Raw genomic sequence first — 55,580 nt, 5'->3', positions numbered from 1 at the left:
CACGCAAGATCAACAAATACAGGGAAAGGCCGCTGCGCTTCTCGGTCAACGTGTCCGCCACGGAATTTCTGCACCGCGACATGGCGGAGATCGTGGACCGGGTGATCCGAAGGGCCGGTGTCGAACCGGCCTGGCTGACGCTCGAGATCACCGAAAGCATGTTTCTCAACGACTCGCCCGGCGTGCTGGCGGCGATGCACCAGCTGCGGGACCTTGGCGTCGGCCTCTCCGTCGATGACTTCGGGACCGGTTATTCGAACCTGCGTCTGCTCGAGGTATTTCCGGTCACGGAGATCAAGATCGACCGAAGCTTCGTCGCCGAACTGGCTGCCAGTCATTCGAAGATGGTCATCGTCCGGGCCATCATCGATCTCGGTCGCGCCCTCGGTACCGCCGTCGTGGCGGAGGGGGTGGAAACCGAGGCCCAGCGGGCGCTGCTGGCCGGCATGGGATGTCCGATCGGCCAAGGCTATTTGTTCAGTCCTCCCGAGGACAGCGAAAGTTTCGCAGCAAAGCTGCGCCTGGCATCCTCCGACGGACAGATGAATCGGGCAACGAAGGACGATCGCTTTCGCGCCAAGACGGCGTTCGGCTTCCTGTTGCCTGTGCAGCTTCCACGCGACGCCGATCGCTGACGCCGACTTCTAGGGCCGACCACGAGGCCCTGACGGACCACGATCGCCGACGCAAGCCAGCCGCCGATGAGAGCCAGCGGCTAAACCCTCACAGCCTTCGCCTTCCGATCCGCCCCACCGAACACCCGCAGATACCGCGCGATCTCGGCCGGGTCGCCGGTCGCCTTGTTCGGGTTGTCGGAGAGCTTCACCGCCTGGCGGCCATTGGCGCTGACGACCTTGCAGACCAGCGAGATCGGGTCGAGATCGGGCGTGCCGACCGGCGAGCAGCCGACGAAGTCGTTGGTCAGGTTGGTGCCCCAGCCGAAGCCGGTGCGGACCCGGCCGTGGAAATGCCGGTAGGCCTCCTCGATCGAGTCGATGTCCATGCCGTCGGAGAAGATCAGCAGCTTGCTCCTGGGATCGCGCCCCTGCGATTTCCACCAGGCGATGATCTGCTCGCCGGCTTCGATCGGCGGGGCGCTGTCGGGACGAAAGCCCGTCCAGTCGGCGAGCCAGGATGGGGCATCGTCGAGGAAGGCGGTGGTGCCGAAGGCGTCGGGCAGCACGATCAGGAGGTTGCCGCCATAGACCTGGCGCCATTCGTCGAGCACGCGATAGGGCGCGCGCTTCAGCTCCTCGTCGCTGTCGGCGAGCGCCGCCAGCACCATCGGCAATTCATGGGCGTTGGTGCCGATCGCCTCGAGATCGTTCTCCATGGCGAGCAGGACATTGGAGGTGCCGGTGAAGGTCGGGCCCAAGCCCTCCTTCAGTGCCTCGACGCACCAGCGCTGCCAGAGATGGCCGTGGCGGCGGCGCGTGCCGAAATCGGAGATGCGCAGGTCCGGCAGCTTCTTCAGCCGCTCGACCTTGTCCCAGAGCTTCGACTTGGCGCGGGCATAGAGCACGTCGAGGGCAAAGCGATCCCAGGTCTTGAGCGCCTGGCGCGAGCGCAGTTCGTTGACGATGGCGAGCGCCGGGATCTCCCACATCATCGAGTGGGTCCAGGGGCCGGCGAAGGTCAGCTCGTACTGGCCGTCGACCTTGCGCAGCTCGTAGTCCGGCAAGCGGAACTCGGCGAGCCAGGCGATGAAGTCCGGCGTGAACATCTGGGTCTTGCCGTAGAAGCTGTTGCCGGCGAGCCAGATCAGCTCCTTCTTGGTGAAGCGCAATTCGCGGGCATGGTCGAGCTGAGCGCGCAGCTCGGCTTCCTCGATCACGTCGGCGAGACGGATCTGTTTGGATCGGTTGATCAGGCCGAAGGTGACCTGCACCTCCGGGTGGAAGCTCCTGATCATCTGCAGCATGAGCAGCTTGTAGAAGTCGGTGTCGAGCAGGCTGCGGATGATCGGGTCGAGCCGCCAGCTGTGATTATAGGTCCGGGTGGCGATGTCGGTGAGGGCCATGGGCGTCGCTGACTCGCAGAGGCTGACCGCTCAAGCAGTAGAGCAGGGGCGGGCGCAGGGGAATGCCGAGCAGATCACGCCTGCTCGACATGCTCCTTCGCGACGAAGGCGATGCGAACCATGTTGGTCGCGCCCGGCGTGCCGAACGGAACGCCGGCGACGACGATGAGCCGGTCGCCCTCGGCGGCAAAACGCTCGCGCACCGCGAACTTGCAGGCGCGGAAGGCCATGTCGTCGATGTCGCTGGCGTCCTTGGTCACCACGGAGTGGACGCCCCAGACAAGCGTCAGGCGGCGCGCCGTGGCGGCGTTCGGCGTCAGCGCGACGACAGTCGAGTTCGGCCGCTCCCGGGCAATTCGGAGGGCGGTCGAGCCCGAGGAGGTCCAGGCGGCGATCGCCTTGAGATGCAGCGCGTCGGCGATCTCGTGCGCGGCCTTGGCGATGGCGTCGGCGCCGGTCGCCTCCGGCTCGGCCTTCTGCGATTCGAGGATCGAGCGGTAGATCGATTCGCTCTCCACCTCCTCGGCGATGCGGTTCATCATCGCGACCGCCTCGATCGGGTACTGGCCGGCGGCGCTCTCGGCCGAGAGCATGACGGCGTCGGCGCCCTCGAACACCGCTGTCGCGACGTCGGAAACCTCGGCGCGGGTCGGGACCGGCGCGGTGATCATGCTCTCCAGCATCTGGGTCGCGACCACGACCGGCTTGCCCATGCGGCGCGCCATGCGGGTGATGCGCTTCTGGGTGCCCGGCACCTTCTCAATCGGCATCTCGACGCCGAGATCGCCGCGCGCCACCATGATCGCGTCGGAGGCCTCGATGATCTCCTGAAGCCGGAGCACGGCCTGCGGCTTCTCGATCTTGGCAAGCGCCAGCGCCCGGCCCCGGACGATCTTGCGCAGGTCCGCCATATCCTCCGGCCGCTGCACGAAGGAGAGCGCGATCCAGTCGACACCGGCCTCGGCCGCGGCCTCGGCGTCCGAGCGATCCTTGTCGGTCATGGCAGAGACCGGGATCGTGGTGTCGGGCAGGCTGACGCCCTTGCGCGAGGAGAGGCGGCCGCCGACGACGACCTTGGTCACGGCCTGCTTGGGCGAAGCCTTCTCGACGACGAGGCGGATCTTGCCGTCGTCGAGGATAAGGTGATGGCCGGGCTCCAGCGCCGAGAGGATCTCGGGATGCGGCAGGTGCACGCGCTTGGCTGTGCCGGGCGCCGTGTCGGCGTCGAGGATGAAGCGGGCATCCTTCTCCAGCATGACGCCGCCATCGCCGCCGAACTGGCCGACGCGCAGCTTCGGCCCCTGCAGGTCGGCGAGGATGCCGACCGGGCGGCGGAATTCTTTCTCCAGCCCTCGCAGCATCGCGATCCTTGCCGGCAGGTCCTCGCGCTGGGTGTGGCTCATATTGATGCGGAAGACGTCGACGCCGGCCTTGAACAGGGCAGCGCACATCTCCGAGGTGGACGAGGCCGGCCCCAGCGTGGCGATGATCTTGATCCGCCGTTCCCGCCTCATCGCGTCATTCCCCCTTTAAAAGCCTTCTGGGCCGCTTTCGGCAGCCCTCGCCGATTCAACCGATTAGGGCAAGCGATTTGCTGCGCCGCATCACGGGCGCGGCGCCGCGCCTGCCGTGTCGGTGAGCTGGATCGTCCAGCCCTTCTGCTCGCCGGTGTCGACCTCGAAGAAGCCGGAGCGCTCATAGCCGCGCGCCAGGCAGTCCTCGATGCCGCGGATGGTGAATTCCTTATTGCGCGTGCACATGACGGATTTGCCGGTCCATTCGCCGCCCTTGTCGTAGTCGACGGCGTGGACATAGTAGAAACGCGCCGCCAGCGTGCCGCGCAGCAGGGTCTCGCAGGCGCGCGGCGCCAGATTCCACCAGCCTTCGGTGATCCAGCCTTGCGCATCGCGATAGCCGAGGGCGATGCCGACGCGGCTGCCCGTCGTGTTGCACATGCGCAGATCGGCCAGCGCCGGGCTGGCGCCGGCCAGGAGCAGCCCTCCGGCCAGCAAAATCGAACGGTGACGTGCGCTTCTGCTCATGAATCGCTTCTTGGATCGATCAGTATCACGCGGCAATCGTTGACGTTGGTCAGGGTCGGGCCGGTCTGCAACAGGTCGCCGAGAGCCGAGAAGAAACCGGTCGAGTCGTTCTGGGCCAGCGATTGGGCGGGAAAGAGGCCGAGGCTGCGGGCGCGCGCCAGCGTCGTCTCGTCGATGACCGCTCCGGCCGGGTCGGTCGCTTCGCCGCCGCCGCCATCGGTGCCGTCGGTGTCGCCCGAGAGCGCGACGATGCCGGGCTCGCCGGCGAGCGCGATCGCCAGGGCGAGCGCGAATTCCTGGTTCGGCCCGCCACGGCCATTGCCGGCGATGGTGACGGTGAGCTCACCGCCCGAGATCAGCGCGGCGCGGCGGCCGGCGGCCTTGAGTTCCTTCGCACGGGCGGCCTGGGCGGCGGCGACGTCGCGCGCCTCGCCTTCAAGATCGGGGCCGAGATCGATCGGCTCGTAGCCGGCCTCGGCGGCGGCCTTGACGGCTGCGGCGATGGCGTCGGCCGGGCGGGCAACGATGCGGTATTCGCTGCCGGTAAAGGCGGGATCGCCGGGCTTGGGCGTCTCGCTGGCATCGTCGGCGAGCAGCGCCTGCGCCACCGGCGGCAGCGACAGCCCGTAGCGGGCGACGATGGCGCGGGCGTCGGCCATCGTGCTCGGATCGGGCACGGTCGGGCCCGAGGCGATGGCGGCAGGATCGTCATGCGGCACGTCGGAGACGGCGAGGGTGACCAGCTTGCCCGGCGCGGCGGCGAGCGCGAGCCGGCCACCCTTGATGCGCGAGAGACGCTTGCGGACGATGTTCATCTCGCCGATCGGTGCGCCCGAGCGCAGCAGTGCCTTGTTGACCGCCTGCTTCTCGGCGAGAGCGAGCGCGCCGGCGGGCGCGACCCAGTTGGCCGAGCCGCCGCCGGAGAGCAGCACCAGGACGAGATCATCGGCGGTGGCGGACGCAGCGAGTTCGAGCGCCCGCCTCGCGCTGGCGATGCTGCCCTCGTCGGGAACGGGGTGGCCGGCGGCCAGCATCGGGATGTGGCGGGTCTGAGCCTCGTAGCCATGGCGCGCCACGGCATGGCCGAGGAAGCGTTCGGGCGGCAGCTTCAGCGTGTCGAGATAATGCGCCTCCGCCAGTTGCGTCATGCTGCCGGCGGCCTTGCCGGCGGCGAGCAGGATCAGGCGCCCGTCAGGCGGCGGCGGAGGCAGATGCGCGGCGAGCCAGCTGCGCGGATGGGCTCTGTCCACGGCCGCGTCGAAGATCCGGCGGGCGATCCGATGCCGCTCCGCGATTGCGTCCTGCCGCTGCTCCAAGCCGCTTCCTCTTGCGAATCTGCTGTTGGCAATCGACTTTCGTCTCAGCCCCTTCTATGCCGCGTCGGCGTGGGCGTCACCCGCGATTTGATGATGTAGTCCGAGGTCATGATGCGTGCGGACGAGGGCTTGCAGGGCGGTGCTCCGGTGCGGCAACCCGGCGAGGTCGAGGTCATTCCCGGCGATCCGGCGACCGGCATGCTGTTGCTCTGCGACCATGCGACCAACGCGATACCGCCTGAGCTGAACCTGCTCGGCCTGCCGCCACAGCAGCTCGAACGCCATATCGCATACGATATCGGCGCGGCCGAGATGACGCGGGCGATGGCGCAGGCGCTCGGCGCGCCCGCCGTGCTCAGCAATTTCTCGCGCCTGCTTATCGACCCCAATCGCGGCCGCGATGATCCGACGCTGGTGATGCGGATTTCCGACGGCGCGATCGTCCCCGGCAATGCTCGGATCGACGACGCTGGGATCGCCGAACGGATCGCGCGCTACTACGCACCCTATGACGCGGCCATCGATGGCGCGATCGAGTCTGCGATCGCGGCCGGCCAGCCGCCGGCGATCGTCTCGCTGCACTCCTTCACGCCGTTCTGGAAGGGCGTGCCGCGGCCCTGGCATGCCGGCGTGCTCTGGGACAGGGAAGGGCGCCTCGCGCAGGCGCTGATCGCCGCGCTGCAGGCCGAGGGCGACCTGATCGTCGGCGACAACGAACCCTATAATGGCGGCCTGCCGGGCGACACGATCGACCGCCATGCGACGCGCCGGGGCCTCCTCGACGCGCTGATCGAGATCAGGCAGGACCTGATCGGCGAGCCGCATGCGGCCCGCGCGTGGGGTTTGAGGCTGGCGCGGCTTCTGCCGGGAGCGCTGGCTGCGGCACGAGAGATGTGAACACGGCGTCCTTCTCGCTTGACCTTGCCGCCCATCCTTGCGAACCCCTGCGGCCAATTTCCGAAGAAGGGTTTTGAGAATGGACGATCCGGTTGCAGGCGATCAGCTCAAGAGCATCGTGCAGCGCATCGAGCGGCTCGAGGAAGAGAAGAAGACGATCGCCGACGACATCAAGGAGGTCTATGCCGAGGCCAAGGGCAACGGCTACGACGTCAAGGTGCTGCGCAAGGTGATCGCGCTGCGCAAGCGCGACCTCGACGAGCGCAAGGAGGAAGAGGCGATCCTCGACCTCTATCTGCAGGCGGTCGGCGAGAGCGCTTGAGGCGGAGTGCGCGGGTTTTCGCGCGCCAGCCGTGATCAAACCGGAATCGTCTCGACCTCGCGACTGGCGGGCGGGGCAGACGGTTCCGGTCGCCTTGGCGAGCCGGCTCGACCTTAGAGCCCGCCCGAGCGCCAGCCGGCGGCGATCTCTCTCAGCGCCGTGATGAAGATCTGGGCCGACAGGGACAGGACGGCATCGGCGCGCGTCGTCAGGCCGACGGGCCCCAATGTGTCCTCCGTATGAGCCGGCAGCAGAGCGAGCTGGCCGCTGGCGACGTCTTCCGCCACCACGCCTTCGGAAATGAACCAAATCGCATCGGTCTGCCGGAGATAGCCGCGGGCGAAGGCGTCCGAGACGGTCTCGATCACGCCCGAGCGCGGCTGGATCGAATTGGCGATCATATAACGTTCGACCGTCGAGCTGATCACCGATCCAGGCGGTGGCATCAGCAGCTGATAGTCCGCGATCGCGGCAAGGGCGAACGCCTCCGCTTGCAGCAGGGGATGCCCCGGCCTGACGACCAGCCCGATCCGCTCGGAATAGAGGTGCTCGAAGGTGAAGCCCGTCATCGTCTCCGGCGCGGCCATGCGGCCGATGACGAGATCGAGGTCGCCGAGCCGCAGCTGCGCCATGAGCACGTCGTTCGCCCCGGTCACGACCCGTGGTCTCAGACGTTCATAGCGTCGCGTCACATGGGCGATGGCGGCCGGCAGGATCCTGGCCGAGGCCGTCGGCAGCGCCCCGACGGTGAAGGCATGCTCTGGTGATATCTCGTCGCCGCCGACCATGCGCATGCCCTGCTTCAGCGCCGTGACGCTGGCGCTGGCATAGCGCAGGAAGATTTCGCCGGCGCCGGTGAGCAGCATGGTCCGGCGATTGGGCTCGAACAGGGCGGCACCCAGGAGCTCTTCGAGCTCCTGCACGGTCTTGGAGATCGCGGGCTGGCTGACATGGAGCACCGATGCCGCCTTGACGACGCTCTTCAGCCGCGCGACCTCGATGAAGCAACGGAGATGGCGAAACTTGATGCGCCGATCCATTGTCGACAGGAGCGACTCGGCCATATTTCGATAACTTCACGGTTATTATCGTGGGCAGTGATTTCATTTAACATAAGAGTTTGGCTGCTGCATATTCCGCCGCAAGCAAGCGTCGGCAGTCCGGGCGAAAGACAATTTGCATCCGTCGCATCCGGCGGCGAATGACATTCGAGGAAACAGCAAGGGTCCTTCCGCATGAGCGAAGCCTTCATCTGCGCCTATGTCCGCACGCCGATCGGCCGTTTCGGCGGCTCCCTCTCGTCGGTGCGGGCGGACGATCTCGGCGCCGTGCCGCTGAAGGCCCTGATCGAGCGCAATCCGGGCGTCGATTTCGGCGCTGTCGACGACGTGATCTTCGGCTGCGCCAACCAGGCTGGCGAGGACAACCGCAATGTCGCGCGCATGTCGCTGCTGCTCGCCGGCCTGCCCAAGGAGGTGCCGGGCACGACGATGAACCGGCTCTGCGGCTCAGGGATGGATGCGGTCATCGCCGCAGCGCGCGCGATCAAGGCCGGCGAGGCCGAACTGATGATCGCCGGCGGCGTCGAGAGCATGTCGCGGGCGCCGTTCGTGATGCCCAAGGCCGACAGCGCCTTCTCGCGCCATGCCGAGATCCACGACACCACCATCGGCTGGCGCTTCGTCAATCCGCTGATGAAGGCGCAATACGGCATCGATTCCATGCCGGAGACCGGCGAGAACGTCGCGGCCGACTGCAAGATCAGCCGGGCCGACCAGGATGCCTTCGCCCTGCGCTCGCAGCTCAAGGCGGTCGCGGCCCAGCAGAACGGTCGTCTCGGCAAGGAGATCGTTCCGGTCGTCATCCCGCAGCGCAAGGGTGATCCAATCCGCGTCGAGAGCGACGAGCATCCGCGCGGCGACACCACGCTGGAGAAGCTCGCCAAGTTGCCGACCCCCTTCCGGAAGGAAGGCGGCACGGTCACCGCCGGCAACGCCTCGGGTGTCAATGACGGCGCCGCGGCGCTGATCGTCGCCTCGGAGAAGGCAGCGGCGAAGTATGGCCTGACCCCGCTGGCGCGCGTTCTTGGCGGTGCCACCGGCGGCGTCGCGCCGCGCGTGATGGGCCTTGGCCCGATCCCGTCGACGCGCAAGCTCTGCGAGCGGCTGGGCATCAAGCCTGGTGATTTCGACATCGTCGAGCTCAACGAGGCCTTCGCCAGCCAGGGCATTGCCGTGCTGCGTGAGCTCGGCATCGCCGAGGACGGCGCCCATGTGAACCCGAATGGCGGGGCGATCGCGCTCGGCCATCCGCTCGGCATGTCGGGCGCCCGCATCGCCGGCACGGCCGCGCTGGAGCTGTCGCTGACCGGCAAGCGCCGCGCGCTCGCCACCATGTGCATCGGTGTCGGCCAGGGCATCGCCATCGGACTCGAACGCACCTGACGGCAAACTGCCAAGGCTATCACGACAAAGGGAGTGAAACTGAATGACGCAGAAGGTCTATGACAGCCCCGCGGCGGCCCTGGACGGGCTGCTGTTCGACGGGATGACGATCATGTCCGGCGGCTTCGGCCTGTCGGGCAACCCGGAGAGCCTGATCCCGCAGATCCGCGATTCCGGCGTGAAGAACATCACCGTGATCTCGAACAATGCCGGCGCCGACGGCTTCGGCCTGTGGATGCTGCTGCAGACCCGGCAGATCAAGAAGATGATCGCGTCCTATGTCGGCGAGAACAAGCTGTTCGAGCAGCAATATCTCTCCGGCGAGCTCGAACTGGAGCTCAACCCGCAGGGCACGCTGGCAGAACGCATCCGCGCCGGCGGCGCTGGCATCCCGGCCTTCTACACCCGTACCGGCGTCGGCACGGTCGTCGCCGAGGGCAAGCCGGTCGAGGAATTCGAGGGCCAGCTCTATGTACGCGAGACCTGGCTGCGGGCCGATCTCGCCATCGTCAAGGCCTGGAAGGCCGACACGGCCGGCAACCTCGTCTACCGGCGCACCGCGCGCAACTTCAACCCGAACATGGCGACTGCCGGCAAGGTCACTGTCGCCGAGGTCGAGGAGATCGTGCCGGTCGGTTCGCTCGATCCGGAAGCGATCCATACCCCCGGCATCTATGTCGACCGGTTGATCAAGAGCACGATCAACGAGAAGAAGATCGAGAAGCTCACCGAGCGCAAGAGGGAGACCGCCTGATGGCCTGGACCCGTGAACAGGTGGCCGCCCGCGCCGCCAAGGAGCTGCAGGACGGCTTCTACGTCAATCTCGGCATCGGCATCCCGACGCTGGTGGCGAACTACATTCCGGACGGCGTCGACGTCACGCTCCAGTCCGAGAACGGCCTGCTCGGCATCGGTCCCTTCCCCTATGAAGGCGAGGCTGATCCCGACCTGATCAATGCCGGCAAGCAGACGATCACGATCCTGCCGAGCTCGAGCTTCTTCTCCTCGGCCGATAGCTTCGCGATGATCCGCGGCGGCCATATCGACCTGACCATCCTCGGCGCCATGGAAGTGGCTGCCAATGGCGACATCGCCAACTGGACCATTCCCGGCAAGATGGTGAAGGGGATGGGCGGCGCGATGGACCTCGTCGCCGGCGTCAAGAAGGTCATCGTGGTGATGGATCACGCCAACAAGGCGGGCGAATCCAAGGTGCTGGAGCGCTGCTCGCTGCCGCTGACCGGCGCCGGCGTGGTCGACCTGATCATCACCGATCTTTGTGTCATGGCCTGCGACAAGGCCAAGGGTGGCGGGCTGACCCTGATAGAGCTCGCGCCCGACGTCACGCTCGACGAGGTCAAGGCCAAGACGGCCGCGCCGTTCACCGTGGCGCCGGAGCTGGCGAAGGCCGCCTGAACGGCACCTTCGCGCAAGAAGAAGGCCCGCCCGGCGTGCCGGGCGGGCTTTTCTGTTTCTGCCGGGGCGCTCCCGGGTCTGCCGCTCGGCGAACGGCCTGTGCGATCAGGCGATCTTGGGCAGGAGTTCGTCGAGGCTCTTCTTGGCGTCGCCGTAGAACATCCGCGTGTTCTCCTTGTAGAAGAGCGGGTTCTCGATGCCGGAATAGCCCGTACCCTGGCCGCGCTTGGAGACGAAGACCTGCTTCGCTTTCCAGACCTCGAGCACCGGCATGCCGGCGATCGGCGAGTTCGGGTCCTCCTGCGCCGCCGGATTGACGATGTCGTTCGAGCCGATGACGATCGCGACGTCCGTGTTCGGGAAGTCCTCATTGATCTCGTCCATCTCCAGGACGATGTCATAGGGCACCTTCGCCTCGGCGAGCAGTACGTTCATATGGCCCGGCAGACGCCCGGCCACCGGGTGGATGGCGAAGCGCACCTCCTTGCCGGCGGCGCGCAGCTTGCGGGTCAGTTCCGACACCGATTGCTGCGCCTGCGCCACCGCCATGCCGTAGCCCGGCACGATGATGACGCTGTCGGCGTCGTTCAGCGCGGTGGCGACGCCGTCGACGTCGATCGCGATCTGCTCGCCCTCGATCGCCTGCGCCGGTCCGGTGGTGTTGCCGAAGCCGCCGAGGATGACCGAGATGAAGGAGCGGTTCATCGCCTTGCACATGATGTAGCTGAGGATCGCGCCTGACGAACCCACCAGCGCGCCGACCACGATCAGCAGGTCGTTGCCGAGCGTGAAGCCGATCGCCGCCGCGGCCCAGCCGGAATAGCTGTTCAGCATCGAGACCACGACCGGCATGTCGGCGCCGCCGATGCCCATGATCAGGTGGTAGCCGATGAAGAAGGCGAGGAGCGTCATCAGGAAGAGGGCCCAGAAGCCGGCTCCCTGCACGTAGAGGATCAGCAGCAGCAGCGAGAGCGCAGCGGCGCCGGCGTTGAGCATATGGCCACCGGGCAGCTTCTTGGCCTTGCCGTCGACCTTTCCGGCGAGCTTGCCGAAGGCGATGATCGAGCCGGTGAAGGTGACCGCGCCGATGAAGACGCCGAGGAAGACCTCGACCTTCAGGATCGAGATCTCGACCCCGGTCTTGTGCGCCAGCACGCCGGCAAAGCCGGTCAGCGCCTCGCGGGCCACCGCATCGAGCTTCATCACCGAGGCGAGCTCGATATGGGCGTTGAAGCCGATGAGGACGGCGGCCAGGCCGACGAAGGAGTGCAGAGCCGCGACCAGTTGCGGCATTTCCGTCATCTGCACCTTCATCGCCACCTGCCAGCCGATGGCGGCCGCGATGGCGAACATGACGATGACGAGCCAGAGCTTGCCGCTGCCCGGCCCGAAGACCGTGGCGATGACGGCGAGCGCCATGCCGACGATGCCGTACCAGACCGCGCGCTTGGCGCTTTCCTGGTTCGAGAGGCCGCCGAGGGAGAGGATGAACAGGATGGCGGCGGAGATGTAGGCCGCAGAAACGATACCGATGCTCACTGCGGCCCCCTCAGGACTTCTGGAACATGGCGAGCATCCGGCGCGTGACCAGGAAGCCGCCGACGATGTTGATGGAGGCGATCAGCACCGAGATCATCGCCAGGAAGGTGACGAGCCAGCTGGACGAGCCGATCTGCAGCAAGGCACCGAGCACGATGATGCCGGAGATCGCGTTGGTGACGGCCATCAGCGGCGTGTGCAGCGAATGCGACACGTTCCAGATCACCTGGAAGCCGACGAAGCAGGCGAGGGCGAAGACGATGAAATGGCTCATGAAGCTCACCGGCGCATAGGCGCCGACGATCAGCATCAGCACGGTGCCGACGCCGAGCAGCATCAGCTGCGACTGGGTCTGCGCCTTGAAGGCGGCGGCTTCCTTGGCCCGCTTCTCCTCCGGGGTCAGCTCCTTGGCCTTCTCCTTAGGCTTCTGGGCCGCGATCGCGGCGACCTTGGGCGGCGGCGGCGGGAAGGTGATGGTGCCTTCGAAGGTCACCGTCGCGCCGCGGATGACGTCGTCCTCCATGTTGTGGACGGGCTTGCCGTCCTTGGCCGGCGTCAGGTCCGTCATCATGTGGCGGATGTTCGTGGCGTAGAGCGTAGAGGACTGCGCCGCCATCCGGCTCGGGAAGTCGGTGTAGCCGACGATCGTGACGCCGTTCGGCGTGACGATCTTCTCGTCCGGCTTGGTCAGTTCGCAATTGCCGCCACGCTCGGCGGCGAGATCGACGATGACCGAGCCGGGCTTCATCGCCTCGACCATGTCGGCGGTCCATAGCACCGGCGCATCGCGGCCGGGGATCAGCGCCGTGGTGATGACGATGTCGATCTGGGGAGCGAGCTCGCGGAACTTCTTGAGCTGGGCCTCCCTGAACTCGGGGCTGGAGGGCGCGGCATAGCCGCCGGTCGCGGCGCCGTCCTGCTGCTGCCCCTTGAAGTCGAGATAGACGAACTCAGCGCCCATCGATTCGATCTGCTCGGCGACTTCCGGGCGGACGTCGAAGGCATAGGTGATGGCGCCGAGGGAGGTCGCGGTGCCGATGGCGGCAAGACCCGCAACGCCCGCACCGACCACCAGCACCTTGGCCGGCGGCACCTTGCCGGCGGCCGTGATCTGGCCGGTGAAGAAGCGGCCGAAATTGTTGCCGGCCTCGATCACGGCGCGATAGCCGGCGATGTTGGCCATGGACGAGAGCGCGTCCATCTTCTGGGCGCGCGAGATGCGCGGTACCATGTCCATGGCGATGACGTTGGCGTCCTTGCCCTTGCAGAACTCCAGCAGCTCCTTGTTCTGCGCCGGATAGAAGAACGAGATCAGCGTCTTGCCGGCCTTGAGCCGCTCGGCTTCCGCGGTCTCGGGCGGGCGCACCTTGGCGATGATGTCGGCCTCGTCCCAGAGCGCCGCGGCGCTCTCGACCACCGTCACACCGGCGGCCCGGTAGGCGTCATCGGTGAAGCCGGCGGCGAGACCCGCTCCGGTCTCGATGAGGCAGTCGTAGCCAAGCTTCTGCAGTTGCTGCGCGCTGTCGGGCGTCATGGCGACGCGCGCCTCACCCGCGAAGAGTTCCTTAGGCGAACCGATCTTCACTACGCTCCCCCTCCTGCTGTGAGCCCGGCCGTTCAGCCTGGCGAGCCACTGCGAAACCTGCAGACATTTCTCTATGGCATCCGACAGGAGCGGCGTCTTTGCAAGCGCTGAGGCGCGCGCCGGACAGATCGAGCCGGCGGGGCGGCGGGCTCGTGACCAGCGCCGGGGACCTCATCCCAGGCGAAGCAGCCCTATTTGGACCGGATTCGGTGTGCGTCGCACAAAAACGCCGCCCGGAGGATGCTCCCCGGGCGGCGCTTTATTCTTCGAGGTGTTGCTTCAGGCAATCAGCCCGAGCTGCCCCCGATCAACGATGGGTGCGGAACCGGACCTCGTCGTCGATGAAGGTCTTCTCGCCAAAGGGCGCCTCGTTGGAGCCGAACGGCATCTGCGCGGTGAGCTTCCAGGACGCAGGAATGTTCCAGGTCTTGGCGACCTCGGCATCGACCAGCGGATGATAGTGCTGGAGGCTCGCGCCGATGCCGGCATCGGCAAGTGCAGTCCACACCGCCAGCTGCGCCATGCCGGTCGAATGCTCCGACCAGATCGGGAAATTGTGCGCATAGAGCGGGAAATTGGCCTGGAGAGCCTTTACCGGCTCCTGGTCCTCGAAGAACAGCACGGTACCCGCGCCGCTGGCGAAGCCCTCGAGCTTCTTGGCTGTCCCGGCGAAGTCGGCAGCCGGCACGATCGCCTGAAGCGCCTCCTTGGCGATGCTCCAGAACTTGTCGCTTTCCCGACCGAACAGGATGACGGCGCGCGAGCTCTGCGAATTGAAGCTGGAGGGCGAGAGGCGGATCGCTTCCCGGATCAGGGCATCGACCTGCGTTTCGGAGATCGGCAGATTCTTGCCGAGGGCATATTGCGTACGGCGCTTCTTGAGCTTGTCGAGCATGGCTTCCTCATCTGTAACGCTGGCAGGCCGATGAAACGGGGCTGTTTGTCTCGGAGCGCGCCTCTAGGCGGCCTTCCTGCGAAAGCGGGATTTGATGAGGAAGAGGTAGCGGTTCACCTGGCGCACCAGAATGCCCATATTGGGCACCAATCTGTTGCTCATCCAGGAACGCTGTCAGGAACGCGTCATGTCCGAGATCGACGATATCAGGAGCTTCGTCGCCGTAGTCGACGCCGGCGGCTTCGGCCGAGCCGCGCATAGCCTCGGCCTGGCGAAATCGATCGTCAGCCGCCGCATCGCCCGCCTCGAGGCCGATCTCGGCACGCGGTTGCTCAGCCGCACGACCCGCGGCGTCGCCGCCACCGAGGCGGGACTGGAGTTCAAGGCGCGCGGCGAGCGCATCCTGTCGGAGCTCGCCGAGGCGCGCGAGGCGATGGCGCAGCAATCCGAGGGTGTCGCCGGACGCCTGAGGCTGTCGATGCCGCTCTCCTTCGGCTATCGCCATCTGGCGCCGGTGCTGGCGGAGCTCGCGGAGCGCCACCCCCGGCTGGAACTCGATGTCGAAGCCAGCGATCGCCAGGTCGATCTGATCGGCGAGCGCTTCGATGCCGCGATCCGGATCGGCTCACTCAAGGATTCCAGCCTGGTGGCGCGGCGCATCGCACCGGTGAAGGCGGCGGTGCTGGGCAGCCCGGACTATTTCGCCCACTACGGCCGGCCGGAGACGCCGCTCGACCTCGCCCGGCACGAATGCCTGGTCTATTCGGGCAACAGCGGGGTCGACTGGGGCTTCCGCATGGGCCGGCGCTGGGTTTCCGTGCGCCCATCCGGGCGGTTGCGCTCGGACAATGGCGATACGCTGCTGCGCTGGGCCGAGGCGGGGCTCGGCATCGTCGTGTTGCCGACCTTCATCGTCAGCGATGCGATTCGCGCCGGGACCGTCGAGCACATCCTCTGGCGCTATCCGATGCGGGAGAGCGCACTGCATGTCGTGCGTCCGCCGGGGCCTTACGTGCCCGGCAAGGTGCGGGTGCTGATCGATCTGATGCTCGAGCGCTTCGGCAACACGCCGGCCTGGGATCCCTGCCAGGCGGCCGTTCAGGCGAAGATCGCGGCCGGCGAGCTGGCGCCCGAGGACTATCCCGCCGACGAGCATCAAATGGCGTGAAGTTGCGCTTCACCCGAATTCGCGTGGCAAGGCGTGCGCAAGCGGCCAGTGTTCCGACCACGACAACGGGAGATCGCGATGCTGCTGGTTGGAATGCTCGATAGCCCCTATGTGCGGCGCGCCGCCATCACCGGGACCTTGCTCGGCCTCGAATTCGAGCATCGCTCGGTCTCGGTGTTCCGGCACATGCCGGAGTTCCGCAAGATCAACCCGCTGATCAAGGCGCCAAGCCTGGTCGCCGATGACGGCACGGTGCTCAGCGAATCCCTGCTGATCATCCAGCATTTCGAGGACGTCGCTGGCCGTTCCCTACGGCCGACGGACAAGGCTGTGCGGGTCAGGGACCTGAGCCTGACCGGCATCGGCATCGTCGCGGCGGACAAGGCGGTCTCGGTCGAATACGAGCGCAAGCGGCCGGAGGAGAAGCGCTACGACAACTGGCAGGAGCGCATCCTGGCGCAGCTCCACACCGCGCTCGACCTGCTCGACCAGGCGGCGGAGCGTGGCGAGATCGGCGCCGGCCCTGAGCTGCGGCCGGGCGACATCGCTGCCGCGATCGCCTGGGGGTTCTGCCGTTTCGTTATCCCGGAATTCGTCGAAGAAAAGCGCTGGCCGGCGCTGGCGCGCCAGGCAGCGGCCTGCGAGGCGCTTCCGGTGTTCAAGGCCTGGCCTATCGACAAGGAATAGTCTGGGGACTCGCTCAGTTCTGGACGAAGGTCGTCGGCAGCGCCTTGACCGCCGGCCCGCTGAAGCCGCTGGTGCCGACATCGCTGGGCTCGGCGGCCGAGAAGCCGAGCGAGGCGGCGGGGCTCGCGCCGGCGACCCAGCCCTTGGCCTGAGCCTCCGAGCCAGCCTTCGCCTTGGCGGTCGCGACGGTGGCGCGCCGTGCCGGAGGTGCCTCCGGCGCCGAGACGGCGGCGAAGAGCGAGTCGAGGCCGGCCCGGTCGGCGTTGTATTCCGCAGCGATCGGAGTGCTGCGCGGCCGCGCAGCGACCTGCGTCGTGCTGGCCTGCTCCGGCGCGGCGCCGGGCGGGCGCGGCCGGATCGGCGGCATCGGATGATTGATCGGGACCAGCTTGGCGCCGGCGGGAATGGCGGAAACGGTGTCCTCGGCGTCGTCGCTCAGACGCAGCCCCTCGGTCGACAGGCTTGCCAGCGCGACCGGGCGCGACGGCGGCAGCGGGGCCGAGACGGCCTTGCCGGTCAGGATAGTCTCCAGCGACGGGCCGGGCAGGTCGGTCGGCCTACGCGGCGGCAGCGAGGCGAGGATGAGCTTCTGCTCGGAAGCGGGCAGCGGCAGGGCCGTGGCCTCCGCCGCCAGGGCGGCGAGCTGCGGCGAGCCGGCCGGTGGATTCGGCACGGGCGGCGTCAGGCCACTCGGGCGCGCCACAGGAAGTGCGGTCGCGATCGGGCTCGGCTTCGACGGCTCGGGCGGCGCAACCTGGGCAGGAGCCAGGGCGGCGACCTGCGTCTCCTCCGGCGGCGGCGCGGTGGTGGTCGTTGCGCGATTCGACCGCTCGCGCAGCACGGAACGGCCGCTCGGCTCGGGCTGGGCCGGCTGCGCATTGAACACGGCGAAGCGGCCGCCATCGCCGCTGTTGCTGTCGCCGGCATAAGCCATGACGGTCGGCTGCGGCGTCGGCGCGCGACGGGCTGCGGCCGTACGGCCACGGGTCGGGCGGGCGTCGGCCTCCTCGTCGTCGCCGCCGAACAGCGCCGCCCAGAAGCTCTTGCCGCCGCCGCCGGACGCCATGATCGCGCCCTCGTCGTAGTCCCCGGCGCCATAGCCCATCACCGAGCCGCCGCTGGAGAGGATCGCAGCTTTAGCGACCTCGTAGCCCGCGAGCGGCTTGCCGTCGGCAGGCAGATGCACGGTCTGTTCATCGGGGAAGAGGCGTACGAGCTGGTCGCGGGTCATGCGCGGCCAGGAGCGGACCGAGCCGGCGTCGAGATGGACGAAAGGGGTGTGCGCGCCGGGATAGAAGCCGACGCCGCCGCGCTGCATCCGCATCGCGACCTCGCGCATGCGGGCTGTCGGGGTGTCGGGCAGGTAGAAGTCCATCGCCTTGCCGAGCATATGCTGGCTGTGCTTGGCGACGCCGCGCGAGCGCCGGCGCAGCATCGAGTTGGTGCCGGGTGAGCGATAGGCGGAGACGACGTGGAAGGGCTGGTCGGAGCCGACCTTGCGATGGACCTCCCAGGCGATGTCGAACAGGCGCGGGTCCATGCGGATCGGCTCGTCGATGCGCCAGTCGCGCAGCGCCCAGTTGAGCTTCTCCAACCCCGCTGAGTCGTAGCGGCCGTCACGCTTGAAGGTGACGGTCGTCTCCTCCTTGGTGTGCATGTGCTTGATCGTGATCGTGCGGGTGTCGCCGTTGGCGACGGCGTTCTGCGTGCCGCGCACGCCAAGCACCAGGAAGCTTGCGCTCGTAGCGAGCAGAAAGCCGGCGCGGGCGCTTAACCGCAAAAACTGCGGCAGCCGTGCTGCGATCTCGGCTTTCGACCTGCTCACTCTGCCAGACCCGTCTCGAAGCACCCGGCGAACCGGAGCGATAAACGTGAAGGAACAGTTGCCGAGAAGGCTTAACGGGAGGTTACCGGCGAGACAACTCCCCGCCGGAATCCGGCAAGCAAGATTGCTCGCTACCGGCAGATCATGGCGAAACCGTGCCGAATGGGACTTTTTCCAGGCCGGAACCGTCAGGAACGTTGCTCGAGGGCGTTCCTGACCAGCCTGTGGAAGCCGTAGATATCGTCGAAGGTGGTGATGGCACCGGCTGCGTCGACGACGATCGTCTCATAGACGAGATGAATCTGTAGGGGCTGCGGCAGCTTGATGGTGCGCTCGCCCGAGCCAATCAGCCGCTTCAGCCGCTCGCTCGTCCATTCCGGCCCGAGCACCTGGTCGGCGAGGGCGAACGGGTTCTCGACGCGCACGCAGCCATGGCTGAAGGCGCGCTTGCCGGCGCTGAACAGGCCGCGATTGGGCGTGTCGTGCAGGTAGACTGCATGGTCGTTCGGGAACATGAACTTGATCCAGCCGAGCGCGTTGCGCTCGCCCGGTGGCTGGCGCACCGAGATGCTGCCGTTCTTGCCCCGCGTCACGACATAGCCGCGCCTGGCGGCATAGTTCGGATCGTTGGCGAGCCCGGGCAGGAACTCCTTCTTCAGGATCGAGGGCGGCACGTACCAAGACGGGTTGACGACGACGTGCTCCATCCGGTGCGAGAACACCGGCGTCGCCGATTCCGGCTTGCCGACGATCACGCGCGACTCATAGGCGAGCTTGTCGCCGTGCATCACGCGCATCCGGTATTCGGGGATGTTCACGACGATGCGGTTCTCGCCGACATCGCTCGGCAGCCAGCGCCACCGCTCCATCTGGGCGATGATGTCGTTCTCCAGCCGGGTCGAGCGCGGCATGGCGAGGGCGGCGACGGTCTGGTCGCTGAGCACGCCGTCGGCGCGCAGCCCCGCCTGCTTCTGGAAGTCGGCCAGAGCCAGCGCGGTCGAGCGGTCGTAGACCGGCTCCTCGCTGCTGCCGAGGCCGAGCCGGGCGCGGACCAGCGGAACGCGCTCGTCACGCATGCCGACCCTGAGCGCAGGGCCGGCCGGGATGCGGGCGACCGGCGTCTCGGGCTTGTGAGCGCGCAGCTCGGCGAGCTTGGCCTTCAGGTGCTGATAGCCGGCATGCTGGGGATTATAGGCGGCGAGAACCGCGCCGGCATCGGCCGCACCGGCGAGCTCGGACAGGACCTCGGTCGCTGACGGCAATTCGAGCTTCGGCGTGATCAGCTTCGATAGACGGCGCGGGTCGAGACGGCCGCCGCGGGCGTCACGGGCATAGAGCACGGCGAGCGCCGAGAGCCGGATATCGGCCGCGGCGAGGCTGTCCTTGTCGCTGCCCTCGAAGACCGGCAGCAGATAGTCGCCGGCGCGCAGGCCGTCATCGCCGGCGCGGCCGAGCTGCGCGACGATCTGCTTGCCGGAGGCACCGAAATCCTTGCCGTCGATCCAGAACGGGCGGTTCTCGTTGGCGGTATAAGCGGCGACGATGTCGGCCCGCTCGCGAGCGGACAGGCGGGGCAGGGCGGCTGCGATCTCGACTTGGGCCGCGATCCGGCCGGAGAGTTCGAGCCCGGGCGGCATCGTGACCGCGACGTCGGGAAGAGGCGGCAGGTCGATCTGTGCGGGCTTTGCCAGTTGCGGCTGCGGCGCGGGTTCAGCCGGCTTCACCAGAGCCGGATCGACCGGCGGCATCTCCGGCTCGGGCAGATCGAGCTCAAGCTCGGCCGGGCTGTGGTCGGGCCTGGTCGAGAGCGCGCCGGTGACGATCTCCCTGGTCTCTGCCGCTTCGGCCGACTGCAGGCCGGCGGACGGGCGCAGGTCGAGCGTCACCTCCGCCGGGGTGGGGATGTCGAGCTGTCGCGGCTCGGCGTCGGTCCTGAGAATGACCAGAGCGGGCTGTTCAGGCAGTGGCTGACCGATCCCGCTTGCCTCCTGCGCTGTTGCGGCAGCGAGCGCGAACGAAAGGCCGAGAGCGGCGGCTGAGACGGTTTCCGCCAGGCGGCGAAGGCGCATCGATAAACTTCCCCGGTCCCTGGCCGATCCACGCCGATAACTGCGTGACTCGGCCTGTTTCGACAAGATGCCGCCCTGCAACAGCGGCCGATATTCGCCCTCTGCAACCCGTCCCCTGTGGGCTGCAGAACGCGTTTCGATTCGCGCGGATCAGGCGGCGTCGGCGCCGTCGGCGGCGTCCTCGCCTTCGATCAGCCCATAGTCCTTGAGCTTGCGGTAAAGCGTCGAGCGGCCGATACCGAGCTTGCGCGAGACCTCGGACATGTGCCCGCGATAATGGGCGAGCGCGAACTTGATGATCTCGCGCTCCAGCTCGTCGAGCGTGCGCATGTCTGAGCCGGCGACGAGGTCGAGCGCGTTGGGATCGCGGACCGGCACCTGAATGACGCGCGGCGGCGCCTCGCCACGCGGCTCGCTGGCAATGGAGGCCGGCGCCGGCGGAATGCGCACGTCGAAGCCATCCATCTGCGCGGCGATCTGCGGGAACTCGGCGATGGTCAGCTCGTCGCCATCGGAGAGCACGACGGCGCGGAACATCGCGTTCTCGAGCTGGCGGACGTTGCCGGGCCAGTCATAGTCGGCGAGCAGCGAGAGCGCCTCGGCGCTGATACCCCGCAGCTTACGGCCCTCTTCGGCGGCGAAGCGGGCGAGGAAGCCGCGAGCGAGGTCGGCGACGTCCTCCCGGCGCCGACGTAAGGGGGGCAAGGTGATCGGGAAGACATTGAGGCGGTAATACAGGTCCTCGCGGAACTCGCCGCGCTTGACCTGCTCGAGCAGGCTCTTGTTGGTCGCCGAGATGACGCGGATGTCGACGCGCACCGACTTCTTGCCGCCAACCGGATCGACCTCGCTCTCCTGGATGGCGCGCAGCAGCTTGACCTGCGCATCGAGCGGCAGTTCGCCGACCTCGTCAAGGAAAAGCGTGCCGCCATTGGCCTCGACGAACTTGCCGATATGACGCTCGGTCGCGCCGGTGAAGGCGCCCTTCTCATGGCCGAACAGGATGGATTCGACGAGATTGTGCGGGATCGCGCCGCAATTGACGGTGACGAAGGGCTTGCCGCGGCGGTCGCTGGAGCCCTGGATGGCGCGGGCCAGCACCTCCTTGCCGACGCCGGACTCGCCCTCGATCAGGATCGGGATGTTGGAGCGGGCGGCGCGTTCGGCGAGCTGGACGACGCGGCCCATGTCCTGGCTCTTGCTGGCGAGATCGCGAAAGCCGAGCTGGCCGGAGGCTCGCCGCTTCATGTAGCGGATTTCGTGCTCGAGAGCGCCGAGCTTCAGCGCGTTCTTGAGCGAGACCTGCAGGCGCTCGGCGCCGGCCGGCTTGACCACGAAATCGACGGCGCCGGCGCGCATCGCCGAGACGACGGTCTCGATCGAGCCGTTGGCGGTCTGCACGATCACCGGAACCTCGCTGCCGCGCTCGCGCAGCGCCGCGAGCACGCCCATGCCATCGAGGCCGGGCATGACGAGATCGAGGATCAGGCAGTCGATACGGCGCGATTCGTCGACGAGAACCGCCAGAGCCTGCTCGCCGCCCTCCGCCAGTGCGACCTCGTAACCGAAGCGCTTCAGCATCGCGTCGAGGAGCCGGCGCTGGACGGGATCGTCGTCGACGACCAGGATGGTTGCGGACATGAAACCTCGATAGGCCAGGCAATCAGCCGGAAGCGGCTGTTCCGTTTCGGGTCACTGTCGGGGAGAACGGTTAAGCGCCGCTTAAGCCGGCGACGCCAGCGGGAAATCGAGCTGCTGTGACAGCGCGACCGTTGATCGCGAGCCGCTGGCCGCGCATATGAGGGGGCCGTAAACCCTCTCCGACAGGCCGAGGCAGATTGCTCATGACCCGCTCCTTCGACCGTCCCGCGATCGCACGCGCCGCTCATGCCGGAGGCGCGGCCGAGGCGCTCGGCGCCCTGCCGGAATGGGATCTGACGCATCTTTACCCGGCGATGGATTCGCCCGCCTTCGCGGCCGATGTCGAGCGCGCGGCTGCCGAGGCGCGGCGTTTCGCGGAGCTCTATCGCGGCAAGCTCGCGGCGCTCGCTGCCCGCGAGGACGCCAGCGCCGCGCTGGCCGAGGCGGTCAGGGCCTATGAGGGTCTGGAGGATCTGGTCGGCAAGATCATGTCCTATGCCGGACTGGTCTATTCCGGCGAAACCACCGACCCGCAGCGCGCCAAGTTCTATGGCGACACGCAGGACAAGGTCACCGCGATCTCGACCGAGCTGCTGTTCTTCGGGCTCGAGCTCAACCGAATCGACGAGGCACTGCTGGCCAAGGCTGCGGCGCAGGCGCCGCTCAGCCACTGGAAGCCCTGGCTCGACGATCTCGCCAAGGACAAGCCGCACCAGCTCGAGGATCGGATCGAGGAACTCTTCCACGAGAAGTCGGTGACCGGCCATGGCGCCTGGAACCGGCTCTTCGACGAGACCATCGCCTCGCTGCGCTTCAAGGTCGGCGGCGACGACCTCACGCTCGAACTGACGCTGAACCGGCTGCAGGACGCCGACGGTTCCGTGCGCAAGGAAGCCGCGGAGGTGCTCGGCACCGTCTTCCGCCAGCATTTGCGGACCTTCGGCCTGATCACCAACACGCTCGCCAAGGACAAGGAGATCTCCGACCGCTGGCGCAAGTTCGAGGACGTCGCCGATTCCCGCCATCTGGCCAACCGCGTCGAGCGCGAGGTCGTCGATGCGCTGGTCGCCGCCGTGCGCGAGGCCTATCCGCGCCTGTCGCACCGCTACTACAAGCTGAAGGCCCGCTGGTTCGGTCAGGACACGCTCGACTATTGGGACCGCAACGCGCCGCTGCCCAAGGTCGAGCAGCGAACCATCCCGTGGACCGAAGCGCGCGACACGGTGCTCTCGGCCTATGGCAATTTCTCAGCCGATATGGCGGGGATCGCACAGCGCTTCTTCGACGAGCGCTGGATCGACGCACCGGCGCGGCCGGGCAAGGCGCCGGGGGCCTTCGCGCATCCGACCGTCCCGTCGGCGCACCCCTATGTGCTGCTCAACTACCAGGGCAAGCCGCGCGACGTGATGACGCTGGCGCACGAGCTCGGTCATGGCGTGCACCAAGTGCTGGCCGGGCCGAACGGGGCACTGATGGCACCGACGCCGTTGACGCTGGCCGAGACGGCAAGCGTCTTCGGGGAGATGCTGACCTTCCGGAAGCTGCTCGACGAGACGCGCGACCAGAAGCAGCGCAAGGCGATGCTGGCGGCCAAGGTCGAAGACATGATCAACACCGTCGTGCGCCAGATTGCGTTCTACTCTTTCGAGCGCAAGGTTCACGAGGCGCGCCGGCAGGGCGAGCTGACGGCCGAGAATCTTTGCGATCTCTGGCTCAGCGTGCAGTCGGAGAGCCTCGGGCCGGCGATCCGGCTCGGGCCGGGCTACGAGACGTTCTGGGCCTATATCCCGCACTTCATCCACTCGCCGTTCTACGTCTACGCCTATGCCTTCGGCGATTGCCTGGTGAACTCGCTCTACGGCGTCTACCAGAACTCGGCCTCTGGCTTTCAGGAACGCTATTTCGCGCTGCTCTCGGCCGGCGGCACCAAGCATCATTCCGAACTGCTGAAGCCGTTCGGCCTCGATGCGCGTGATCCGGCTTTCTGGCAGATCGGGCTCAGGATGATCGAAGGGCTGATCATCGAGCTGGAGGGGATGGAGTGAAGCGGGGCGCGCGGTGAGCTCAGTCGTCTTCGACCGCGCGCTCTATCGCCGCCGCCTGTCGGCTGCGCTCGCCGCCGGCTATCCCGATTTCCTGCTGGCGCGCTGCGTCGGCGATCTCGACGAGCGGCTGTCCGCCGTGCTGCGACGCTTCGAGCGGGCTGCCGATCTCGGCACGCCGCTGCCGCTGGCAGGACCGGCGCTGCAGGCGCGGGCTGGCGGCTTGCTGCGCATGACAGAGGCCGCGGCAGCTGGCGCCACTGTCGTGGGCGATCTCGAAGCACTGCCCTTCGCCGCGGAATCGCTTGATCTCGCGGCCTCGCTGCTGGCGCTGCATGCGGTCAACGACCTGCCGGGTGCCCTCATTCAGATCAAACGGGCGCTGAGGCCGGACGGGCTCTTCATCGCCTGCCTGCTCGCCGGCCAGACCTTGACCGAACTGCGCCAGTCGCTGCTCGCGGCGGAGGTCGAATTGACTGGTGGTGCCAGCCCGCGCGTCGCCCCTTTCGCCGATCTGCGCGATCTTGGCTCTCTGCTCCAGCGCGCCGGCTTCGCGCTCCCGGTGATCGACAGCGAGAGCGTCACCGTCCGCTATGGCGACATGTTCGGCCTGTTGCGCGATCTGCGCGCCATGGGCTGGGCCAATGCGCTCGCCGAGCGTAGCCACAAGCCACTGCGGCGCAGCGTGCTGTTGCGGGCGGCCGAGCTCTATGCCGAGCGCTTTTCCGATCCGGACGGGCGCCTGCGCGCGACGTTCGAGATCGTCTGGCTCTCCGGCTGGGCGCCGCATGAGAGCCAGCAGAAGCCGCTTCGGCCCGGCTCGGCCAAGGCGCGGCTGGCGGATGCGCTCGGCGTTCCGGAGATCGGCACCGGTGACAAGGCGGGAGGCGAGAAGCCATGAGCGAAAAGCCGGTCAGGCTCGGGCGTGCCGATTTCCGCCTGTTCCGCACGATCCCGACGCGCTGGGCCGACAACGACGTCTTCGGCCACGTCAACAACGTGATCTATTACAACTGGTTCGACACGGTGGTGAACGCCTGGCTGATCGAGCAGGGCTTTCTCGACGTCAAGGATAGCAGGATCGTCGGCCTCGTGGTCGGCACGCGCTGCGACTATTTCGAGAGCGTCGCCTTTCCGGAGGTGGTCGAGGGCGCCCTCGCGGTCGAGAAGCTCGGCCGCTCTTCGGTGACTTATCGCATCGGCATCTTCCGGCAGGGCGGGCAGCTCACGGCGGCGCAAGGCCTCTTCACCCATGTCTATGTCGAGCGCGGTCCGCAGACGCCGGTGCCGATCCCGGCCAAGCTGCGTGCGGCCATGGCGGAGATCGGGGTAGGGTAGGCGCTCCGAGCGATTGTCTCCACCGCCGTTTTCAGGCTATTGCCCCCGCTTGAGATCGAGCCTTCGGCTCGCCCCCTCCGTCAGGAACAGGCCGCGTGATTCCCAACGACATCAAGATCACCCCGCAGCTGGTCGCCGAACATGGCCTCAAGCCGGACGAGTACCAGCGCTTCCTGCATCTGATCGGGCGCGAGCCGTCGATCACCGAGCTCGGCATCGTCTCGGCGATGTGGAACGAGCACTGCTCCTACAAGTCGTCGAAGATCCATCTGAAGACGCTGCCGACCAAGGCGCCCTGGGTGATCCAGGGCCCGGGCGAGAATGCCGGCGTGATCGATATCGGCGACGGGCTCGCGATCGTCTTCAAGATGGAGAGCCACAACCACCCTTCCTTCATCGAGCCCTATCAGGGCGCGACCACCGGCGTCGGCGGCATCCTGCGCGACGTCTTCACCATGGGCGCGCGCCCGATCGCCGTGCTCGACGCGCTGCGCTTCGGCGATCCGAGCCACCCGAAGACCCGCCACCTCGTCTCCGGCGTCGTTGCCGGCATCGGCGGCTACGGCAATTCCTTCGGCGTGCCGAATGTCGGTGGCGCCACCGGCTTCCACCGGCGCTATGACGGCAACAACCTCGTCAACGCTATGGCCGTCGGCCTCGCGCGCTCCGACGAGATCTTCTACGCCAAGGCCTCGGGCGTCGGTAAGGCGATCGTCTATCTCGGCTCGAAGACCGGCCGCGACGGCATCCATGGCGCGACCATGGCCTCGGCTGCCTTCGGCGAGGGCGCCGAGGAGAAGCGCCCGACCGTGCAGGTCGGCGACCCCTTCGCCGAGAAGCTGCTGCTCGAAGCCTGCCTCGAGATCATGGCCGCCGGCCATGTCGATGCGATCCAGGACATGGGCGCGGCCGGTCTGACCTGCTCGGCAGTCGAGATGGGCGCCAAGGGGGATCTCGGGGTCGAGCTCGATCTCAACGCGGTGCCTTGCCGCGAGGACGGCATGAGCGCCTATGAGATGATGCTCTCGGAAAGCCAGGAGCGCATGCTCATGGTGATCAAGCCGGGCCATGAGGAGCCGGCCGAGGCGATCTTCCGCAAATGGGGCCTCGACTTCGCCGTCGTCGGCAAGACCACAGACAGCTTACGCTTCGTCGTCAAGCATGACGGCGAGACCATGGCCGACCTGCCGATCAAGGAGCTCGGCGACGAGGCTCCCGAATACGATCGGCCCTGGGTCGAGACGCCGAAGCGGCCGGTGATCGCGGCGGCGAGCGTGACGCCGCCGATGTCGAACGCGGAAGCTCTGCTCGCGCTGGTCGGCTCGCCCGACCTCTCGTCGAAGCGCTGGATCTACGAGCAGTACGATACGCTGATCCTCGGCAATTCGGCGGTGACGCCGGGGGGCGATGCCGGCATCGTGCGGATCGAGGACGGGCCGAAGGGCCTCGCCATGACCGCCGACGTGACGCCGCGCTATTGCGAGGCCGATCCGTTCGAGGGCGGCAAGCAGGCGGTGGCCGAGGCCTGGCGCAACCTGACCGCGGTCGGGGCCCTGCCGCTCGCCATCACCGACAATCTCAATTTCGGCAATCCCGAACGGCCCGAGGTGATGGGCCAGCTCGTCGGCTGCATCCGCGGCATCGGCGAGGCCTGCAGGGCGCTCGACTTCCCCGTCGTCTCCGGCAACGTCTCGCTCTACAACGAGACCAACGGCGTCTCGATCCTGCCGACCCCAACCATCGGCGGCGTCGGCGTGCTCGCCGATGTGACGAAGCATGCCACCATCGGTTTCAAGGCCGAGGGCGAGGCGATCGTCCTGATCGGCGAAACCAAGGGCTGGCTCGGCCAGAGCGCCTATCTCGCGACGGTCTGTGGTCGTGAGGAGGGCGCGCCGCCGCCGGTCGATCTAGCTGTCGAGCGCCGCAATGGCGAGTTCGTGCGCTCGCTGATCACTGCCGGACGCCTCAGCGCTTGCCACGACCTCTCGGATGGTGGCCTTGCCGTCGCGCTCGCCGAGATGGCGATGGCGAAGGGCATCGGCGCCACCATCGCGGCCCTGCCGGCCGGCCCGGCTCATGCGGTGCTGTTCGGCGAGGATCAGGGCCGCTACCTGTTGTCGCTGCCGGCCGGTGCTGCCGAGGCGGTCGTCGCCGAAGCCAAGGCCGCCGGCGTGCCGGCTCAGATTGTCGGCAAGACCGGCGGCAGCGAGCTTGTTCTGCCGGGTGAGGTTGCCGTTTCGGTCGCAGCCCTCAGCAAGACCCATGAGAGCTGGCTGCCGGACTACATGGCCGGCAAGGCCGCCTGAGGAGACCAGTCATGGCGATGGAAGCGAGCGAGATCGAACGCATGATCAAGGCGGCGTTCCCCGACGCCGTCGTCGAGATCAAGGATCTCGCCGGCGATGGCGACCATTATGCCGCGACAGTGGTTTCGTCCGCCTTCAAGGGCAAATCGCGCGTGCAGCAGCACCAGATGGTCTATGCCGCCCTGCAAGGAAACATGGGCGGCGTGCTGCATGCCCTTGCGCTGACGACGACGGTTCCCCAAGATTAGAACGAGTTCATCCGGCGGGCCTTGAACCCGCATTTGGAGATAAGGCCATGAGCGACGTGAACGCCCGTATCGATGCCGAAGTGAAGTCCAGCGACGTGGTGCTCTTCATGAAGGGCACGCCGCAATTCCCGATGTGCGGCTTCTCCGGCCAGGTCGTGCAGATCCTCTCTTACGTCGGCGTGCCGTTCAAGGGCGTCAACGTGCTCGAGGATCAGGAGATCCGCGAGGGCATCAAGGCCTATTCGAACTGGCCGACGATCCCGCAGCTCTACGTCAAGGGCGAGTTCGTCGGCGGCTGCGACATCACCCGCGAGATGTTCCAGGCCGGCGAGTTGCAGGCGCTGCTCGAAGAGAAGGGCATCGCCGTCAAGCAGGCGAGCTGAGCCTCTTCCCCTTCGTGGAATCAAAAGGCGGCGCGCGAGCGCCGCCTTTTCCATGTCCGGATACGTCTGCCGCCGAAGCGGGCGCTCACTTCACCAGCAGCCAGTCCTCGACCACCAGCGCATCGAGCCCTGATGTATAGAACATCAGGATCGCGTCCTCGCTCGTATGCAGGATCGGCTTGCCCATGATGTTGAAGGAGGTGTTCAAGATTACCGGCACGCCGGTGAGCGCGTGGAAGGCCGAAATCAGTGCGTGATAACGCGGATTGCGCTGCGCCGTGACGCTCTGCAGGCGCCCGGTCGCATCCTCGTGGACGACCGCAGGGACGCGGTCACGCACCGCCTCCTTCCAGGTCAGGGTGCGCTCCATATAGGGCGCATCCTGGTAGTTCTCGAACCAGTCGGGGCCGTGCTCGGCCAGGATCGAGGGCGCGAAGGGCCGGAAGGCCTCGCGATACTTCACCTTGGCGTTGAGGATGTCCTTGGCGTCGGCAGGGCGGGGGTCAGCCAGGATAGAGCGGTTGCCGAGGGCGCGCGGCCCGAACTCGGCCCGTCCCTGCGCCCAGCCGATCAGCTTGCCTTCGGCCAGGAGCTTGGCCGTCGCGGTGATGATTTCGTCGGGCGAGAGCTTCTTCAGGCGCGGCTCCCAGGCCGCCATGCGTTCGAACGGCTCGGTCGAGAGGCTTGAGCCGAGATAGGGGCTCATCGGCCCTTTGGGCGCCTGCCAGTCCGGATTGGCCTCGGCATGGGCGAGCCAGGCGGCGCCGATCGCGTTGCCGTCATCGGCGGGGGCGGAGGGGACATGAACCTGCTTGAAGCCGTGGCGGCCGACGATCTTGCCGTTGAAGGAGGAGTTGAGCGCGCAGCCCCCGGCGAGCACGAGATTCTCGGACGGGCAGAGCGCCGCCGTCTCGGCGAGCAGCGCCTCCATCATCTCGGCGAAGACGTCCTGGCCGCAGCGCGAGAGATCGGCCCAGCCCTTGTCGAGCGCATCGGCCGGGCGGCGAGCCAGGATTTCGTCGGCGACGTTCTGGACCGTCGCGGCGTCGGCGAAGCTGAGCTTGGTGCCGTCGACGCGATAGAGCTTGCGCAGCAGCGCGAGCAGCTCAGGATCGCTTTTGCCATAGGGCGCCAGGCCCATGATCTTCCATTCCTCGCCCTTGGCTTGGTCGAAGCCGGCGAGATCGGTGACGAAGCCGAAATAGAAGCCGATCGATTCGCGACCGCGATGGCGCTTCAGCTCGGTGAGGCGGCCATCCCTGAGCGCGAAGATCGCGGAGGCGCCCGTCTCGCCCATGCCGTCGACGACGAGGCAGGCGGCATCGCGGAAGGGCGACGACCAACAGGCGTAAGCCGCATGGCTGAGATGGTGGCCGTAGCGCTTGATCCCGCTGACCTTCGCCTCGCCGAAGGCGCGGTCGAGGCCGAGCAGGGTGCCGAGGCCGGCGCGCTGCTGCTGGTGGTGCAGGTTGGCGATCAGGGCGCGTTCGCTGCGCTCGGGCACGAGCGAACGATTGAAGGCGGGGGAGAGCTTCAGCAGCGAGTCGAGGCTGAAGGAGCCGGCGCGGCTCATCTGATCGAGGAAGCCGGTGAACTCCTCGCCCCAGCTGGTCGCGAACCTGATCTGCGCACCCTTCGGGATGTAGCGCTTGAGCAGGCTTTCCATCCGTGCAGCCGTGTCCGGCTCGCAGTTCGGGGCGCGCTTGTATTGCAGATAGCGCTCGGTGGCCTCGGCGAAGAGGACCTCGCCGCCGGGATCGATGATGGCGATAGCCGGGTCGTGGAAGGTGGTGGCGAGGCCGATGGTGTAGCTCATGGCCGGCAGCGTATGGAGCAGCCGGCCGGCCATGGCAAATGTTGCAGATCGATGACGCCGGGCAGTGGCATCAGTCGATCACTGGGCGAAGGCGATGCTGTCGGCGATCGCCTTGATCGCCGACTCCAGTGAGGGATAGGTCGCCTCATCGGCGCTGACGATCAGGCGCACGAAGCGGCCATCCGGGCCGAGGCCGATATACTGGGCAAAGCGCTTGCCGGTGGCACCCTCAGCGGTCCTGCCCGAAAGCAGCACGCCATCCTTGCTGCCGGCGAAGGCGACGGTCTCACGCTTGGCGATCTCGGCCTTCTCGAAGCCGCGCGTCGTCTGCAGCAGCTTCTCGGCGACGGCGGCGAGTTGGCCGGCCGCGACCTGACCGCCGGTCTGATAGCTGACGATCAGCATGGGCTGGCTGCCCTTGGGGTCGACGTTCAGCGGGCCTGAGGTCATCAGCACGCCAAGGCCGCCGAAGGTGTCGACGACGCGGAAAGGCTCGGTGGCGCGAACACGGAAGGGCAGGGCCGCAAGCTTCTGGTCGAGCGTCGGCTCGGCGCCGAGCGAGACGCTCTTCAGCATGGTGACCACGTCGTCGCCATCGAGATCGGAATCTTCCGGCGCCTGCACGGTGATCATCACGGTCTTGGCGCCCTTGAGCAGCACGACCCATTTGTCGAAGGTCGTACCGGCGACATTCTGGTGGCCGGTCAGGATGCGGCCCTTGCCGCCGGCCGTATCGATGTCCTCGGCCTCGTCGATCACGATGTTCTGCTTGGCGAAGTTGGTCTTCGCGGTCTCGATATTGTTGAACAGCGCCGACAGTTGTGCATGCGCCTCGGGCGGCATCTCGACGACGAGCACGGAGGCTTTCGCCTCGGCGTTCTCCAGGCCGGCAAATTTGGTCGAGGGCGCGAAGCCCTTCAGAGGCGCCAGCGAGACCGTCGTACCCGAGATCGCGTTCCTATCCTGGGCCCGTGCGTGCCCGGCCAACCCGGCGAGCAGAAGGGCGCCCGCCGCCAGCCGGAGAAGGGTCCGGGCCGTGCCCGCGCGGGAAAGTCCGGAAAAACGCATGATTGTCGCTCCATTCGCTGTCGGGAGGCAGATTGCCGTGATGCCGTGCCCGGACGAACCGCGCAGGGCGGTCGTCGTTCCCTTGCGCAAGTTTGCGGCGCAATCGTAGCGGCGCGTCCTGCCGGCCGCCGAATGCGGGGCCCATCGCGCCGCGAAACGGCATCAGAGCGGTCCAATCCTCTCGGGATGCCGCAAGCCTGTGCCCTGCCTTGCAATCCGCACCCTTAGCGGCGTCACGCTCTGCCTAGGTCGTCGCCTTCCCCTTCTCACCGGAGAACATGCGATGCTGCGGACACATAAGATCATGATCGAACAGGGCAGCGGAGAGAAATCCGTCTACGCAATCCTTAGGCTGACCGACAAGAACGAGGTCTCCGGCAAGTCGGCATCAGGCCGCTGGGTCCATTTCGAGGACAGCACCGACGAGGGCAGGATCAAGTTCACCAGCGATGCCAAGGAACATCTGTACTGGGAGTGGACGTCGGAGGCTCCGGCGACCATGCTGATCGGCTCGAAAATGGCGCGCGCCTCGCACAAGGCCGGCGAGGAGGAGTATTTTCAGGTGCTGATCACGCTGACCAAGGTGACGCGCAATTCCGAGGGCAAGTTCGGCGGCGCACCCAGCAAGGCAGGCGCGGGTGAGGGGACGGGAACCCTCACCTACGACGTCGGTGGATACTTCAAGAAAGGCGCGATCACCTGGACAGTCGTGGCGTACTGAGGCGTCAGCGGCCGAGCGCTGCTCCGATCAAGGCCTTGGCGTCGGCGCCGGCCCATTCGGCCGGCCCTTGCAGTAGAGCGAGCTCGCAGCCGGCCGGGTCGATCAGCAGGCTGATCGGCATGCCCTCGACCTTCTTCACGGCGCGGATGTCCTGGAACACCTTGGCCTGCGGGTCGGCATAATAGCCGAGGCGGGTGATGGCCTTGTCGGCGAGCCACTTCTTCGGCTTGTCGGGGTGGCGCGTGTCGATGTTGATCGCCAAGACCTCGAAATCCGAGCTGCCGAGCGCGCCCTGCAGCGCATCTAGCGCCGGCATCTCGGTCAGGCAGGGCAGGCACCAGGTCGCCCAGAGGTTGACCAGGACGGTCTTGCCCCGGAAGGCCGAGAGCGTCGTCGGCTTGCCGTCGGGGCCGTTGAACGCAAGATCGGGCAGGAGCGCCGGCTGCTTGGCGACCTCGACGCCCGCGACATCGCCTTTGGCAAGGGGGCGCAGCGTTTCAGCCTTCGCCGAGGCGGCGCTGCAAGTGGAATTGCCGGCCACGCCCCGCACGGAGTAGAAGGCCGCTGCGCCGCCGAGCACCAGCAGCGCCAGGGCCCCACAGGCCACCGCCATTTTCGACCGAGACGTCATCGTGCGTCCTTGAAGAGCAGGAAAGACCGCCGTGAGCAACCGCATGTGGGGTGGGCGTTTCGCCACAGGTCCCGACGCCATCATGGAGGAGATCAACGCCTCCATCGATTTCGACCAGCGCCTGTGGCGCCAGGACATCCGCGGTTCGCTGGCCCATGCCGCCATGCTTGCCGAGACCGGCATCCTGACGCGTGAGGACGTGGACGTGATCTCCGCCGGACTCAAGGGCATCGAGGCCGAGATCGAGGCCGGGCGCTTCACGTTCTCGCGCGCGCTCGAAGACATCCACATGAACATCGAGAGCAATCTCAAGGACCGGATCGGGCTCGCCGCAGGGCGCCTGCATACTGCCCGCTCGCGTAACGACCAGGTCGCGACGGACATGCGCCTGTGGGTGCGCGATGCGCTCGACCAGCTCGACGAGCAGGTCGCCGACCTCCAGCTCGCGCTCGCCGAGAAGGCGGATACCTATGCCGGGGCGGTGATGCCGGGCTTCACCCATCTGCAGTCGGCGCAGCCGGTCACCTTCGGCCACCATCTGCTCGCTTATGTCGAGATGCTGGCGCGCGACCGCGGCCGTCTTCGTGACGCCCGCGAGCGCATGAACGAATCCCCGCTCGGCGCCGCCGCGCTCGCCGGCACCTCCTTCCCGATCGACAGGCACATGACGGCCAAGGCACTCGGCTTCGCCCGGCCGACGGCAAACTCGCTCGATTCGGTCTCGGATCGCGATTTCGTGCTGGAGACGCTCTCGGCCGCCTCGATCTGCGCCATGCACCTTTCGCGCCTGGCCGAAGAGATCGTGCTGTGGGCGACGCCGCAGTTCGGCTTCGTCAAGCTCTCCGACAAGTTCTCGACGGGCTCTTCGATCATGCCGCAGAAGCGCAATCCCGACGCGGCCGAACTGGTGCGCGGCAAGGCGGGGCGCGTCTTCGGGGCGCTGCAGGGCCTGCTGACAATGATGAAGGGCCTGCCGCTGACCTATTCGAAGGACATGCAGGAGGACAAGGAAGGCACCTTCGACGCCGTGCAGACCCTGTCGCTCTGCCTCGCCGCCAGCGCCGGCATGGTCCGCGACATGCAGCCCGACCTGAAGACGATGAAGAAGGCGGCCGGCCTCGGCTACGCCACCGCTACCGATCTCGCCGACTGGCTGGTGCGGGTGCTGAAGATGCCGTTCCGCGACGCCCATCACGTAACCGGCCGGCTCGTCGGCCTCGCATCGAGCAAGGGCGTCGGCCTGGAGAAGCTCTCGCTCGCCGAGATGCAGGAGGTCGAGCCCAAGATCAGCGACGAGATCTTCGCCGTGCTCGGCGTCGAGCGTTCGGTGAAGAGCCGCACCAGCTATGGCGGCACCGCGCCCGCCAATGTGAAGCGGCAGGCCAGGCGCTGGCTGAAGCAGCTCGCCAAGGACGCGAAGCCGCAGTCATGATCCCGGCGCAAAGGCTCGCAAGCTTGCCCGCCATTCGCTACAGTCCCTCCGACGCTTCGCCCGAGGATACCCGTTCGTGCCGCATTCCCGTCTGACTATCGGTCGCGCCGTGTTGCTGGCCGGCTTCCTCGGTCTCGCGCTTACCGCCTGCGGCCGCCGCGGCCCGCTCGAACCGCCTCCTAACGCCAAGAATGCAATCGACCTGCCGGATCAGCAGACAGGCGCGGTCGAGAACAGCTTCAACGCGACGGATGCTTCGCCGCTCGGCAAGCCGCCGAAGCGCAACCGGCCGATCGAGGTCCCCGAGAAGCCTTTCGTGCTCGACCCGTTGCTCTGAGTTTTCAATGCATCACTTCGCCTATCGCGACGGCGCGCTCTTCGCCGAGGATGTCGACCTGCGCGAGATCGCGGATAAGGTTGGAACGCCGGTCTATGTCTATTCCTCGGCGACGATCGAGCGGCATTATCGCCTCTACGAGGCGGCGATGGCGTCGACCGCGCCGGGCAAGCCGGCGCATGTCTTCTACGCCATGAAGGCGAACAGCAATCTCGGCGTGCTGAAGACGCTCGCTGCGCTCGGCGCCGGCGCCGATACGGTGTCCGAGGGCGAAATCCGCAAGGCGCTCGCCGCCGGCTTCCCGGCCAGCAAGATCGTCTTTTCCGGCGTCGGCAAAGCTGAGGGCGAGCTTGCGTTCGCTGTCGAGGCCGGCATCTACCAGGTCAATATCGAGACCGAAGGCGAACTCGACCTCTTGTCGAAGGTGGCGCAGCGGCTGGGCAAGCGCCAGGAGGCGGTGTTCCGGGTCAATCCCGACATCGGTGCCGGCGGCCACGCCAAGATCACCACCGGTTCCTCGGCCAACAAGTTCGGCGTCTCCTTCGAGGAGGTGCATCGGCTCTATGCCCGCGCCGCCAACATGGCGGGCGTCAGGATCATGGGCCTTGCCGTGCATATCGGCAGCCAGATCCGCGAGGTCGATGCTTTCGAAGCGGCCTACACCAAGATGCGCGATCTCGTGCTGGCGCTGCGGGCCGAAGGGCACCGCGTCGACCGGCTCGACCTCGGTGGCGGGCTCGGCATCCCCTACGAGGTTCCGAAGGATTTCGACCATGGCCCGGGGCTGATCGAAGCCTATGCCGGAATGGTCGCCAAGCTGATGCAAGGGCTCGACGCCGAGCTCGGTTTCGAGCCGGGACGCCTGATCGTCGGCAATGCCGGCATCCTCCTGACGAAGGTGCTCCACCTCAATCCGCGCCCGACCAAGGAATTCCTGGTCGTCGATGCGGCGATGAACGATCTGATGCGGCCCGCCATGTACGAGGCCTATCACGAGATCTGGCCGGTGGCGGAGCCGGCGGAGGGGGCTAAGACGATCGCCTATGACGTCGTCGGGCCGATCTGCGAATCAGGCGACACCTTCACCACCGGACGCGAATTGTCGGCGCTGAAGCCGGGCGACCTCATCGCCTTCATGACGGCCGGCGCCTATGGTGCCAGCATGTCGTCGACCTACAACCAGCGCCCGCTGGTCGCCGAAGTGCTGGTGAAGGGCGACAAATTCGCGGTGACTCGGCCGCGCCAGACCTATGAAGAGCTGATCGGCACGGATCGTGCACCGCCCTGGCTGCCCTGAGTCTGCTTCACAATAAGCGGAGCGCCTGTGGGGCATCGTGCCTGGGTGCTGGTCACGCCACAATCACGTGCTAGCCTCTCTGCTCGATCGATGAAGCCAGGAGAGGCGCCGCGGGGGGCGGCCCGGAGCATCGGATGAGCGAAGCACCGCGCCGCACGGCGCTAGATTCGGTTGGTACGATCCGCAAGCGGCTGGAGCGGCTCACTGCGGCCTCGCGGCTGTCGCTCGCCTGGGAGCGCCTCTGGCCGAAGCTGTGGGCGCCGCTCTGCGTCGTCCTCGCCTTTCTCGCCGTCTCCTGGCTCGGGCTCTGGCTGTATCTGCCCTGGTGGGGGCGGGCTGCCGGCTCCGCCGTCTTTGCTCTGCTTCTGCTGGGAAGCTTCTGGCCGGCCGTCACCGGTCGCTGGCCGAGCCGCCGCGAGGCGCTGTCCCGGCTCGACCACTCGATGGACGGGGCTCACCGTCCGGCGACCTCGCTCGAGGATACGCTCGCGGTCGGCGGGAAGGATCCGGTCTCGCAGGCGTTGTGGACGCTGCATCTGCAGCGTCAGAGTGCTCACGTCGCGGCGCTGAGGGTCGCGCCGCCACAGCCGCGCATGGCCGGGCGTGACAGGCGGGCCTTGCGCGTCGTGCCGCTGGTCGCAGCGGTCGCCGGCTTCTTCGTCGCCGGGCATGAGGCCCTGCCGCGGCTCGCCGCCGCCTTCGACTGGCGCGGACCTGCGCTTGCCGCCGCGGCTGTCCGGATCGATGCTTGGATCGACCCGCCCTCCTATACGCGCATGCCGCCGATCCTGATCGATTTCGGCAGGCTCGCCAGCCCGAACTTCAACGTGCCCGAGAAATCGACGGTGGTGGTGCGCATCGCCGGCAAAAGCGGAATGGATGTCGCAACGACCGGCCGGCTCGATGCCGTACCGGTCGAGGGCAAGCCCGGCGAAGTCAAATCCGGAGACGCCAAGCCGGCGCCGGCCAAGGCCGCGCCGCCGAATACGGTCGCAGTGACCGAGAAGCGCTATCTCGTGGCCGGCGACGGCACCCTGCGCATCACCGGCTCGGGCGCCCCGGCGCAGACCTTGAGCCTGCACGCGATCATCGACCAGAAGCCGGAGATCGCCTTCGCCGATGCGCCCAAGCCCGTCAGCGGCGTGCAGGGCGGGCTCGGCCTCAGCTATCGCGCGAAGGACGATTACGGCATCGCCTCGGCCGAAGTGCTGGTCTCGCGTGTCGGGCCGATCACGGGTGGCCGCTCGCTGGTCGAGGCGCCGAAGCAGGTGCTGCCGGTGCCGCCCTCCGGTTCCGGCGACGACGAGATGAAGAGCACGGTCGATTTCTCGGCCCATCCCTGGGCCGGCGCCAAGGTCAATATGAGCCTCCTGGCGCGCGACGAGACCGGGCAGGAGGGACGCAGCGAGACCCTCGAGGTCGTGCTACCGCAGCGGACTTTCACCAAGCCGCTGGCCAAGGCGCTGGTCGAGCAGCGGCGCAAGCTCGTCATGGACGTCGACAACCGCAAGAAAGTTCAGCTTGCGCTCGACGCGCTGATGATCGAGCCCGACCGCTTCATGAAGGAGACCGGTGTCTATCTCGGCATGCGCATGATCGGCGAGCGGCTGCGCCGCGCCGCCAGCGACGACCAGCTCCGCGACGCCGCCGAGATGATGTGGGCGCTCGCGCTGCAGCTCGAGGATGGCGACCTCTCGGATGCCGAAAAGGCGCTCAGGGCCGCGCAGGAGAACCTGGCGCAGGCGCTGGAGCGCGGCGCCTCCGAAGAGGAGATGAAGAAGCTCACCGAAGATCTGCGCCGCGCCATGGACCAGTACATGCGCGAGCTTGCCCAGCAATGGCAGCGCCAGCAGCAGAACGGCGAGCAGAACCAGGCGCGGTTGCCGGAGAATTTCCGAACGGTGACGCCGCGCGACCTGCAGAACATGCTCAACCGCATCGAGGAGCTGACCAAGCGCGGCGACATGGCCGAGGCGCAGCGCCTGATGGAGGAGCTCAACAACCTCCTGAACAACCTCAAGACGGCGCGCCCGGGCCAGCAGGACCCGCGCCAGCGCGAGATGAACCAGGCGTTGGGCGATCTCGACCGGATGACGCGCGAGCAGCAGCAGTTGCGCGACGAGACCTACCAGCAGGACCAGCAGAACCAGAACCGCACCCAGCAGGGCCGCCGCCCCGGCCAGCAGCAGGCGCGTCCCGGCCAGCAGGGCCAGCGCCAGCAAGGGCAACAGGGCCAGCGCGGGCAGCGCGGCCAGCAACCCGGGCAGCAGCCTGGCGAGGACGGCGAGGGCGAGGACGGCCAGAACGCCGAAGGCGGGCAGGGCCAGGGACAGCAAGGGTTGTCGCAGCGCCAGCAGGCCCTGCGCGAGCGGCTGCAGGATCTGCAGCGGCGCATGCGCGGCATGGGCGCCGACCCCGGCGAGCTTGGCGAGGCCGAGGATGCGATGCGCGAGGCCGAGGGCCAGCTTGGTCAAGGCCAGGATGGGCAGGCGGTCGATTCGCAGGGGCGGGCGCTGGACGCCTTGCGCAAGGGCGGCCAGAACCTCGCCCAGCAGATGCAGGGCGAGCCCGGCGAGGGCGAGGGCAACGAGAACGCCTATGGCGAGCCGGATGGACGCCCTGCCGGCAGGCCGTCGGCCCAGCAGCGCGACAACAACGATCCTCTGGGGCGGCCGCAGCGCCAGCGCGACTGGGCCGATGGCCGCGTGCGCGTGCCGGGTGCCGACGAGAGCGCGACGCAGCGGGCGCGGCGCATCCTCGAGGAACTGCGGCGGCGCCTCGGCGATCCGCTGCGGCCGACCGAGGAACTCGACTATCTGGAGCGCCTGCTGCGGCGGAATTGATCTGACGGTCCCGCGTCATCCTCGGGCTTGACCCGAGCATCTCAAGCCGGATGAGGCGCAAGCCAGCGCCTTCTCGTCACGAGATTCTCGGGTCTGCGCTTCGCGCTGCCCGAGAATGACGGCCAAATCTCAACCCGCCCTATTGCCCGAGACGACCGCGAGCGCCGCGATGAAGCGGTCGAGGTCGGCTTCCGTCAGATAGGGGGCCGGCGAGATGCGGATGGTGTTGCCCTTGGCGACGCCGCCGCGTCGCACCGTCATCACCTTGTGCTGGTCGCGCAGCGCCGCGACGACAGCGTTGCAGTCGGCGGCCGAGCGCTTGCCGGTCAGGGCGAAAGAGGTGATGCCGGCGACCATCTCGGGATCGTCCGGCGTCTGGATCTCGACGCCCTTGAGCTCTCGCGCCTTCGCGACCCAGTAGTTGCGCAGGTGCCGGTAGCGCGCCTCCTTGGCCTGTGGCCCGACTTCCTGGTGGAGGGCGAGCGCGGCGGGAACCGTCAGCTGGGCGGCGAAGTTCGGCGTGCCGGTATGGATGCGCGAGCGGACATCGTCCGGCTTGAAATCCTCGTCGCCGTAATGGGTGTCGATATCGGCCAGCCGTTCGCGCGCGATGTAGATCAGGCCGACGCCGAGCGGAGCACCGATCCATTTGTGCAGGTTGAAGCCGATGAAATCGACGCCGAGATCCCTCGCCTTGAAGTCGATCTGGCCCCAGCTATGGGCCGCGTCGAGGATGACGTCGATGCCGCGCGCCTTGGCCATGGCGGCGAGCTCCCTGACCGGCATCATCAGCCCGGTGCGGTGGCTGATATGGGTGAGCAGAAGCAGCTTCGTCTTCGGATTGGCCTTGAGCGCGGCCTCATAGGCGGCGAGCACATTGGCTTTGGTCGCAGGCTCGGGGATATCGAATTTCGCGACCTCGACGCCGCGCCGGCCTTTCAGCCAGTTCATCGCGTACTGCATCGAATCATAGTCGAGATCGGCGTAGAGAACGCCGTCTCCGGGTTTCAGCTTGTTGTAGCCGGCGATCAGCGTCTGCAGCGCTTCGGTGGCGCCGCGGGTGAGCGCGATCTCCTCGCGGGCGACGCCGAGGAAATCGGCCAGCGGCGTGCGGATGTTGTCGAGATCCTGGCCGATCTTGCTGCGGGCATAGACGGTGTTCTCGAAGTTCACGAAGTCGGTCAGGCGCTTGAACTCGGCCTTCACCGGCTCGGCCATGATGCCCCAATAGCCGTTCTCGAGGTTCACCATGTCGGGCGTGACGCTGTAGAGGCGCCGGACGGCATCCCAATAGCCGGTGTCGGTGGCAAGGTTGCTCGTCGGCACAGGCGGAAGCGAGCGGGCGAGGGCGGGCGCTGCCGCAGCGGCGAGCGCGGCAGTGCCGAGGCCGGCGAGCAATGCGCGGCGATTGAGAGCGGTGTCGGTGGTCATGGCGAGCTTTCCCTGGGACGGAGGCCCTCGCTAGACGCGCGCTGTTTCAGCGCCATGACGGTTCTGCCGGCGAACTTATCCCCGCACAGCGAAACCGATGCATACTCGCGCAAACGCGCAACAGGAGTGCCGCCATGTCGATGCAGGGATCGCCAGCCGAAGATATACCGGTCGAGGAGCCGCAGGCTCCGCGGCAGCCGGATCTCGCCGTCAGTCTCGAGCGCCTGTCGCGCCTTGCGCCGATCGGCAAGGCCGAGATCATGGGCAACATCGCCCTGCATTTCACCCGGCTCGCCGCCGAGGCCGATCTGACAACGCCGCTGCGCGTCTGCCATTTCCTGGCGCAGGCCGCCCATGAGACCGACCGTTTCCGCACGCTCGAGGAGAAGGGCGGGAAGAAGCAGTTCGCCAAATACGAAGGCCGCGAGGATCTCGGCAACACCGAGCCCGGCGACGGCGCGCGCTATCACGGGCGCGGCATCTTTCAGCTCACGGGGCGGGCCAACTACAAGCGCATCGGCCGGATGCTGAACGTCGATCTCGAAGGGCGGCCGGAGCTGGCGCTCGATCCGCGCATCTCGGTCCAGATCGCCTTCGCCTATTGGCGCGACCGCAAGATCAACGCCGCCGCGGATCGCGACGATGCGGCCCGGGTCACCCAGCTGATCAATGGCGGCCTGAACGGGCTCGCCGACCGCCGGCAATTGCTGATCACAGCGAAGGGCATCTGGTTCTGAGGTTTCAGCCGTGCCCGGCCTTCAGCGCCTGGTCGAGATCGGCATAGAGGTCCTCGACATCCTCGATGCCGGTCGAAAGGCGCAGCAGGTCGGGCGGGCAGGGCGAGCCGGCGCCCTCGATCGAGGCGCGATGCTCGATCAGGCTCTCGACACCGCCGAGCGAGGTCGCGCGCTTGTAGAGCTCGACATGGGCGGCCGACTTGACCGCCGCCGCCTCGCCGCCGCTGACCTGGACGGAGAGCATGAAGCCGAAGCCGCCTTCCATCTGCCTGGCGGCGATGTCGTGGCCGGGATGCTGCGGCAGGCCGGGATAGAGCACGCGCGAGACCAGCGGATGGGCGGACAGCTTCTGCGCCAGCGCCATGGCCGAAGCCGACTGGCGCTCCTGCCGGACATGGAGCGTGCGCATGCCGCGCATCAGGAGATAGGCCTCGAACGGGCCGAGAATGCCGCCCTGGCCCTTGCGGATGGTCTTGATCCGGTTCCAGAACTCGTCATCGGCATTGGCGCAGAGCGCGCCGGCGACGACGTCGGAGTGGCCGTTCAGCACCTTGGTTGCGGCGTGCATGACGATGTCGGCGCCGAGCGTCAGCGGCCGGGTATGAACCGGCGAGGCGCAGGTCGAATCGACCGCGAGCCTGGCCCCGGCTGCATGGGCGATCTTCGCGACCGCGGCGATGTCGGTGATGGTCCAGAGCGGGTTGGACGGGGTCTCGGCCCAGATCAGCTTGGTGACGCCGGGCTTCACCGCTTCCTTGAGCCTGGCGAGGTCGTCGGTCTCGACGAAGTCGATCTTCAGGCCCCAGCGGGTCGCCTCGGTCAGCAGCCAGGCGCGCAGGGCCCAGTACATCACTTTCGACGCGACGACGTGATCACCGGGAGAGAGCGCCTGGAACACGGCGGTCGCCGCGGCCATCCCCGAGCCGAACAGCAGGGCGCCGGCCTTGGCCTCTTCCAGCATGGCGAGGACGGCCTGCGCCTCATGGACCGTCTCGTTGTCCGGCCGGCCATAGATGAAGCCGGAGGAATAGGCGTTGTCCTCGTCGCGGATATAGGTGGTGGAGACATGGATCGGCGGCACCACGGCCTTGGTCAGCGGATCGATCTTGCCTAGCGCCTGCGCGGCGAGCGAACGGGGGTGCAGCGGGCGCTTGGTCATGAGGCGATCCGATTTCCACTATGTGAGAAAATTCATCTCACCTGAATTGTTGCGGTGCAAGAGGCTCGTCTTGTGCGGCGCGCAGGCGCACCCCATTGTCGCCGCATGAGCATATCGTCAGGCAGCACCGATCGTCAGCTGAATGTGTGGCTTGCCGCGCTCCTCGCCATCCTGCCGGTGGTCGTGGCGTCGCTGATCGGCAGCGCCGTGACGGTGCCGCAGATTCCGGGCTGGTATGCCGGCCTCGCCAAGCCACCGTTCAATCCACCAAACTGGCTGTTTGCTCCGGTGTGGACGACGCTGTTCGCACTGATGGCGCTGGCTGCGTTCCGTACACTGCGCCGGCCAGTCGATACGCCGGGCAGGGCGCAGACGCTGCTCGCATATCATGTCCAACTCGTGCTCAACATGCTCTGGTCCTGCGCCTTCTTCGGCCTGAACAGCCCGGCGGGCGGGCTCGTCGTGATCGCGACGCTGCTGGCGGCAATGATCTGGACGATGCGGCGCTTCGCAGTGCTGGGCGACAGGCTGTCCGTGGCGCTCTTTTTGCCCTATCTCGCCTGGGTCTCGTTCGCGAGCCTGCTCAACGCCTCGATCTGGTGGCTGAACCGCTGAGCGCTCATTCCGCCCAATCTGTGACCATCAAGCCGGGGACGCGCTCGAATTCGCGGCGATTGCCCGTGACGAGAACGGCGCCGCGCCGCCGAGCCTGGGCTGCGATCAGAATATCGTAGGCACCGATAGGCATGCCGGAGGTTTCCAGCGCGGCGCGAATGTCGCCGGCCTCGGCGGCATCCTCGGCCTCGAAAGAAAGCACGTCGAAGCCCTCCGCCAGGAAAGCATCGAGGACCCGCGTGGAGGCCTCGCGCCGCATGCTCTTGGCGATGCCGTAGCGGAGCTCGAACAGGACGATGGCGGGGACGAGGAGTGTCGTTCCTATCGCCAATTCTTGGCGAAGCCGCTGCTCGATGGCCGGAACGCGGCCATTGATCGCGTATACGATCACATTGGTGTCGAGGCAGAACATCGGATCGCCTCAGACGAATGCGATCTCGTCTTCGTCGGCCGGCGGAGGATCATCCGGCAGCCCGTCGACCAGGAAATCGCGGGCGCCGAGTTCATCGAGCCGGGCGCGCCAAGCATCTGCATCGAAGGGCGCGCCCGCGATCGGTTCGAGGATGACCTTGTCACCGACCCTGCTGACCCGCACTTCGCTGCCCTCGAAGCGGAACTCCTTCGGCAGCCGCACCGCCTGGCTGCGGCCATGCATGAAGAGCTTGGCTCTTGCCGAGGAAGCGGTCCCCATGTCACAGGCTCCAACTGGCGATATCTACCAAAGATAGATATCATCTGCCGAGCGTCAAGAGACGAATGGCTTCACCCGATCGAGCGCTCGATCACGCGCAGCACCGTCTCGCGCAGTTCGGCGATGGTGAAAGGCTTGGTCATCACCTCCGAGACGATCGTCTCCAGGCTTTTTGCCCGCTCGCGCTGCTCGGCATAGCCGGTCATCAGCATGATGGTGAGGTCGGGGAAGTGCTGCTTGGCGGCGAGCGCCAGCGCGATGCCGTCCATCAGCGGCATGCGGATATCGGTGAGCAGCAGGTCGAAATGGCCCTGTTCGGCCATCAGGATGTCGAGCGCCTCGGCGCCGTCGCCGGCGGTCAGGCAATCGTGCCCATCCATGGCGAGGCCGCGCGCGACCAGCGAGCGCAGGCTCTCCTCGTCATCGACCACGAGAATGCGCGACATCGCTTCAGATCCCCGGCAGACCGGCCTGGTCGGCGGTCTCGATCACGCCGACATAGGGCAATTGGCGATAGGAATGGGCGACGTCCATGCCGTAGCCGACGACGAAATAGTCGGGGCATTCGAAGCCGACATAGTCAGCCTGGATATTGACGGCGCGCTTGGCCGGCTTTTCCAGCAACACGGCTGTCGAGACGCGGGCGGCGCCGCGCGCCGCGAGCAGGTCCTTGGCGAAGGCGAGCGTACGGCCGGATTCGAGGATATCGTCGACGAGCAGGACATGCCGGCCGCGGACATCGCTCTGCACATCCCGCAGAATCTCGACTTGGCCGGAAGAGACGGTGGCGGCGCGATAGCTCGACAAATGCACGAACTCCACCTGTGGAGTCATGCCGGCGCGATGCATGGCGCGGATCAGGTCGGCGACGAACATGAAGCTGCCCTTCAGCACCGCGACGACGAGCAGGTCCTCGCCGGCATTGGCGGCGATATCGCTGGCCATCTCGGCATTGCGTGCGGCGATCGCCGCCTCGTCATAGAGAACGCGGATACGCTTGGGCTGGGACATCGACGACAGTTCCTTTCGGCGCGGGCCGATGCCCGCGCAGCCCCGTAATCGCGGGCTCATCTCAACAGGCCCCAGTCATAGCGTCCATGCGCCGACAATTGAAGCGGCTGGGCGGTGGCGGTGTGGAAACCAGCCGGAAGAGATCAGTTGAGGCTGGCGACGCCGCCGGGGCTGCCGGCGGCGAAACGAAGCTGCACGGAGCGTCCGTCATTGGGGGGCGAGGCGAGGCGGGCACGGAAATGCATCAGCTCCGCCGGCTCCAGCGACGGGCGCGGCGGCTCTGTCGTCCAGCTGTAGAGCACCTTGCCATCCTCGCTTCGCACCATCACCGTGATCGGCGGCACCTTGGTCGTGCCCTTGGCGATGTTGGTGACATCGCCGGAGACGACGAGGAAGCGACCCTGCTGATCCTGAACCAGTTCGCTCTCGACGGCGCTGAAGGCGAGCCCGCGCACATTGACCGGCAAGCCGATGCTCGCGTAGAGCCCGGCGAATTGCGGTACCGTCCGGACGATGCGCTCGCGCTGCCAGAGGCCGAGGCCGAGCGCGGCGAGACCGGCGGCGACGAAGAGGCCGGCCGCTGCCGAGGACAGGCGTGCCGCCGGATTGCGGGGCCCGATCCAGCTGCGCTTGCGCCCGGGAGGCCGCGATGGCGCTGCGTCCGGCTGCGGAGGCTCGGTCTGCTCCGATGCGATCGCCGAGATGTCGGCGTCGATCTCGGCGGCGCGGCGCAGCTCCTCCTCCAGCTCGGCGGCGGTCTGCTCGGCGCTGGGAGGGCTGGGAAGCTCCGGGATCGCGGCATCCAGGTCGGATTGCAGGACGTCATCCGCCGGTTGCGCGTCGGAGGCGCGCGGTGCCTCGATCTGCCAGGTCGTCTGGCAGCTGGCGCAGCGCACCTTGCGGCCGCCGGTCCCGATCTTGGCCTCGGCGATCTCGTACCGGCTGGCGCAGTTGGGGCAGACGATCTGCATGGCCTTAAAAATGCTCGCTCCGCGCTGCATCTCAGAGATGTCGGTCCGGAGCCTGATCCTCTGCTCGCTGCGCGCAAGCGCAAGCGGGTGCGGTCGGCGGCTCCGCCTCCCATAGGGTCGATTTATGGTTAACGTCGCGTAAAGCCTGCGCCGCGCGAGGCTGAGGAAAACCTGCCGGCGCTTTCCGCCGGGCAGACGTCTCGGTGTAAGGTCCTGTCGGCGCTCGTCCGGCACGATTCGGAAAAGATCAGCGAGAGGAAGTGCGTTGGTTCGGTTCGAGAATGTCGGCTTGCGGTACGGGATGGGGCCGGAGGTGCTGAAGGACATCAACTTCAGCATCGCGCCGCGCTCCTTCCAGTATCTGACCGGGCCGTCGGGCGCGGGCAAGACCACGTTGATCCGCCTGGTCCTGATGGCGCTCAAACCGACGCGCGGACTGGTCAACCTGTTCGGCCAGGACGTCTCGCGCCTCGAAGCCGCCACGCTGACCGACTTTCGTCGGCGCATGGGCGTCGTTTTCCAGGATTTCCGTCTGCTCGATCACCTGACCGTCTACGAGAACGTCGCGCTGCCGCTGCGCGTCCTCGGCAAGGACGAGGCGAGCTATCGTGCCGAGGTCGTCGAACTGCTGCGCTGGGTGGGGCTCGGCGAGCGCATGCATGCCGTGCCGGCGGTCCTGTCCGGCGGCGAGAAGCAGCGCGCCGCGATCGCGCGCGCCCTGATCAGCCGGCCGCAATTGCTGCTCGCCGACGAACCGACCGGCAATGTCGATCCCGGCCTTGGCCGGCGTCTGCTCAGGCTGTTCATGGAATTGCAGTCGCTGGGAACGGCGGTGGTGATCGCGACCCACGACATCGCGCTGATGGAACTCTACGACGCACCGCGCCTCGTGCTGGCGGATGGGCATCTGCATGTCGATGCCTGAGCCCCTCGACATCGACGAGGCCGAGGAAGAGCGGCCGCGCGGCAGTCAGCGTCTGCCGGCGAGCCTGCGCCGCGACCAGCCACTGGTGCCGGTGGATTCGGTTGCCGGGCGCGCACTCGTCGTCGTCATCGCCATCCTGACCTTCCTGGCGGCGCTGAGCGCCGGGGCGGCACTGCTCGCCGCCCGTGCCTCCGAGCAATGGCGCGGCGCGGTCGCCAACGAGATGACGATCCAGGTCAGGCCCGATCCGCGCCGTAACATCGAGCGGGACATCTCCCGCGCGGTCGAACTGGCGCGCGCCGTGCCGAGCGTCGCCGAGGCCAAGCCGATGCCGAAGGCGGAGTCGGACAAGCTGCTCGAGCCCTGGCTCGGCGCCGGGCTCGACCTCGTCGAGCTGCCGATCCCCCGATTGATCGTGCTGCGGCTGTCCTCGACCTCCGCCAGTGAACTCGTCGCCTTCGGCCAGACATTGCGGCGCGAGGTGCCGAGCGCGACGCTCGACGACCACCGGCTCTGGGTGCGCCGGCTCTCGACCATGGCCAGCACGATCATCCTTGCGGGCGTCGCGGTGGTACTGCTGGTGCTGGTGGCGGCCGGGCTCGCCGTCGCCTTCGCGACGCGCGGTGCCATGGCCGGCAGCCGCGACTCGGTCGAGGTGCTGCATTTCGTGGGGGCGACCGACGAGTTCATCGCCCGCGAATTCCAGACGCGCTTCGTCGCACTCGGCCTGCGCGGCGGCGCGGCCGGGGGACTGGCGGCGATCATCGCGATCGCGCTGCTCGGCTTCCTGTCCTCGGCCTGGAGCGCAACGCCCGAGGCCGACCAGTTGCAGGCGCTGTTCGGCGCCTTCGAGATCGGCTGGTCCGGCTATGCGGTCGTCATCCTGGTCGCGGCTGTTGTCGCGACGATCGCGGGACTCGTCTCGCGGCTGACGGTGCGCCATTATCTCAGAGCAATGGGCTGACTCGCTGCGCGGCGGGGTTGTGGGAATGCCGTCATTGTGCCCGATTGGGCCGTTAGTATCCCGATCTCATGGTGCTGCTTGGAACCCGGCAAGGTCATTTTCCCTGCGTTGAGGACAGCCCGGCTGCCCTGCGACCGATGACGACGCCTGCTTCCCCGCGGCGCCGCTGGTTTCGCCGTCTCCTGTTCTGGAGCGTCCTTCTCTGCTCTTTCGTCGTGGTTGCCGGCTATGTCCGGTACACCACCGGCCTGTCGCTGACCGAAGCCGGCGCGCCGCCGCGCACGGATGCGATCGTCGTCGTCACCGGCGGCGCGCAGCGCATCGACGACGCCGTCAGCCTGCTCAATGCCGACCGCGGACGGCGCCTGCTGATCAGCGGCGTCAACGAGCGGACGGGCCGCGACGAACTCGCCAAGCTCAACCCGAGCGCGCGCGAGGCGCTCAACTGCTGTGTCGACCTCGATTATCGCGCCCGAAACACCATCGGCAACGCCATCGAGACGCGCCGCTGGGTTCGCCGCCACGATTTCCGCTCGCTGCTGGTGGTGACGTCGAACTACCACATGCCGCGCACGCTGCTCGAACTGCGCCATGCCATGCCGGGCGTGCGCTTCGTGCCGCATCCGGTGGTGACCGACCAGGTCGACGTCGCCGGCTGGTGGCGCGACTGGCACGCGATCCGCCTGCTGGTGCCGGAATACCTCAAATACCTGGTCGCCGCACTGCGCAGCAAGCTCGAGACCGACCCCGAGACCTCGCGGCTTTCCGTGATCATCGGCGGCCGCAAGCCGATCTCGCCCAAGCCGGGCGAACTGATCGGCCCCGATTACGACAAGCGCTCGCGGGCGCCGGCACCGCCGCGCGGTGCCTGATCTTTCCGGCGGGCTCTTGACGTCCATCGACCGCCGGGGTTCTTGCGGACCATGCTGCTGATCCGCTCCCTGCTCTTCAATGTCGCCTTCTATCTGAACCTTTCATTCTGGCTGCTCGCAGCCATGATGACGATGGTGCTGCCGGCGCGCTTCCTGCTGAAGGTCGCGCTGTGCTGGGCGCAGACGTCGCTTTGGTGGATGCGGGTGATCGTCGGCACGCGCTATGAAATCAAGGGGGTCGAGAACATTCCGCCCGGCGGCATCATCATGGCGGCGAAGCACCAGTCGACCTGGGAGACCTTCGCGCTGATCACGGTGTTCCGCAATCCCGTCTACATCCTCAAGCGCGAATTGACCTGGCTGCCCTTCTTCGGCTGGTGCCTGCTGAAACTCAGGATGATCCCGGTCGATCGCGGCGCCCGCAGCCGGGCCCTGCAGGCGGTGACCCGGCGCGCCAAGGTCGAGCTCGGCCAGAACGGGCGCCAATTGATGATCTTTCCGGAAGGCACGCGCCGGCCGGCCGGGGCCGAGCCGGCCTATAAATACGGCGTCACCCATCTTTACACCGAGCTGGGCGTGCCTTGCGTGCCGGTCGCGCTCAATGCCGGGCTGTTCTGGCCGCGGCGCAGCCTGATCAAGCGGCCGGGCACGATCAAGGTCGAGATCATGCCGACGATCCAGCCAGGCATGGACAAGGCGACGTTCCACGCTTTGTTGCAGGAGCAGATCGAGACCGCGAGCAACCGCCTCCTGGCGGACGGGCTGGCCGAACTCGAGCGGCTCGGAGTGCCCGCTCCTGTCAGCATACGGCAGGAGCCGCAGCCCGGCGCCTGATCGGCCTTGACATTGGGTCGTTCTGTTCCGATTTTGTTCTAGAACAAAGGAGGAACGATATGGCTGCTTTGGCCCGAGCCCGTTTCCCACTCGACCGTAACCGGTCACTGGACACCATGCCGCGCCAGCTCAATCTGCTGGAGGCGCTGCAGCCTGCCAAGGCGGAGCGCGCGGCTCCGCTGTTCGAGGATGCTTCGGCCTTGTCGGGGCAGGTCCGCGAGATGCCGCTGCGCGCCACCGCGCAGCTCGCAGAACGGCGCTTCACCGCCTGGCGCGGTCGCTCGGGACGGCGTTATGTCGCCTCGATCTTCGGCATCCAGGATGGGCATGCGCTCGGCTTCACCGACGCGGTGCTGCTGGCGGTGTCGACGGACCGCAAGATCGTCGCCGCGCGCGACAGTGGCCCGTTCGGAATCGATGCGGCTCTGACGCGCTGGCGTGATGCCGTCGCCATGGCCGGCGCCAGCGAGATCCATGTCCATCTCCTGGCGGAAGACAGCGCCGGCCGTCGCGCCGCGCTCTGCGACCTGATGCCGGAGGCGTGAGTCTCGTGTCGCGTGTTTCTCAACCCTCATCCTTCGAGACGGCCCTGCGGGCCTCTTCAGGATGAAGATTGAGAGGGAACTCAGCCGATCGCTGGCCCGCTCGCCCTGTCGAGCTCGGCGACCAAATGAGCCAGCAGCGGGTCGTGGATCCCCATTTCGTGCAGATGCTCATGGGTGCGCCGGACATAGTCCGGATTCTCGCCAGAGACGCCCTTGCCCTGGCGCACGAAGGCGAGCACCGCTTCCTCGGGCAGACGGCCGGCATATTGCTCGTGGTTGCGGTCGGCGATGTAGGTGAGTGCATTGAGCCGCCGCCCGTCGTCGAGCCGCAGCGCAAGCCGCCGTTCGAGATAGACCGAAGTCGCCTGCTCGCGGGCGCGTAAGTAGTCGATCGTCTCCTCCGCCTGCTCGGCGGCGACGCGGAAGGCGACGCCGCGGCAGATGCCGCCGCGATCGAGGCCGAGCACCAGCCCCGGCACCTCGGGCGTGCCGCGATGAACATGCGAATAGATGCAAAGCGCGCGGTGATAGCCGTGCAGGCGAGCGCCGGCGCGCTCGACGAAGGCGAAGCCAGGGCGCCAGATCAGCGAACCGTAGCCGAACACCCAGAGATCTTCCGGCGGAAGCGGCGCCGTCATCCGTTTCCTCACAATTTAGCCCGTTTGCCTCGCCAGAGAGGCTTCGCGACCGGTTGGCGGATAATCTGCGGCGGCGCTGGCGTGCCGCGGCCCCGGTCGCTATCAACCTGCCGAGATTTTCGCAATGGAGCGCCCGCGCATGTCAGATCCCACGCCCGTGCGCCGGCATGGCCGCTTCTGGCTCTACGCGCCCTTCGTGCTGCTGGCGCTGCTCGCTGCCGGCTGGTCCGCCATCTGGGGCTTTGCGCGGAGCAGGGTCGATCAGGAACTCGATGCCGGCATCGCCCGCGAGGCAGGGGCCGGCCGCAACTGGACCTGCCGGGAGCGCAGCGTCGGCGGCTATCCCTTCCGCATCGAGGTGCGCTGCGCCAGCCTGACGCTGACTTCCTCGCGCTGGGGCGACGAGGTCAAGGTCGATGCCGGGCCGGCCGTCGCGGTCGCGCAGGTCTGGACGCCCGGTCACATCATCCTGCAGATGACCGGGCCGATGCTGGCCAGCCTGCCGCAAGGCCGCAAGGCCGCGCTCGACTGGAAGGAACTGGCCGCGAGCCTGCATCTCAGCGGGCTCGCCTTCGAACGCTTCTCGGTGGTGCTGGGCGAGCCGGTGCTGACCGTCACCGAGCCGGGGCAGGCCGCTGCCGAGACCTGGCGGGCGAGCGCCACCGAAGTGCATCTGCGGCCCAATCCGCAGCGCTTCGCCAGTGACGGCTCCGTCGATCTCGCCGTCAACGCAAAAGGCGGCGTGCTGCCGGCGCTGGAGGCGCTTATTGGCAATGGCCAGCTTGCCGATCTCGATCTGCAGGCCAGCCTGTCGCGCGCGCTGTCCTTCCGGCGGGGGTTCAACCCCGATGCGCTCGAAGCCTGGCGCACCGCCGGCGGCCTCGTGGACGTGACCAAGCTCGTCCTGACCAAAGGGCCGACCCGGCTGGAGGCGAGCGGCCAGCTGACGCTCGACGAGGCCCACCGGCCAGCCGGCAAGGTCGTGGCGGCAGTGGCCGGCATCGACCGCATCGCCGGCATCAAGGTCGGCGGGCTGACGGCGGGGCTGGGTGCCCTGCTCGGCGGTCGCACCGGCGATGGCGGGCAAAGCAATACGGCGGCAGGGCTTTCGCCGCTGCCGCCGCTGGTCCTGCGCGAAGGCAGGGTCTTCCTCGGGCCGCTCAGGCTGCCTCTGCAGCCCTTGCAACCTCTCTACTGACAAAAGAGCCGGCTTCAATCAGATCGGAACGACCTGATTGAAACCGGCTCTCGTTCTTGTCTGGACAGCGTTTTGCCGATCAGCTCGCGGTGCAAGCTGATCGGAACGGGCGCTAGGCTGCGGGCAGGGCGGCCCGCGGCGCCTCGATCTTCACCAGCGCCTTCTTGACCGCGTCCTGCACCTTCTCGAAGGCGCGGACCTCGATCTGGCGCACGCGCTCGCGAGAGACGCCAAACTCCTCGGAGAGCTCCTCCAACGTGATCGGGTCCTCGGCGAGGCGGCGCGCCTCGAAGATGCGGCGCTCGCGGTCGTTCAGAACGCCCAGCGCCTCGCGCAGGGCCAGATGGCGGTTGTCGCTCTCTTCCGAATCGGCGAGGCGGCGCTCCTGGCTCTCGCTGTCGTCGACGAGCCAGTCCTGCCACTCTCCTTCGCCATCCTCGCGCAGCGGCGTGTTCAGCGACGCGTCACCGCCGAGCCGGCGATTCATGTCGATCACGTCCTGCTCGTTGACACCGAGCTTGGTCGCGATGGTCTTGACCTGATCGGGCTTGAGATCGCCCTCGCCCAGTGCCGAGATCTTGCTCTTGGCCTTGCGCAGGTTGAAGAACAGCTTCTTCTGGTTGGCGGTGGTGCCCATCTTCACCAGCGACCAAGAGCGCAGGATGTACTCCTGGATCGACGCCTTGATCCACCACATCGCATAGGTCGCGAGCCTGAAGCCCTTGTCGGGCTCGAAGCGCTTGACCGCCTGCATCAGGCCGACATTGCCCTCCGACACGACTTCGCCCATCGGCAGCCCGTAGCCGCGATAGCCCATGGCGATCTTGGCGACGAGGCGCAGATGCGAGGTCACGAGCTTATGGGCCGCGTCGCGGTCGCCATGCTCGCGCCAGCTCTTGGCCAGCATGAATTCCTCGTTCGGCTCCAGCATCGGGAACCGACGGATCTCATCCAGGTAACGTGAAAGTCCGCCCTCCGCGGACATGACGGGCAACGACGCAGTCGCCATGCTCGTACTCCTTTCCGGCTCCCGCCGAGCGGCGAGCCAACCACCCGATGTTCCATCGGGCAGGATCGTCCGGTGCTATGCGTTGACGACGACCTTCGCCCTGTCGCCCGCTGAAAACACCCTAGCGGCGCCCCTTTAGCCATCCGCTTTCGCAACGCAGTATAGACGATGCGAGGGTGGCGGAAAGTGGGCAGCGCAGCAAAAATCGGTCACAGGATCGAGAGTTCTGCTTGCAAACGTGCAAACTCGGTCGGTGGTTCCGACTCGAAGCGCAATTCTTCGCCGGTGACCGGATGCTCGAAGCCGAGCAGGCGCGCATGCAGCGCCTGGCGGCCGAGATCGGCGAGCGCCGCCTGGGCATTCTCGGGCAGGCGGCTCGCCTTGGTCATAAAGCCGGAGCCGTAGAGCTGGTCGCCGAGCAGCGGGTGGCCGATATGGCTCATATGGACACGGATCTGGTGGGTGCGACCGGTCTCGAGCTGGCATTCGACCAGGCTTGCCAGCGCCTCGACCTCCTCATGACCGCGCAGCAAGGGCGGATAGCGTTCGATCAGCTCGATATGGGTGATCGCTTCGCGGCCCCGGCCTTCGCCGACCACCATCATCTTTTCGCGATTGCGATTCGAGCGCTCGATCGGAGCGTCGATCGTGCCGGTCTGCCGGCGCGGCGAACCCCAGACCAGAGCGAGATAGGCCCGTTCGAGAGGGCCGGTCCGGCCATGGTCGGCGAACTGCTTGGCGAGGCCGCGATGCGCCTTGTCGTTCTTGGCGACGACGAGCAGGCCGCTGGTGTCCTTGTCGAGCCGGTGGACGATGCCGGGCCGGCGTACGCCGCCGATGCCGGACAGGCTCTCGCCGCAATGGGCGATCAGCGCGTTGACCAGCGTTCCGTCCTCATGGCCGCCGGCGGGGTGGACGACGAGCCCGGCCGGCTTGTCGATGACGATCAGGTGCTCGTCCTCGAAGACGACGGTGAGCGGGATGTCCTGGCCGACCGGCGCGGCCGGCTTGGCCTCGGGCATGATGAGGGAGAGGCGCTGGCCGACGGCGACCTTGCGGCTGGCATCGGCGACCACCACACCGTCGATGCTGACGCCGCCTTCCTTGATCACCTGCTGCAGGCGGGCGCGGGAAACCTCTCCGCCGAGCAGGGCGAGCGCCTTGTCGAGGCGCAGGCCGGCCTGCTCGGGCGCGATGACGAGGTCGATGACGGGTGAAGTGGTGATCTCGGAGACGGTCATGCGCCGTCTATAGGCGCCCGGGGCGCAAAGATCACGCGTCATGCTCGGGCTTGACCCGAGCATCTCAGGCGGGAGGAGGCGCTGGTTAGCGCCTTCGCGTCGCGAGAATCCCGGCTCTTCGCTGCGCTTCGGCCGAGAATGACGCCCGCTTTAGCGTCAACTGAAAATCCGGAACCGGCCCTTGGTCTCGCCCGGCGCCTGCTGCTCAGGGCCTGGATCGTCGGGTGCATGCGCCACCGGAAAGACGACAGGGGCAGGCTTGGCCTGCGGTGTCGCAGGCTTCGTCGCCGGGGGAGCGATCTCGACGACCGGCTCGGCCGGAGGAGGGGCGGCCGCAGCGACCGGTTCAGGCCTGGGCTCGACCTTGGGCTCCGGCTTCGCTGGTTCGGGCGCAGGCGGCGGAGCGAGACCGGCAGCGGCCGGAACCGTCACCGCTTCCGCGACCTCGGCCTTGCCTTCGAGCAGCGGCGCAGAGGGGTCGTCGAGATCGGCGAGGACATCGTCTTCGAAATGGGCGCCCTGGCTGCCCAGCGTCGCTGGCGGGACCGTCCAGACGAACGCGTCGAGCCGGCCCGAGATCGGCGAGATCGGCAGCCACTTGTCGGAGACGAGCCCATCTGCGACCCAGGCGGCGTCGCGCGGGGCGCGGGTCGCGCGGGCCAACCATTCGCGGACGCGGCCGGTGGCGCCGTGCTCGGCCTCTTCCAGTTCGGCCATCAGCAGGCAGGCACGGACCGAGGCGCCGCCTGCAAGCAACGGCTTCAGCGCGGCGCGAGCGCGGGCGAAGTCCTGCGCATGGATGGCGGCTCCGGCGAGCGCCAGCACGCCCTCGGGATCGGCGGGCCGGAGCCTGGTCAGCATTTCTGCTCGGGCGAGGCGATCGCGGGCGCTGTCGCCGGGGCGAACATCGAGATAGGCGCCGGCGATATCGGGATGCGAGACCTGTTTCCAGGCCGCCTCCAGCAGACGCGCCGCTTTCTTGATGTCGCCGCGCTCCGACAGCATCCGGCCGGCGAGCGCTGCGGCCGGAGTGAGGCCGGGCGCGAGCTTGACGGCTTCGAGCGCGGCGGCGAGCGCCTTTTCGGGCTCGCGGTCCTTGGCCTCCAGCGCTTCGGCGGCGAGCAAGACGGCGCGCTGGCGCTTGGCCTCGCCTTTGTCGGCAAGGCGGAGCGCGGCGCGACGCTCGACCGCGGTGCGAGCCGCCTGCCAGTCGCCGGCGGCGGTGTGGAAATCGAGCAGGGCGTCATTGGCCCAGGCGAGCGAGGGCGAGCGGCGCACCGCGTCGTCGGCAAAGGCGCGGGCGGCGGCCATGTCGCCGCGCCGGCGGGCCTCGACGAACAGACCGCGCAGGCCGAGCACGCGCGTCTCCGGCTTGTCTAGCATCGCCTTGAAGGCGGCCTCGGCCTGGCCGCGATCGCCGGAGAGCTGGGCCGATTGCGCCTCGAGCAGAAGGGTCAGGGGCTCGTTGGCGACGAATTTGCGGGCGTCGACGGCATAGCGCCCGGCAGCCACGGGATCGCCCGCGCCGATCGCAACCATGCCGCGCGAGATCGCCTCGAAGCCGCGGGCCCGGCGCCTGGCCCGCGAGGCGTAGCCGAAGGCGGAGGGCAGGCCGAAAACGAAGCGCACGATCGCCCAGGCGACCAGAGCGAGGAAGGCGAGCACGACGACGCCGATCGCCGCGATCGCGACGCTGGTTTCGATGCGATAGCCCTGCCAGAGGATCGAGACCTCACCGGGCCGATCGGCGAGCCAGACGGCGCCGGCGGCGAGGGCGGCGATGACGAGGAGATAGACCAGTACGCGAACCATCGGGATCTATCCTCTCAGCCTGCCGTGCCCAGCGCCGCGACCGCATCCTGCGCGATGCGGTTGATCGTCGTTTCCGCGCTCGCGCGCTGCTTCAGCGCCGCGCCGAAGGCTTCGCTGCCACGCCGCGCCGGCTCGGGCAGTTGCGTCCAGAGCTCGGCGGCCTTGGCGATGTCGTTCTGGACGAGGGCGCCCTCCAGCCTGATCGGCAGGGTCGCAGGATCGCTTGAGCCGGAGTCGCCGACCGGGCGAATGGTGACGATACGGCTCGCCAGTCCGAGCAACTTGTCTTCCCAGCTGTTCGCGGCCGGGGTGGTCTCGCGCACGAACAGGGTCTGATGGCTCTTGAACTGCGCCAGCAGCTTGTCGCGTGTCGGTGCTCCGGTGCCGGCGACGGCGGCGAGCGCCGCCTTCTGCTCGGCAGGGATATCGCCGAGTGCGGTCAGGTCGGCCTGGAAGGGTCGGCCGGAACCGATCGCGTCGCGGATGCGCTCGGCCAGGACGACGCGGGCGGCGGCGAGCGCCTGCCTGCTCGGCTGCGCGGCGCTCTTGGCCGCGGCCTCGACGCCGGCAAGGCGCTGGCCCAGCGTCGCTGCCGCATC

General features: G+C 67.5%; 53 protein-coding genes (1 of these 53 running past the window's edge). 27 read left to right on the top strand and 26 right to left on the bottom strand.

The window, feature by feature from the left end; translation table 11 throughout:
* On the top strand, positions 1–635 hold the end of the coding sequence (locus CXY91_RS22550) for a putative bifunctional diguanylate cyclase/phosphodiesterase (protein WP_100963529.1). 1,207 nt of this gene lie to the left of the window's left edge; only the last 635 of its 1,842 coding nucleotides appear in the window; the start codon falls outside the window, past its left edge; its stop codon occupies positions 633–635.
* Between the two features lie 80 nt (positions 636–715).
* On the opposite strand, the gene pncB is transcribed toward CXY91_RS22550, so the two are convergent.
* The 4 genes from pncB to CXY91_RS22530 all read right to left on the bottom strand — a co-directional run bounded on the left by pncB (position 716) and on the right by CXY91_RS22530 (position 5,378).
* Positions 716–2,020 (bottom strand): nicotinate phosphoribosyltransferase, encoded by a 1,305-nt coding sequence (pncB, locus tag CXY91_RS22545; RefSeq protein WP_100963527.1) that lies wholly within the window; start codon positions 2,018–2,020, stop codon positions 716–718.
* 74 nt (positions 2,021–2,094) lie between these two features.
* Complete coding sequence (gene pyk, locus CXY91_RS22540) at positions 2,095–3,534, bottom strand: pyruvate kinase (RefSeq protein ID WP_091836428.1); 1,440 nt, start codon at positions 3,532–3,534, stop codon at positions 2,095–2,097.
* A gap of 90 nt (positions 3,535–3,624) precedes the next feature.
* On the bottom strand, positions 3,625–4,062 hold the full coding sequence (locus CXY91_RS22535; protein ID WP_100963525.1) for a DUF1036 domain-containing protein: 438 nt from the start codon (positions 4,060–4,062) through the stop codon (positions 3,625–3,627).
* A complete protein-coding gene (locus CXY91_RS22530) occupies positions 4,059–5,378 on the bottom strand; it encodes a glycerate kinase type-2 family protein (protein WP_465246886.1) in 1,320 nt (439 codons plus the stop codon). Before CXY91_RS22530 ends, CXY91_RS22535 begins: the two co-directional genes overlap by 4 nt.
* A 111-nt stretch (positions 5,379–5,489) precedes the next feature.
* On the opposite strand from CXY91_RS22530, the gene CXY91_RS22525 reads away from it, so the two are divergent.
* The gene (locus CXY91_RS22525) at positions 5,490–6,275 is read left to right on the top strand and encodes an N-formylglutamate amidohydrolase (RefSeq protein ID WP_100963799.1); all 786 of its coding nucleotides are present in this window, start codon (positions 5,490–5,492) and stop codon (positions 6,273–6,275) included.
* Between the two features lie 79 nt (positions 6,276–6,354).
* The gene (locus CXY91_RS22520) at positions 6,355–6,597 is read left to right on the top strand and encodes a DUF2312 domain-containing protein (RefSeq protein WP_091836424.1); all 243 of its coding nucleotides are present in this window, start codon (positions 6,355–6,357) and stop codon (positions 6,595–6,597) included.
* A gap of 113 nt (positions 6,598–6,710) precedes the next feature.
* Here CXY91_RS22520 and pcaQ read toward each other — a convergent pair whose 3' ends face one another.
* Positions 6,711–7,661, bottom strand: a complete 951-nt coding sequence (gene pcaQ, locus CXY91_RS22515; protein WP_248307602.1) for a pca operon transcription factor PcaQ — start codon at positions 7,659–7,661, stop codon at positions 6,711–6,713.
* Positions 7,662–7,832: 171 nt separating this feature from the next.
* Between pcaQ and pcaF the strand changes: the two genes are divergently transcribed.
* Genes pcaF through CXY91_RS22500 form a run of 3 tightly spaced genes read left to right on the top strand, consistent with a single transcriptional unit; the run spans position 7,833 to position 10,457 of the window.
* Positions 7,833–9,041, top strand: a complete 1,209-nt coding sequence (gene pcaF, locus CXY91_RS22510; RefSeq protein ID WP_100963523.1) for a 3-oxoadipyl-CoA thiolase — start codon at positions 7,833–7,835, stop codon at positions 9,039–9,041.
* Between the two features lie 43 nt (positions 9,042–9,084).
* Positions 9,085–9,795: a CoA transferase subunit A gene (locus CXY91_RS22505; protein WP_100963521.1), complete on the top strand. Its 711-nt coding sequence runs from the start codon at positions 9,085–9,087 to the stop codon at positions 9,793–9,795.
* The gene (locus CXY91_RS22500; RefSeq protein WP_091836417.1) at positions 9,795–10,457 is read left to right on the top strand and encodes a 3-oxoacid CoA-transferase subunit B; all 663 of its coding nucleotides are present in this window, start codon (positions 9,795–9,797) and stop codon (positions 10,455–10,457) included. Before CXY91_RS22505 ends, CXY91_RS22500 begins: the two co-directional genes overlap by 1 nt.
* A gap of 105 nt (positions 10,458–10,562) precedes the next feature.
* Here CXY91_RS22500 and CXY91_RS22495 read toward each other — a convergent pair whose 3' ends face one another.
* The 3 genes from CXY91_RS22495 to CXY91_RS22485 form a co-directional block, all read right to left on the bottom strand.
* A complete protein-coding gene (locus CXY91_RS22495) occupies positions 10,563–11,996 on the bottom strand; it encodes an NAD(P)(+) transhydrogenase (Re/Si-specific) subunit beta (RefSeq protein ID WP_091836415.1) in 1,434 nt (477 codons plus the stop codon).
* Positions 11,997–12,006: 10 nt separating this feature from the next.
* Positions 12,007–13,581 (bottom strand): Re/Si-specific NAD(P)(+) transhydrogenase subunit alpha, encoded by a 1,575-nt coding sequence (locus tag CXY91_RS22490; RefSeq protein WP_100963519.1) that lies wholly within the window; start codon positions 13,579–13,581, stop codon positions 12,007–12,009.
* A gap of 307 nt (positions 13,582–13,888) precedes the next feature.
* The gene (locus tag CXY91_RS22485) at positions 13,889–14,476 is read right to left on the bottom strand and encodes a nitroreductase family protein (protein ID WP_100963517.1); all 588 of its coding nucleotides are present in this window, start codon (positions 14,474–14,476) and stop codon (positions 13,889–13,891) included.
* A gap of 187 nt (positions 14,477–14,663) precedes the next feature.
* Here CXY91_RS22485 and CXY91_RS22480 point away from each other — a divergent pair, with 187 nt between their 5' ends.
* Together CXY91_RS22480 and CXY91_RS22475 are read left to right on the top strand one after the other, a co-directional pair.
* Positions 14,664–15,644: a LysR family transcriptional regulator gene (locus CXY91_RS22480; RefSeq protein ID WP_100963515.1), complete on the top strand. Its 981-nt coding sequence runs from the start codon at positions 14,664–14,666 to the stop codon at positions 15,642–15,644.
* Positions 15,645–15,722: 78 nt separating this feature from the next.
* Positions 15,723–16,331: a glutathione S-transferase family protein gene (locus tag CXY91_RS22475; protein WP_100963513.1), complete on the top strand. Its 609-nt coding sequence runs from the start codon at positions 15,723–15,725 to the stop codon at positions 16,329–16,331.
* A 13-nt stretch (positions 16,332–16,344) separates the two neighbouring features.
* Here CXY91_RS22475 and CXY91_RS30350 read toward each other — a convergent pair whose 3' ends face one another.
* The 3 genes from CXY91_RS30350 to CXY91_RS22460 form a co-directional block, all read right to left on the bottom strand.
* The gene (locus tag CXY91_RS30350; protein ID WP_248307601.1) at positions 16,345–18,156 is read right to left on the bottom strand and encodes a peptidoglycan L,D-endopeptidase MepK; all 1,812 of its coding nucleotides are present in this window, start codon (positions 18,154–18,156) and stop codon (positions 16,345–16,347) included.
* 188 nt (positions 18,157–18,344) lie between these two features.
* Positions 18,345–20,225, bottom strand: a complete 1,881-nt coding sequence (locus CXY91_RS22465) for a L,D-transpeptidase family protein (RefSeq protein ID WP_100963511.1) — start codon at positions 20,223–20,225, stop codon at positions 18,345–18,347.
* Between the two features lie 150 nt (positions 20,226–20,375).
* Complete coding sequence (locus CXY91_RS22460) at positions 20,376–21,866, bottom strand: sigma-54-dependent transcriptional regulator (protein WP_100963509.1); 1,491 nt, start codon at positions 21,864–21,866, stop codon at positions 20,376–20,378.
* A gap of 203 nt (positions 21,867–22,069) precedes the next feature.
* On the opposite strand from CXY91_RS22460, the gene CXY91_RS22455 reads away from it, so the two are divergent.
* From CXY91_RS22455 to grxD, 6 genes are all read left to right on the top strand, one after another.
* On the top strand, positions 22,070–23,911 hold the full coding sequence (locus CXY91_RS22455) for a M3 family oligoendopeptidase (RefSeq protein WP_100963507.1): 1,842 nt from the start codon (positions 22,070–22,072) through the stop codon (positions 23,909–23,911).
* Positions 23,912–23,924: 13 nt separating this feature from the next.
* The gene (locus tag CXY91_RS22450) at positions 23,925–24,809 is read left to right on the top strand and encodes a methyltransferase domain-containing protein (protein ID WP_100963505.1); all 885 of its coding nucleotides are present in this window, start codon (positions 23,925–23,927) and stop codon (positions 24,807–24,809) included.
* On the top strand, positions 24,806–25,246 hold the full coding sequence (locus tag CXY91_RS22445; RefSeq protein ID WP_091836395.1) for an acyl-CoA thioesterase: 441 nt from the start codon (positions 24,806–24,808) through the stop codon (positions 25,244–25,246). The genes CXY91_RS22450 and CXY91_RS22445 overlap by 4 nt, the downstream gene beginning before the upstream one ends.
* 95 nt (positions 25,247–25,341) lie before the next feature.
* A complete protein-coding gene (gene purL / locus CXY91_RS22440) occupies positions 25,342–27,552 on the top strand; it encodes a phosphoribosylformylglycinamidine synthase subunit PurL (protein WP_100963503.1) in 2,211 nt (736 codons plus the stop codon).
* 11 nt (positions 27,553–27,563) lie between these two features.
* A complete protein-coding gene (locus CXY91_RS22435; RefSeq protein WP_091836391.1) occupies positions 27,564–27,800 on the top strand; it encodes a BolA family protein in 237 nt (78 codons plus the stop codon).
* Positions 27,801–27,847: 47 nt separating this feature from the next.
* Positions 27,848–28,183: a Grx4 family monothiol glutaredoxin gene (gene grxD, locus CXY91_RS22430; protein ID WP_091836387.1), complete on the top strand. Its 336-nt coding sequence runs from the start codon at positions 27,848–27,850 to the stop codon at positions 28,181–28,183.
* An 85-nt stretch (positions 28,184–28,268) separates the two neighbouring features.
* Here the strand turns inward: grxD and CXY91_RS22425 are convergent, their stop codons facing one another.
* Both CXY91_RS22425 and CXY91_RS22420 read right to left on the bottom strand, forming a co-directional pair.
* The gene (locus CXY91_RS22425; RefSeq protein WP_100963795.1) at positions 28,269–29,999 is read right to left on the bottom strand and encodes a carbamoyltransferase family protein; all 1,731 of its coding nucleotides are present in this window, start codon (positions 29,997–29,999) and stop codon (positions 28,269–28,271) included.
* Positions 30,000–30,077: 78 nt separating this feature from the next.
* Entirely contained in the window at positions 30,078–31,067 is a 990-nt protein-coding gene (locus CXY91_RS22420; RefSeq protein WP_100963501.1) for a hypothetical protein, read from the bottom strand.
* A gap of 304 nt (positions 31,068–31,371) precedes the next feature.
* On the opposite strand from CXY91_RS22420, the gene CXY91_RS22415 reads away from it, so the two are divergent.
* Positions 31,372–31,788 (top strand): hypothetical protein, encoded by a 417-nt coding sequence (locus CXY91_RS22415; RefSeq protein ID WP_158673550.1) that lies wholly within the window; start codon positions 31,372–31,374, stop codon positions 31,786–31,788.
* Between the two features lie 4 nt (positions 31,789–31,792).
* Here CXY91_RS22415 and tlpA read toward each other — a convergent pair whose 3' ends face one another.
* A complete protein-coding gene (gene tlpA, locus CXY91_RS22410) occupies positions 31,793–32,419 on the bottom strand; it encodes a thiol:disulfide interchange protein TlpA (RefSeq protein ID WP_248307600.1) in 627 nt (208 codons plus the stop codon).
* Between the two features lie 31 nt (positions 32,420–32,450).
* Here tlpA and argH point away from each other — a divergent pair, with 31 nt between their 5' ends.
* From argH to CXY91_RS22390, 4 genes are all read left to right on the top strand, one after another.
* Positions 32,451–33,851 (top strand): argininosuccinate lyase, encoded by a 1,401-nt coding sequence (gene argH, locus CXY91_RS22405; RefSeq protein ID WP_100963499.1) that lies wholly within the window; start codon positions 32,451–32,453, stop codon positions 33,849–33,851.
* A gap of 76 nt (positions 33,852–33,927) precedes the next feature.
* Positions 33,928–34,188 carry an LPS translocon maturation chaperone LptM gene (gene lptM / locus CXY91_RS22400; RefSeq protein WP_100963497.1) on the top strand — a complete coding sequence of 87 codons (261 nt, stop codon included), beginning with the start codon at positions 33,928–33,930 and terminating at the stop codon, positions 34,186–34,188.
* A 7-nt stretch (positions 34,189–34,195) separates the two neighbouring features.
* Positions 34,196–35,485 (top strand): diaminopimelate decarboxylase, encoded by a 1,290-nt coding sequence (gene lysA, locus CXY91_RS22395; RefSeq protein ID WP_100963495.1) that lies wholly within the window; start codon positions 34,196–34,198, stop codon positions 35,483–35,485.
* A gap of 134 nt (positions 35,486–35,619) precedes the next feature.
* The gene (locus CXY91_RS22390) at positions 35,620–38,328 is read left to right on the top strand and encodes a TIGR02302 family protein (protein WP_100963492.1); all 2,709 of its coding nucleotides are present in this window, start codon (positions 35,620–35,622) and stop codon (positions 38,326–38,328) included.
* A gap of 129 nt (positions 38,329–38,457) precedes the next feature.
* Here the strand turns inward: CXY91_RS22390 and CXY91_RS22385 are convergent, their stop codons facing one another.
* Positions 38,458–39,759 carry an aminotransferase class V-fold PLP-dependent enzyme gene (locus CXY91_RS22385; RefSeq protein ID WP_100963490.1) on the bottom strand — a complete coding sequence of 434 codons (1,302 nt, stop codon included), beginning with the start codon at positions 39,757–39,759 and terminating at the stop codon, positions 38,458–38,460.
* A gap of 134 nt (positions 39,760–39,893) precedes the next feature.
* Here CXY91_RS22385 and CXY91_RS22380 point away from each other — a divergent pair, with 134 nt between their 5' ends.
* Positions 39,894–40,496 (top strand): glycoside hydrolase family 19 protein, encoded by a 603-nt coding sequence (locus CXY91_RS22380; RefSeq protein WP_091836369.1) that lies wholly within the window; start codon positions 39,894–39,896, stop codon positions 40,494–40,496.
* Positions 40,497–40,500: 4 nt separating this feature from the next.
* Here the strand turns inward: CXY91_RS22380 and CXY91_RS22375 are convergent, their stop codons facing one another.
* Positions 40,501–41,655 (bottom strand): trans-sulfuration enzyme family protein, encoded by a 1,155-nt coding sequence (locus tag CXY91_RS22375; protein ID WP_091836367.1) that lies wholly within the window; start codon positions 41,653–41,655, stop codon positions 40,501–40,503.
* A gap of 144 nt (positions 41,656–41,799) precedes the next feature.
* Here CXY91_RS22375 and CXY91_RS22370 point away from each other — a divergent pair, with 144 nt between their 5' ends.
* Complete coding sequence (locus CXY91_RS22370; protein ID WP_248307599.1) at positions 41,800–42,270, top strand: TspO/MBR family protein; 471 nt, start codon at positions 41,800–41,802, stop codon at positions 42,268–42,270.
* A gap of 4 nt (positions 42,271–42,274) precedes the next feature.
* On the opposite strand, the gene CXY91_RS22365 is transcribed toward CXY91_RS22370, so the two are convergent.
* From CXY91_RS22365 to CXY91_RS30345, 5 genes are all read right to left on the bottom strand, one after another.
* A complete protein-coding gene (locus tag CXY91_RS22365; RefSeq protein ID WP_100963485.1) occupies positions 42,275–42,682 on the bottom strand; it encodes a type II toxin-antitoxin system VapC family toxin in 408 nt (135 codons plus the stop codon).
* Between the two features lie 9 nt (positions 42,683–42,691).
* Complete coding sequence (locus CXY91_RS22360; protein ID WP_100963483.1) at positions 42,692–42,961, bottom strand: antitoxin; 270 nt, start codon at positions 42,959–42,961, stop codon at positions 42,692–42,694.
* Positions 42,962–43,032: 71 nt separating this feature from the next.
* Positions 43,033–43,407, bottom strand: coding sequence for a response regulator (locus CXY91_RS22355; protein WP_091836358.1), 375 nt, complete (start codon positions 43,405–43,407; stop codon positions 43,033–43,035).
* A gap of 4 nt (positions 43,408–43,411) precedes the next feature.
* Positions 43,412–43,972 carry a hypoxanthine phosphoribosyltransferase gene (hpt, locus tag CXY91_RS22350; RefSeq protein WP_199777537.1) on the bottom strand — a complete coding sequence of 187 codons (561 nt, stop codon included), beginning with the start codon at positions 43,970–43,972 and terminating at the stop codon, positions 43,412–43,414.
* A 143-nt stretch (positions 43,973–44,115) separates the two neighbouring features.
* Positions 44,116–44,943 carry a zinc-ribbon domain-containing protein gene (locus CXY91_RS30345; protein ID WP_158673549.1) on the bottom strand — a complete coding sequence of 276 codons (828 nt, stop codon included), beginning with the start codon at positions 44,941–44,943 and terminating at the stop codon, positions 44,116–44,118.
* Between the two features lie 301 nt (positions 44,944–45,244).
* Here CXY91_RS30345 and CXY91_RS22340 point away from each other — a divergent pair, with 301 nt between their 5' ends.
* The 5 genes from CXY91_RS22340 to CXY91_RS22320 all read left to right on the top strand — a co-directional run bounded on the left by CXY91_RS22340 (position 45,245) and on the right by CXY91_RS22320 (position 49,083).
* The gene (locus CXY91_RS22340; protein WP_244543891.1) at positions 45,245–45,868 is read left to right on the top strand and encodes a cell division ATP-binding protein FtsE; all 624 of its coding nucleotides are present in this window, start codon (positions 45,245–45,247) and stop codon (positions 45,866–45,868) included.
* Positions 45,855–46,832, top strand: a complete 978-nt coding sequence (locus CXY91_RS22335; protein WP_349236604.1) for a cell division protein FtsX — start codon at positions 45,855–45,857, stop codon at positions 46,830–46,832. Before CXY91_RS22340 ends, CXY91_RS22335 begins: the two co-directional genes overlap by 14 nt.
* Positions 46,833–46,969: 137 nt before the next feature.
* Positions 46,970–47,704 (top strand): YdcF family protein, encoded by a 735-nt coding sequence (locus CXY91_RS22330; protein ID WP_100963481.1) that lies wholly within the window; start codon positions 46,970–46,972, stop codon positions 47,702–47,704.
* Positions 47,705–47,755: 51 nt separating this feature from the next.
* Positions 47,756–48,538, top strand: coding sequence for a lysophospholipid acyltransferase family protein (locus CXY91_RS22325; RefSeq protein ID WP_100963479.1), 783 nt, complete (start codon positions 47,756–47,758; stop codon positions 48,536–48,538).
* 59 nt (positions 48,539–48,597) lie between these two features.
* On the top strand, positions 48,598–49,083 hold the full coding sequence (locus tag CXY91_RS22320) for a hypothetical protein (RefSeq protein WP_158673548.1): 486 nt from the start codon (positions 48,598–48,600) through the stop codon (positions 49,081–49,083).
* An 80-nt stretch (positions 49,084–49,163) separates the two neighbouring features.
* Here the strand turns inward: CXY91_RS22320 and CXY91_RS22315 are convergent, their stop codons facing one another.
* Positions 49,164–49,721, bottom strand: coding sequence for a gamma-glutamylcyclotransferase (locus CXY91_RS22315; RefSeq protein ID WP_100963475.1), 558 nt, complete (start codon positions 49,719–49,721; stop codon positions 49,164–49,166).
* A gap of 139 nt (positions 49,722–49,860) precedes the next feature.
* On the opposite strand from CXY91_RS22315, the gene CXY91_RS22310 reads away from it, so the two are divergent.
* Positions 49,861–50,919 carry a DUF2125 domain-containing protein gene (locus tag CXY91_RS22310; protein WP_158673547.1) on the top strand — a complete coding sequence of 353 codons (1,059 nt, stop codon included), beginning with the start codon at positions 49,861–49,863 and terminating at the stop codon, positions 50,917–50,919.
* A gap of 112 nt (positions 50,920–51,031) precedes the next feature.
* Here the strand turns inward: CXY91_RS22310 and rpoH are convergent, their stop codons facing one another.
* From rpoH to CXY91_RS22290, 4 genes are all read right to left on the bottom strand, one after another.
* A complete protein-coding gene (gene rpoH, locus CXY91_RS22305; RefSeq protein WP_091836342.1) occupies positions 51,032–51,928 on the bottom strand; it encodes an RNA polymerase sigma factor RpoH in 897 nt (298 codons plus the stop codon).
* 209 nt (positions 51,929–52,137) lie between these two features.
* Positions 52,138–53,169, bottom strand: a complete 1,032-nt coding sequence (locus tag CXY91_RS22300) for an RluA family pseudouridine synthase (RefSeq protein ID WP_100963471.1) — start codon at positions 53,167–53,169, stop codon at positions 52,138–52,140.
* Between the two features lie 156 nt (positions 53,170–53,325).
* Complete coding sequence (locus CXY91_RS22295; RefSeq protein WP_100963469.1) at positions 53,326–54,981, bottom strand: heme biosynthesis protein HemY; 1,656 nt, start codon at positions 54,979–54,981, stop codon at positions 53,326–53,328.
* Between the two features lie 14 nt (positions 54,982–54,995).
* Positions 54,996–55,580: COG4223 family protein (locus CXY91_RS22290; protein WP_158673546.1), on the bottom strand; the 585-nt coding region annotated here is incomplete at its 5' end.

The sequence above is a fragment of the Allobosea sp. FBZP-16 genome (assembly GCF_002831785.1).
Taxonomy (GTDB): Bacteria; Pseudomonadota; Alphaproteobacteria; order Rhizobiales; family Beijerinckiaceae; genus Allobosea; species Allobosea lupini.
This window is presented reverse-complemented; position numbering and strand designations above follow the sequence as displayed.

Excerpts from the sequence above, each read along its gene's own strand:
- CXY91_RS22390 (WP_100963492.1), top strand. The coding sequence starts at position 35,620 with ATGAGCGAAGCACCGCGCCGCACGGCGCTAGATTCGGTTGGTACGATC.
- CXY91_RS22300 (WP_100963471.1), bottom strand. The coding sequence starts at position 53,169 with ATGACCGTCTCCGAGATCACCACTTCACCCGTCATCGACCTCGTCATC.
- CXY91_RS22380 (WP_091836369.1), top strand. The coding sequence starts at position 39,894 with ATGTCGATGCAGGGATCGCCAGCCGAAGATATACCGGTCGAGGAGCCG.
- CXY91_RS22475 (WP_100963513.1), top strand. The coding sequence starts at position 15,723 with ATGCTGCTGGTTGGAATGCTCGATAGCCCCTATGTGCGGCGCGCCGCC.
- CXY91_RS22415 (WP_158673550.1), top strand. The coding sequence starts at position 31,372 with ATGATCGAACAGGGCAGCGGAGAGAAATCCGTCTACGCAATCCTTAGG.
- CXY91_RS22320 (WP_158673548.1), top strand. The coding sequence starts at position 48,598 with ATGGCTGCTTTGGCCCGAGCCCGTTTCCCACTCGACCGTAACCGGTCA.
- lysA (WP_100963495.1), top strand. The coding sequence starts at position 34,196 with ATGCATCACTTCGCCTATCGCGACGGCGCGCTCTTCGCCGAGGATGTC.
- CXY91_RS22525 (WP_100963799.1), top strand. The coding sequence starts at position 5,490 with ATGCGTGCGGACGAGGGCTTGCAGGGCGGTGCTCCGGTGCGGCAACCC.
- CXY91_RS22375 (WP_091836367.1), bottom strand. The coding sequence starts at position 41,655 with ATGACCAAGCGCCCGCTGCACCCCCGTTCGCTCGCCGCGCAGGCGCTA.
- CXY91_RS22295 (WP_100963469.1), bottom strand. The coding sequence starts at position 54,981 with ATGGTTCGCGTACTGGTCTATCTCCTCGTCATCGCCGCCCTCGCCGCC.
- CXY91_RS22485 (WP_100963517.1), bottom strand. The coding sequence starts at position 14,476 with ATGCTCGACAAGCTCAAGAAGCGCCGTACGCAATATGCCCTCGGCAAG.
- CXY91_RS30345 (WP_158673549.1), bottom strand. The coding sequence starts at position 44,943 with ATGCAGATCGTCTGCCCCAACTGCGCCAGCCGGTACGAGATCGCCGAG.
- pncB (WP_100963527.1), bottom strand. The coding sequence starts at position 2,020 with ATGGCCCTCACCGACATCGCCACCCGGACCTATAATCACAGCTGGCGG.
- CXY91_RS22355 (WP_091836358.1), bottom strand. The coding sequence starts at position 43,407 with ATGTCGCGCATTCTCGTGGTCGATGACGAGGAGAGCCTGCGCTCGCTG.
- hpt (WP_199777537.1), bottom strand. The coding sequence starts at position 43,972 with ATGTCCCAGCCCAAGCGTATCCGCGTTCTCTATGACGAGGCGGCGATC.
- CXY91_RS22385 (WP_100963490.1), bottom strand. The coding sequence starts at position 39,759 with ATGACCACCGACACCGCTCTCAATCGCCGCGCATTGCTCGCCGGCCTC.
- CXY91_RS22500 (WP_091836417.1), top strand. The coding sequence starts at position 9,795 with ATGGCCTGGACCCGTGAACAGGTGGCCGCCCGCGCCGCCAAGGAGCTG.
- CXY91_RS22340 (WP_244543891.1), top strand. The coding sequence starts at position 45,245 with ATGGGGCCGGAGGTGCTGAAGGACATCAACTTCAGCATCGCGCCGCGC.
- CXY91_RS22445 (WP_091836395.1), top strand. The coding sequence starts at position 24,806 with ATGAGCGAAAAGCCGGTCAGGCTCGGGCGTGCCGATTTCCGCCTGTTC.
- pcaF (WP_100963523.1), top strand. The coding sequence starts at position 7,833 with ATGAGCGAAGCCTTCATCTGCGCCTATGTCCGCACGCCGATCGGCCGT.
- CXY91_RS22365 (WP_100963485.1), bottom strand. The coding sequence starts at position 42,682 with ATGTTCTGCCTCGACACCAATGTGATCGTATACGCGATCAATGGCCGC.
- CXY91_RS22480 (WP_100963515.1), top strand. The coding sequence starts at position 14,664 with ATGTCCGAGATCGACGATATCAGGAGCTTCGTCGCCGTAGTCGACGCC.
- rpoH (WP_091836342.1), bottom strand. The coding sequence starts at position 51,928 with ATGGCGACTGCGTCGTTGCCCGTCATGTCCGCGGAGGGCGGACTTTCA.
- grxD (WP_091836387.1), top strand. The coding sequence starts at position 27,848 with ATGAGCGACGTGAACGCCCGTATCGATGCCGAAGTGAAGTCCAGCGAC.
- CXY91_RS22325 (WP_100963479.1), top strand. The coding sequence starts at position 47,756 with ATGCTGCTGATCCGCTCCCTGCTCTTCAATGTCGCCTTCTATCTGAAC.
- CXY91_RS22460 (WP_100963509.1), bottom strand. The coding sequence starts at position 21,866 with ATGTCCGCAACCATCCTGGTCGTCGACGACGATCCCGTCCAGCGCCGG.
- CXY91_RS22520 (WP_091836424.1), top strand. The coding sequence starts at position 6,355 with ATGGACGATCCGGTTGCAGGCGATCAGCTCAAGAGCATCGTGCAGCGC.
- CXY91_RS22465 (WP_100963511.1), bottom strand. The coding sequence starts at position 20,225 with ATGCGCCTTCGCCGCCTGGCGGAAACCGTCTCAGCCGCCGCTCTCGGC.
- CXY91_RS22315 (WP_100963475.1), bottom strand. The coding sequence starts at position 49,721 with ATGACGGCGCCGCTTCCGCCGGAAGATCTCTGGGTGTTCGGCTACGGT.
- CXY91_RS22425 (WP_100963795.1), bottom strand. The coding sequence starts at position 29,999 with ATGAGCTACACCATCGGCCTCGCCACCACCTTCCACGACCCGGCTATC.
- CXY91_RS22455 (WP_100963507.1), top strand. The coding sequence starts at position 22,070 with ATGACCCGCTCCTTCGACCGTCCCGCGATCGCACGCGCCGCTCATGCC.
- CXY91_RS22335 (WP_349236604.1), top strand. The coding sequence starts at position 45,855 with ATGTCGATGCCTGAGCCCCTCGACATCGACGAGGCCGAGGAAGAGCGG.
- pyk (WP_091836428.1), bottom strand. The coding sequence starts at position 3,534 with ATGAGGCGGGAACGGCGGATCAAGATCATCGCCACGCTGGGGCCGGCC.
- CXY91_RS22505 (WP_100963521.1), top strand. The coding sequence starts at position 9,085 with ATGACGCAGAAGGTCTATGACAGCCCCGCGGCGGCCCTGGACGGGCTG.
- CXY91_RS22420 (WP_100963501.1), bottom strand. The coding sequence starts at position 31,067 with ATGCGTTTTTCCGGACTTTCCCGCGCGGGCACGGCCCGGACCCTTCTC.
- tlpA (WP_248307600.1), bottom strand. The coding sequence starts at position 32,419 with ATGACGTCTCGGTCGAAAATGGCGGTGGCCTGTGGGGCCCTGGCGCTG.
- CXY91_RS22360 (WP_100963483.1), bottom strand. The coding sequence starts at position 42,961 with ATGGGGACCGCTTCCTCGGCAAGAGCCAAGCTCTTCATGCATGGCCGC.
- CXY91_RS22535 (WP_100963525.1), bottom strand. The coding sequence starts at position 4,062 with ATGAGCAGAAGCGCACGTCACCGTTCGATTTTGCTGGCCGGAGGGCTG.
- CXY91_RS22330 (WP_100963481.1), top strand. The coding sequence starts at position 46,970 with ATGACGACGCCTGCTTCCCCGCGGCGCCGCTGGTTTCGCCGTCTCCTG.
- pcaQ (WP_248307602.1), bottom strand. The coding sequence starts at position 7,661 with ATGGCCGAGTCGCTCCTGTCGACAATGGATCGGCGCATCAAGTTTCGC.
- CXY91_RS22435 (WP_091836391.1), top strand. The coding sequence starts at position 27,564 with ATGGCGATGGAAGCGAGCGAGATCGAACGCATGATCAAGGCGGCGTTC.
- CXY91_RS22310 (WP_158673547.1), top strand. The coding sequence starts at position 49,861 with ATGTCAGATCCCACGCCCGTGCGCCGGCATGGCCGCTTCTGGCTCTAC.